Here is a 50,753-nt window from a genome sequence, read left to right on the forward strand (position 1 = left end):
TATTCTCTGCCCTAGCATCTGATATCCTCCGCAGATACCAAGCAGGATACCTTTTCTGCTGTAATCTATTATCCTCTTCTCCAATCCAGCCTTTCTTATTGTAACAAGGTCGTCTATAGTGTTTTTGCTTCCCGGAATTATCAAAAGATCAGGCTCGCCAAACTCTTCTCTGCTGGTTATGAACCTTACACTTACATCCTTCTCACACTTTAAAGCATCCACATCTGTAAAATTAGATATATGAGGCAGCATTACAACAGCTGCATCTATCGGTGCAGTCTTATTCTTTTTTATCTCAGCTACTGCACCATCCTCATCTTCCAACAGTAAATTAAAATATGGTACTACTCCAAGGCAAGGTTTTTTTATGATATCATACAGCATATCAAGTCCAGGACTAAGTAAATTAATATCTCCTCTGAATTTGTTTATTATCGTTCCTTTTACTCTATCCCTTTCCTCAGGTGTAAGAAGCAGCAGTGTACCCGCCAAAGCAGCAAATACTCCTCCCTTATCTATGTCACCCACAAGCAGTACTGGTGCATCTACAAGTTCGGCCATTCCCATATTAACAATGTCATGACTGCGAAGATTTATTTCCGCTGGGCTTCCTGCCCCCTCCATTACTACAATATCAAAGTTCTTCTCAATTTTTTCAAAGTCATTTTTAAGCATTTCTTGAAAAGTTTCCTTTATATCGGTGTATTCCTGAGCAGTTTTGTTATCATAAACCTTACCATTTAAAATTATCTGACATTTCATATCTGAAGTCGGTTTTAATAGGATAGGATTCATAAAAGCTTCAGGTTCCAATCCAGCTGCATAGGCTTGAAGCACCTGAGCTCTTCCCATCTCTTTTCCATCTAAAGTGATATAGGAATTTAAGGACATATTTTGCGATTTATAAGGGCATACTGAATAGCCGTCCTGTTTAAAGATTCTGCATAAGGCTGCAGTTATGAGGCTTTTCCCTACAGATGAGGCTGTACCTTGAATCATTATTTTGCTCATGTACTATTTCTCCCCCCTTTTAAATAATTAATAAAAATTAAAAAAGCAGTGTACCTTAAAGGTAACACTGCCATTAGAATATCAAATATAACAGCATCCAAATTACAAACATCTGCTGCTGCAATACAAAACCTCTAATAACTTTCCCTCCGAAAGCGTACTTAGAATTTTTATTAGTAGTAAACTAATAAATTACAAGTTTCAGGCAGGTCTCCTGACTTATGATTCATCCTAAGCTTATCCTTCCCCTTAAAAAATAAGAGTGGCACATTATAAGCTTCATCCTCAAATACAGTAGCGGGGGCTGTTACGGATTCATACCGTATTCCCTTTTAATCCTTCACCAAATATGTAAACTCAATGAAAGAACCTTAAAACCCTATTCACTTTTGATTACGGATTAAGTCTATAATATATAATAGCCTTTGTCAATCAAAAAAATAAGGGGTGAGTGACCTCCGGCGGCTAAAAAATGCCTCCTACGGTCACTCACCCCTTAAACCAACTCTATGCATTTACTCGAACTAAAATCTCAGAAATTCTGCATATCAGAATTTCTTCCTTCACTTTTCTCTCTACTCTTTTCTCTTCAATCACTTTCCTCCTGTCTCTATTTCATTGTATAATATATCTAATTATAAAAACCGAAGCACTAGGAGGAATTCAAATGAAAATATACATAAGTGCAGATATAGAAGGCATAACTGGAACCACTAGCTGGTCAGAAACAGAAAAATCCCTGCCTAATGACTATGACATATTTGCTGATCAGATGACAAACGAAGTAAAAGCTGCCTGTGACGGAGCTATTAAAGCAGGAGCTGCAGACATATTTGTTAAAGACGCACATGATACCGGAAGAAACATTAAACATGATAAACTTCCTGAGATAGCCAAACTTATGAGAGGTTGGAGCGGTCATCCTTTCAGTATGGTATCAGGTCTGGATGAAAGTTTTGATGCTGCTATTTTCATAGGCTATCATTCAGGCGGTTATACTGGCGGCAATCCTCTCGCTCATACGATGAATAATTCAGATGTTAGTTATATAAAAATGAATGGTGAATATACCAGTGAATTTTTGATTCACGCCTATGCAGCAGCTACAGTTGGAGTACCTGTTGTGTTTGTAAGCGGTGATGCTGATCTTTCAAGAGAAATTAAAAAAGTAAATTCTAATATTGAAACATTAGCTGTAAAAGAATGTTCCGGCGGTGCTTCCATTAGTATTCACCCTGATAAAGCTATTTCAATGACGGAAAAACTTGTAACAAATGCACTAAGTAAGGATCTATCAAAATGTTTATTAAAACTTCCTGAAGAGTTTGAAATTGAAATTGCCTACAGAGATCCTGCAAAAGCTAGCAGATTATCCTATTATCCAGGAGTAAAGCAGCTTTCAGGTAATATTCTATATTATAAAACTGAGAACTATTTTGAAGTGCTTAGGATGTTTAATTTTTTGACTTAATTACAAAAGCTGGAGTCAGTGATATATCGCCGATTCCAGCTTTCTTCTCTTCTATGTTCTATCAACTCCTTACTCAACACAACTTGTCAATAAAGTTTCCAATCTCTGCAATTTACCTAATCATCTTTCAAAAATTGTTTATCCATAAATACAGATTTAAAAAATTTCAGATACGAAATAAATAACATTATTGATTTGCCACAATTTAGCCTATAATTTTAGCAATATTTTTATAATCATACTATTATTAGGTTAGTTGCATAAATCTTCATCAAAACATTGACATTTTTAATTGAAAATATTATTATTTTAAAAATAGTCATCAATATAATGTATTAAATGTAATTTCTTAGGAGAAAGGAGTTATGATTTTAACTTTCGAGTATACAGAAACATCATATTTATATGTTAATAATATTTCGGTAGTAGGTTCTTTCCATTGAAAAAGTAATAGCAAAATAAAGTTAAATTATCTCAGAAACAATATGACGCTTTAGTAGATTTTGCTTTTAATACGGGTATAAGACGTTTCAGAAAATCTACACTTGCTAAGGATATAGAAAATGGTAATACATCTTCAGCAACAATGAAAAAAGATTTTACCATGTGGAATCAAATGAACCATAAGAAATCAGAAGGAGTATATAGACGAAAATCAGACGAATGGCAGATATTTAGTAAAGGGGAATACAAAAGAGATTATCCTAAAGCACCTTGGTTATAGTGTAGTATCGTAGATGCAGAAAGTCGAACACATGGAAATCGAGATAACTACTTAAGGAATTTTATTTGAATGGAGGCTTGCATTTCTTATGAAACATCTATCGAAAATATTAATAGTAATAATTTTAACTTTTTTTATTATACCGTGTAATATTAAAGCTGATAATATAAAAGCTTATACTAAATTAGTATCATCGAACAACCAAGTTTTTTATGGTAAATGGTTAATAAAAAAAGTAGCTGCTAGTTCAAGAATTACTGAATATGGAGATAAAGATATAAAAAAAATACTAGGCAGAACAATAACATACCATAAGGATAAAATTGTTTATGGTAAGCATATCTTAAACGATCCACGTTATGAAATAACTAAGGTATCGGAAACAGATTTTTTTTATGGAGGTTACGTTGAATTATCGAAATTAGGTATAAAAAAGAAATGGGTTAAAGAGGTAGATGTATCAACTCATAGTGGTAAAACCTGGTATGCTTTTGGGGATTTATTCTTCATTAAAAATAAGAATACTTTAATTCTTGATTATGGTGGAATCTTTTTTGAACTTATTAGAAAATAGAAACCGAAAGTGTATACAGAATTATATGTTATATTAAGAAAGTTGAGGAAAAATCACATGAAGAAGATATTGACGGTATTCCTTTTGCTAGTTTTAAGCTTTTCAATTATAGACTTTAAATCAAACGCATACGATAAAAACTCTAATATATATTTAAATAAAGTACTAGATTTAAAATTAAAAAGTTCTACATCTAAAAATAAAAAGAGAATTTTTTATGGTACCTGGATAATAAAAAAGGCAATAGCATACGGAAGAGTCACTGCCTATGGAAATAAAGAGATTAAAAAAATGATTGGAAAAAAACTAACATACTTAAGGCATGAAGCAAGCTATGATAATAATGTATTAAAGCAGCCATATTATAAAATTTCGTCTATATCTAGAGATGAATTCTTTTCGTATTCATATACCGATTTATCAAAATTAGGAATAAAGAAAAAATCCATTAAAATGGTAGAAATTTTTACTAATAAGTCCGCCACTCTATCGTGGGATAGCACAGGAAATTATTGTTTTATAAAAAATAAAGATACATTAATCTTATTGGATGGTGGTGTTTATTTTAAACTTGTAAGAAAAAGTAATGAATTTTGAAGGTGCTCAAAACATTTAACTTCTTAACTTAAAGTCTCCATTTAAGTCAAGAAGTTAAATACCTAATTATAGAAGATTTTGTTCTTTAGCTGCGTCCACTGCAGCAATTCTGTTATTTACCTGAAGTTTCCCATAAATATTAATGATATGAGTTTTAACTGTAGCCAGCGAAATACTTAACTGCTGTCCTATTTCTTTATTTGATAATCCCTTTGCTAATTCCTTTAGTACATCTAGTTCCCTTTCACTAAGAATAGACTTACTATTAATATCACAAATGTCCATTATCTGTTTATAATGCAGTTTTTGATCTTCAGACATCTCGTTTCGAATATCCTTATCATAATCTGATATAAGTTTTCTTACAGTCTCCCTTTCAAAGTGGTACGGACTCAACATGCTATTCTTTGAACTATAAAATAAAGCTTCTCTAAACAAATTTATTACATCCCTTTTCTTTTCAGAATTGTTATATATAATAGAAATCTTTAACAGCGATGCCTGTACAAGTTTAAGCTTTATTCCATACCTTCTAGCATACTTTAAAATGTCATCAATAATCATTAATGCTTCTTTATCTTCTCCCCTATGGAAAAATAAATCCGCATAGAGAAGCTTACTATCAAGACTCCTTCGACTTTCTTCCATTGTCTCATAACAGAGTTTAAATTTTTCTACTGTATCTCCTGCAAATTTAATTACCCTAAACATATACCTGAGCAGCCCCGCCATATATACTGAATTTTTATAGCTGATAGTCTCCATAAGCTCATGCACTATGTTAATTGCTTCATCATTTTCTTCTTTTATGAATTTATACTCTGCTACATTGTATTTGTAACCTCTATCCACTGAAAAATTAATTTCAGGTATAAGATTTATTGCATTTTCAAGACAGCTTTTTGCCTCGACTAAATTCATCTGTTTTAAATACAGACCTGTAATGCCTACATAAAAACTAGAATTAAGCATGAAAATACTTTCATTATCAGATAGCATCTTCTGCATTCTTTTATAAAGCTCTATACATTCATTAAGATCGCCCATATCTTCTAATATTTGAGATTTTATACTAAAGCAGAAGAATACTATATATAAATTATTCTGCTTTGCAGAATAGTCCACTGCTTTATCTACATAGCTTAATGCTTCGGCATATTTGCATTTAACATATAAAAAATATGCTTCTTTAATAAATATATAAGCCTTTGTAGCCGCTAACAATGGTAACCTTTCAATATTATCTATCTGAATCGTATCTACTTCATTAATCTTGAAGGTATCTTCCACAAACATATTGGCATATTTAAATGCTGAAAAGATTAAATCATCAGACATATTCATTTTTACATTGTTATAGATCTTACTGCACTTTTCAAACTCCATATTCGCAAAATAATAAAAGAAGCACTGATACGCAAAATCAGCATTTTTTATAATAAATTTATCAGGAATCATGTCTGCATACGAAAACAAAGCCGCATTTCCCGGAAAATTAAGTATAAAGTTCATAGCAGAATTATAATCTTCTCCGATAATAAACTGAGAAATGCACTCATTATAATCATTAATATCTCGAAATGCCTCCGCTGCTTTTAAATGAAACATAATTTGCTTTTCTCTATCCAGTTCCTTAAACCTATTATTTAGATATTCTTTTAAAATATTGTGATATCTATATACACCTATTTTCTCATCAATGCATATAATCATTATATTTTTATCTTGAAGCTTACCCAATATATCTGTGAAATTCATATTTGAAAGCAATCTACTGCATATCTGTTCATTAAAGTATGGAAGTATTGAAGTTACAACAAGAAACTCTTTTTCCTCACGCTCAAGTCCATCATATATTTCTTTAGTTACATACTCATTAATAAGCTTATCTTTTATATTAAAATTTTTAATCTGGCTTTCATTTCTGCCGCTTGCAGCTGCTGCTATAAGCTGCAAGCCTCCAATCCAGCCCTCTGAAATTTCATCCATAAAATCTAATATTTTAGGACTTAACTTCAATTTCAATGTATCCTTTAAAAATTTTATCCCATGTTCATGAGAAAGCTTTAAATCGTCATCTTCTATTACCAGCAGCTTTCCCTCCATATTAAGTGCACCAAGATACAAAAGCGGTTCCTGCCTAGTAAGCAAAATCATATGAATGTTATCCGACATGTGCTTAAGAAAGAATTCTATTGATTGAAGCAAAGAACTGTCCGTAATATTATAGAAATCATCTAATACTATAAAAATATTTTCATCTATATTAAGGTCATTTATCAAAAGAGTTAATAAGCTTTCTATATTACCCTTTTGAAAGTTAAAATTAAACAATGACATAAGCTTGCTCTTGGATGCTCCGAGTTCTCCTTCTACCGCCTTAACGAAATAATTCCAAAACATAAAAATGTTATTGAAGCCTTCATCAATAGAAATCCATTTTACATTTGTCATAGCTTTCTCTTTTACAAAAGAAGATATAAGCGTGGTTTTCCCAGTACCTGCACCACCTTTTGCTACAATAACGCTATATTGATCAATATCCTTTAATTTTTCAAAAAGCTGCTGTCTAACTATATAATCCTTTCTTGGTTCAGGCATTTTTAATCTAGTAGACATCAGAATGGGTTGCTCATTCATATGGTATCACCTTTATTTACAAATTAGATTATATATATTCTACTTCAATTTCTTTTAAGTATATAGTCATTTTTAATTTTTACTATTGAGAAAATGAATAGCGCAGTAGATATGATAATTACGTAACTTAGTTGCGGAAACATATTATAAACCTTTTTGCCTTCTTCTATACCCTGAACAAAATATAAGTAATCCTTTTGCGGAATTACCCATAAAATCCTTTGTAGAAATTCATTACCTTTTTCAAAGGAATAAAAACTGCCAGCAAGAATCGTAGTAAGAACTACAACCGAATTTCCAATCATATTAGCCGTGTCAGCAGTTTTTACTAGTGAAGTAATAAACATGGCAAAAGCAATTCCAATAAAACTTATTATTAATAGAAATGCAGCATACTGAGCTAAGCTAAAGCCAATATCAAAGGCAAAACCTACTTTCATAATTATCAAAGTGATAATAGCTGGTGTGAAAATCATTATAAGTATAGAAATGAAATTTGCTGCTAGATACTTAAAAAATGATATAGGTGCTGCTGCTATCCTCTTTATTTGACCGAGTTCCATATCTTCAGCCAACATAAACATGAATAAGACGCTCTGAATTAGTAAAAACATCATAACGTAACCTATTATATTAGAACCAACACCTCTTCTACCTTTATTTTCTGATACAAAATTTTTTGGATTTTGCACTGCAGTCCTCATCATATTTTTAAAATCATTCCCCTTAACAGTTTCAAAATCAAATTTTCCATTACCTCTATCAACTATAATTCCATCATACTTGCCTAGTATTAATTGATATCTCTCAGGTTTTTGTCTCATAATTGTAAAATTAATATATTTTGATTGAATTGCTGTTGTATGACGTTGTGTTATCAACGCCAAACTTAATTTAGCATCTGCTTTTGAAGCCATGTAAACTGCTGCAACTATTGAAATAACTGTCATAATTATTGATATAAAAATGTAATGTTTCCTACTACTAATTCTATAATAATTATTTTTCAAAAATGCTATCATACATAATCCTCCGTTCTGTAAAATTTCCCGCACAGTATAACTGCCAATACACTTATTACTGATATAATCAGTATCGTTTGAACATAACCTGAAAAATCATTGCTGTAAATAATCTTAAAAATATCAGTAATAATCCACTTAACAGGTGATATAGAGCTTATCTTCTCTATATTTTTACCCAATCCATCAACTCTAAAAAATAATCCCCCAAGTATAGAAAATATATTTACTATGATACTCAGTATTTGATTTGTAGTATTCTCACTTCTAAATATACAGCAAAGCAATACACCAAGTATTGAAGAGAACAGTTCAAAAACTATTAATATTAGAATAACAAAACCAATGTTTTTGCCTCCAAGATTGACATTTAGTGTAAGTTTCAATAAAAGCAGAACTAAAACATGGCAAATTCCAGTAAATACAAATGTTGCAGCAATTTTAGAAACATATATATAGCTTTTGGGGATAGGTGAATAAATAAGTCTCATATTACCATTCTTTATTCTTTCCTCCATAAAGCTATTAGCTGCAATGGTTGAAGTATTGAATATTATATATATCATCATTGCTATACCATAATAATCATATGAGGTTACACTGCCAGTATAACTTCCACTGCCTAAAAAACCTAAAATTAGCACAAGTAAATAGGGAAACAGTGTAACGTAAAGTATCCACGCCGGATTCAACGCAAGGTTTAAGAAATCTCTTTTGAAAATTTGGTTAAATTTATACATAGCGCCCTTCCTTTCAATCTCTCAAATTTCTTCCCGTAAGATTTAGAAACACAGTCTCCAAATTAGCTGTTTCACTGGATAGATTATTAATTTTCACAGACTTGTTTACCAATATAGCAATTAACTTATCCAAATTTTCCACTCCAATAAGTGTTGTTATTACTAATTTATTTCCTTTTATAGAAACTTCCTTTACTCCTTCCACATTATAAAATTCATCAAAGTTTATTTTATCTAGTTCTTCAACTTGGATAAAATATTTTTTATAGTTCATAATTTCCTCTTTAAGTTTTTCTTTTATTCCGCAAGCTATTATCTTTCCTTTGTCCATAATTATAATTCTAGAAGATATCTCTTCAACTTCCTCCATATAGTGAGTTGTATATATAATACTCATACCTTTCTCTCTCATTTTCTTTACAGAATCTAATATATAATTTCTCGACTGTGGATCTATTCCAACTGTAGGTTCATCCATTATAAGCAATTCAGGATGGTGAGCAATAGCACAAGCTATGTTCAGCCTTCTTTTCATTCCTCCTGAAAATGAATTTACTTTATCTTTCGCTCTATCTGTAAGTCCCGCTATTTGGAGAGCCTCTTCAGTTCTTTCCTCCAACAATCTTCCTTTAAGACCATAAAGTGAAGCAAAGAATTTAATATTCTTCTCTGCTGAGATATCTTCGTACAATGCTATATCCTGCGGAACTATGCCAAGACTTTGCTTAAACTGCATATCATGACCATTAATGCATCGTCCTTTATAACTAATATCACCTTTATCGCATCCAAGTGCTCCTGTAAGAATATTAATAGTAGTACTCTTACCTGCTCCATTAGGGCCTAAAAAACAAAGTATTTCACTTTTCTTAACATCAAAAGATATCCCTTTTATAACTTTATTGTCTTTATAACTTTTCTCAAGATTTTTTACACTAATTATTTCATTCATGCTAAATCATCTCCTTCATGAACAATTCTAACTTCAATGCAAAAAAATAAAATCAACCTTTCGGTTGATTTTGAAGGTTGATTTTAATTATTTACATCATTATATACACCACTATCATCAAAGCAAAAGTAACAATCTCATTATTAGCTCCTAAAGAGTCCCCAGTGATACCTCCTATTTTGCTCTTACAATATACATTAAATAGAATTGTCACTAAGGCAGCTGTTATAAACAAAATAAGTGTCTCAATTATCCCCAGCACGCCAAAAGTTATCAACATACCAACAACAATACCCACAATAACTTCCCTTATAGTTACAGTTTCAATAAATAGATTTCCCATGCCTTCTTCCTTCGCAGGTTTTCCTATATAGCTTAAAAATGCTATAGAGGTTCTGGCTATTATAGGTATTATTAAAATATATAAACTGCTGTAAGCACTATCCGCGATTATATCCCCCAGCAGCAGAACTCTTAACAACATGTCCGCAACTATAGCTATACAGCCAAAAGTTCCTAATCGGCTGTCCTTCATAATTGATATAATTCTGTCTTTGCCTTTATACGCAAAAAAACCATCGCAGGTATCTGCAAAGCCATCCACATGGAAGCCTCCAGTTAATATTATCTCTGCCAAAGCTACAATCAACGCCATTACATAGGCAGTAACGGCAGTGTCTAAAAAGTAGCATAGTATATATTGTATTATTCCAATAAATAATCCTACTATAGGGAAAAAATTAGATGCTCTTCTAAAGTCGTTTTCTTCACAAGGTAGTGCTTTATTGATTGGAACTCTCGTGAGCAGCTGAAACAAAAGCAGCATATTTTGAATCCATTTCTTCATTCTATTATCTCCTCTCTATTTCAATTTTAAAGGAATTCCGCATGCAGTTAAATACACCTCATCGCTAAGCTGAGCAAGCCTTTGGTTTACTCTTCCTGCAATATCAGAAAAAATTCTGCCAAGCTTATACTCAGACACAAGACTCCACCCAACTTCATTAGTAATAAATATAATATATTTTTGATTGCTTCTTGCAGCCTCTACTATGCCTTCAAATTCCGATATAATAGCTATTTCGAGTTTCTCCGCATCTTCTCTTTTTATACTGTCAAAATCGGTGTGCCTGTCAAACATCATATTTGTAATCATTGTAGTCACACATTCCAACATTATGTAATCTTTATCCGTATCGCTTATTACTGATCTAAGTTCCTTATAACCCTCATAAGTACTCCAGTTTGGATTTCTTCTTTCTTTATGCTTCTTTATTCTCTCTTCCATTTCCTCATCGATAAATGCCGATGTAGCTATATATAATACATTTTCCTGACCACTCAGCATTTTTTCTCCATAACTGCTTTTACCGCTCCGGCTTCCGCCAGTTATCAATATCACTTTACTCATTAAATCTCTTCTTTCTATTTATATTCCTATACTGTCAATGTACCAATTATCATATTCATATTTAATTACTGAAACTCCTATGTTCTTAGCTGAAAACTTCCAGAATAATTCTATATTATGATTTAATATATAGCAATAGAAAAGTCTTAATATCCCTCCATGAGTTACCACTAGCACATTACTGTCTGGCTGTTGTATGCTTTCCAATCTCTTCATAAAGTTCTTCACTCTTTCAAAGCTCATAGCTACACTTTCACCCTCAGGGATAGCATAATTTTTCCAATTCCTCTCCCACTGAGTGCTTTCTTCTGGATATAGCTTCTTTATCTCATCATATTTCTTATTTTCAAATATACCGAAGTTTGTTTCATTAAGTCTCACATCATATGCTATTTTAATGTTTTTATCTTTGAGTATTATCTGTGCTGTCTCCTTTGCTCTTGTTCTATCACTGCAAAAAACGGCGTCAAAATTTATATATTGGAGCTTCTGTCTTACTGTTTCCGCCTGTTTTCTCCCTATATCGGTCAAGTTACTATCGTAATTACCGCAATATCGTCTTTCAACATTACTTTGTGATTGTCCATGACGCACTAAATATACGTTCATTTTTAGTCTCCCTTTACGCAAAAATCAGGTACCTAATACAAGCACCTGATTTTATTATAATGTAAAATTCATATACTACAATATAATATTTTGACAAAATAAACTTCTGCAAAAAGTCTGCCTTTAAAATTGAGACCTGTTGCAGAAAATATCAACACTTTACTCTTTATATAGTTCTACTTCTTCTTTATATTTTTCAGCAGCTCAGAAGTATCTAACATATTACTACTCTTAGCTTGATTTTCTTGATAGCTATTCTCACCATCGTTTCTGCCTTTTACCTTTTCCGGCTTCACTCTATCTATGCTATCATAAGTATCAACTTTTCTATCACTAGTAACACCTGCTAGATCACTAGCTGTACTTATGCTAATACTTGCTATAGTCTGCTTCAAAGGTCTCTTAATAGGACTTAACGATTTCATTTTCTGTCTGAATTTATCTATATTTATATTAAGCCTCCTAACAGCCACATCAAGCATAAATATCAAAATTGCCAAAGCTAATAGCTTCTGCGACAAATCAACTTCTCCGCTTTTTCTTATAATATCATTAGTAAACACTTGTTTAGGGTGCTTTATGATTTTTCCATTTGATGCCCTCACAAGCTTTATAAACTTACTGCCGTTTTGTCCCATTTTATATTCAGGAGAATACTGCAAAGCATATCCCGTATTTACACTGCTGATAACCCTGCCGTTTTTAGTCTGTCTTCCATTTATCATATATACTCCTGTTTTACTCAGCTTTATAGCTGCTGAATATTTACCTGGTGAAGTTTCATAGAGTTTTATACTTCTGCTTTTACCTGAAGGATCGATTATGGCAGCTTTTGTAGCTACGCTGCTTCCGTTTTTCTTATCAGTAAAACTGATTTTAGCCTGCTGTCCTTGTCTATTAACTTCCATTGAAGCTGAAGAAGAATTATAATTTTTTACTGTATAATTTATTATGTTTTGCCACAGCCTTAAATTCTTATCCCATCCAACATAATTTGCATTCCATTTTCCAGACACATCTGAATTCCAAGCTACTGTCCTTCCTAATCCACACTGCCACAAACTTAATATGGGATCGTCCCTATCGCTTTTAAGTACAACCGTAGCAGTCTCCTTTGGCGATGCTCCAATATAGCCTAAAAGTTGCGGCAAACCACCTTCTGCCGCTCCCGAAAGCACACTATGACTATTTTCTACTACAGGCGTAAATTTTCTATTATTCAGATATACCTTCGCAGCCATATATGTTTCCTTTGTAAATATTCTAGGTATATTAGTATATTCATTTGTTATATAGCACCTTCCTTCACACTTTGAAGCTATACTTTTTAGTAATTTAGCGTCCGCATCTTGACCTACCGCTACAGTAGAAACTGTTATCTTGTTTTTATTCATTTTATTCAAAAGTTCATCATAACCGGAATTCTCAGCCTCACCATCTGTAAGTAGTATTACATGCTTAATTTTAGCATTGCTGTGTTTCAATGAGTTATAAGCTGCTGAGAGAGATGGAAGTATGCTGGTGCCTCCATCTGCTCTTATTGTACCTATATCATTTATAGATTTTTTTACATTATTAATAACTTTATTTTTCACTACCCAGCTGTATCCCTCATCAAAAGCAATAACACCAAGTTCATCCTTACCAGCTCGTAACGACTTTAATGACTCTGCTGCAGCTTGTTTAGCCATAGCTACCTTGCTTATGCCAGCTTCGCTTTCAGTCATACTACCCGATTTGTCTATTACTAATACCATATCCATCTTAGGGATTTCTTTTTTGCCTTTCATATCCATATACACAGGAAGAAGCTTTTCAAGAGACGTACCTTTATACCCTCCCAAAGCAAAAGAGTTATCTCCGCCAGTAGCTATAAAGCCACCTCCAAAATCTTTAACATAACTCTCAATTGAATTCATAAAGCCTTTGCTAAGATCATCAACTGCCACATTGCAAGTTATTATTGTTTTATAATTTGTCATTTCTTGTACAGTAGATGGTGCACCAGCCGCATTTACAAGCTTATATTTTGCTGAAGAAGCCTTTAACATCCTCGCTAATTCATCTGCTTCTCTTTTTTTCCCTTCAATCAAAAGTATTTGCGGTTTTGCTTTTATCTGTGTAAAGGCGGATGCTTCATCATTTAATGCCTGGCTGTCTCGCTCTGGTTTCAGCACAACTCTGTAAAACTTTAGTCCACCGCTCTTTGCTTTATCCTTAAAAATGAATTTATTGACTCCGTTCTGAAGCCGTACAGCTTGTTCGCTGCTTTTCTGACGCCCGCTGTATAATATTAATTTTGCATTTTGAGCTATGGAGCTATTAACTGTAACCTCAATATCAAATTCTTGTCCTAAAGTTAAATTTTCAGGCACTTTCAAGTTATCTACTTCAGCGTCATATACTTCTCTTTGCTTATCAATTTTATAAAATTTAAATTCAATACCCTGGCTCATTAACGACGGTATAATCTTTTTTGCGGCTCCCAAATTTTCACAACCATCTGATAATATCACCAGCCGCTTATTGGTATCTTCAGGAAACATAGCTGCAGCTGATGAGATAGCATTTTCAATATTGGTGTAATTACTGTTGATAGCTCCCTCTATTTTTGTAAACTTCAGCTTCTTATTTATAAAAGCTTCTACCTGAGAGTTTTGTCCAAAAGAAATAACACCTACGTTATCTTTGTTTTTTTTCAGCTTTACAGCACTATTTATAAATTTCTCCATACTCTCTCTGTATTTAGCCGTTGAATCAGAAGCATCTATAAGGAAGATCGTAGTTACACTATTCATCCTCCAATAAAATGTGGTACCGCATAAACTCATTACTAAAAATATGATTACAAAGCATCTTAATGCAATTATTATCCTTTTTTTATTTTTACTAAATCTATTTAAACTTCTGGCTATATAAACTACAATTGCTATAAACACCGGAATTAACATCAAAAAATAAGGTGCTGTAAAGTTTATTCGCAAAATACTGTCCTCCCCTCTCTTTATGACCTCTTATACACAAACCACTCAACCATAATGAGTAATAATACAGCATAAATTAAATAATTTCTAAGATTTAATCCAACACCATTAACCTTCTGAACCTTTTCAATATTATCTTTACTTTGTCCTACTGCTAGACTACTTTCAGATGTAGGAAAATTCACTGCTGCTAGTCTGCTTATGTTTTTGCCAGAAGCTGACTGTATTATTTTATAGATACCTGGTTTATTGGTACTTCTATAGTTCTCCTCAGCATATTTCACATTGATTCTATGTGTTTTATTTCCCGGATCCACCACTGTGATGTGCTCAGCATCAGATTTTGGATAGAGCTTTATATCATCTCCACAAGAATACTGCTTAGCTCCTTCACTCTCCACCTTTACCATATCATTGATAACATTATTTATAAATATTGGAAAATTAGTAGTAAGAGGCATATTTGTGTTATGAAAATCAAACCCCAGCACCATTATCTTTTTTCCTTTATACTCACCTTCAAAACCAGCTTCCTCACCATGAATTTTAAATAAAGTATTAGCCCAATAAGGTGTTTTTACAGCTTTGAATTTAGATACAGCTATATCCGTTTTATCCATATATCTTGTCAGCCTATTGCTGCTGATAATAGCATTCCCACCTTTATATTCAGTACTTACATTAAATAAGCCCACACTTTTAGAAGGATTCACTATTATTATGTTTCCCTCTTCAGGCAATTTTCTAGGAAACTGATTGTCAAATATATATAAATCATATTTGCCTTTTACAGCTCCACTATTTGCTGTTTTATATAAGTCCACGTTTTTAATAGAATTTATAGCCTTTTCTATAAACATATTTCCACTGGTATTAAGTAGTATCTTAGGTGTATCAGACTGCCTTATGACAGTGTATATCCTGTTGTCCTGCTCCAGACCATCCGCTTTTTCTAATTGTGCATATATGTACTTGCTGCCTCCAGGTAGTTTTGAAAAATATACGGTCTTAAGTTGATTAGCTCTAAGCTTTACATCCTTTAATCCTATAGCCTTATGTTCTCCATATATACATATCTCCTGATTGACTTCCCTGCTGTTGTGATTCTTCACTCTTACCATCACATCAAGCTTATCGTTATCCATAGAATATGAAATATAATCAAGGCTTACATTGCTTACATTTAAACCGATATTTATTGCTTGAGCATTTAAATCTTTTAAATCCACATTCCTATCACTAAAATATATTACTTTATATTCTTTTAACTGATAAGCTATAGAATTCACCAAAGAATAGCTGGTATTTATATTTCCTTTGCTGTTTTCACATCTTATGGCTTTGATGGTATCAAGTATCTGCTGTCTGCTCTGTGAATTATTTATAAGCACTTTCGTGTTTTTTCCTGCTGTTATCAAAGTTACTTTGCTATTTCCAGCCAAATTTCGCACCATATCTTCAGCTCTCTTTTTTGCTTCTTCAATTCTCGTTGAATTATCCATAGAAGCACTCATGCTCCCCGATGTGTCAATAACTATGATTATATTCTGATAACTATTGTTACTATACGGAATAAATGGCTGACATAATGCCAAAATTAGAAATAGTAATATTAAAAGCTGAATAAAAAACAGCATATTTTTTCTCAGCTTTTGAAATGGCGTTGAGGCTTCAGCATCCTTTACTGCTTGCCTCCATAAATATAGACTTGATACCTCTTTTTCCTGAAATCGCTGCTTCAATATATAAAGCAATACAAGTAATGGTACTAAAAGCAGAAACCACAGTGCATTGAGATATAGCAATCTCATATGATTCCCTCCCTTGAGAGATCTTCAAAAACTATCTTATCCAGTTCTTCATCAGAAGTTACCTGAATAAAGCTGCCTCCGTAACTGCTAAGTTGTTCTTTTATGCTGCTCCTCATTGTTTTCAAATTTTCTTTATACCTGTCTAAGAGCTTAGGTGTAATAATTATATTTATATCCTCCCCTGATTCAATATCTACAAGCCTCACAGGTCCATTCAGCTCAGGCATAAGCTCTTCTCTACTAAGCACTTGAATAAATATAATATGCTGCTTTTTATAGGCAAGATATTTTATTGCGTTAATTATAGATCCACTGGTAAAGAAGTCAGAAATAATTACCGATATACCTCTTCCAGTAAAATTTTTCTTTTTTATAGCTCCTGATAAATTTGTACTGCCTCTATAGTCTGTTTTCTCAATAAACTGTAATGTCTCTTGAAACCTCCCTTTACCCATATAGGAAGAAGACTGTATTATATTATTGTCGTTAACCTTGTTTATAATCACTCTGTCCAAATTACTTAATGCACTGTATGTTAAAACCCCTGAAATTCTCATTGCCATAACGGCCTTTTTATTTATACCATAATCCATTGACTTACTACAGTCGATAAATATATTCAAAAGTGCTTCTCGTTCCTCCATAAAAAGCTTTAAGAATAACTTATTAAACCTACCATAAGCGTTCCAATCCACTCTTCTAAAATCATCCCCAGGTGTATATTCCCTGAAATCAGAAAACTCTACCGAATTACCTTTTACGTTGGATTTTCTTCCTCCAGCTGTACCTTGAGTCATTGCCATTCTAGTCTTTATACTTATATTCTCTAGTTTGCTAAAAAAACTGCTGTCAAATATTTTTTCGTTCATATATCATCACAACCCTAAGCATACTGAAACTGACTTGTAAGAATCTCTTCTATTACATTTTCCGAGGAAACACCATCCGCTACTGCATCAAAATTCATGAAAAATCTATGCCTCAATGCTGGCACTGCTACATATTTTATATCATCAAATGCCACATTGTATCTTCCCTCCATAGCAGCTTTCACTTTAGCTGTAGATATTATAGCCTGCGCCGCTCTTGGACTTGCTCCAAATCTTACATATTTTTTAGAAAGCTCAGGAGCTTCAGCATAATCGGCATGAGTAGCAAGTACCAATCTTAATGCGTACTCCTCCACAGGTTTAGCTATTGGAATTTGCTTTAAGAGCTCCCTAATCTTCAGTATCTCTTCGCTGCGCATAACAGTTCTGACTTCTTCACTATTTCCATTAACGGTAATATCAATTATCTCTCTAAGCTCTTCAAGATCAGGATACGGAATCATAAGCTTGAAAAGAAATCTATCCAATTGTGCCTCAGGTAAAGGATAAGTTCCTTCATTCTCGAGAGGATTCTGCGTGGCTAAGACCATAAATGGTTCTTGCAGCTTATATGTGCTGCCGCCTACTGTTACAGTATGCTCCTGCATTGCCTCAAGCATAGCTGACTGAGTCTTCGGCGTAGCACGATTAATCTCATCTGCCAGCACTAAATTAGCAAACACAGGACCTTTATGGAATTCGAAGGCACTGCTGCCTTTTTCATTTTTAGTTATTATATTTGTTCCTACCACATCTGCTGGCATCAAATCAGGTGTAAACTGTATTCTGGAAAAGGTAAGGTCCATAGTCTTTGCTATTGTCTTTACCAATTGAGTCTTTCCTAGTCCTGGTGAACCCTCAAGTAGCACATTCCCACCAGAAAAAATGACTATCAGCACCTGCTTTATTATATCTTTCTGTCCTACTATAACCTTCTCAATCTCTTTTTCCACATCCGCTATCCTGTTAATAAATCCTTCTATTTCCTTTTCCTCCATATGATGACCTCCATACTTTTTGTTAATTCGAAAGTGAATCAAAATATCCTTTTACTATCTCCTTCATACCTGCAGGGATATCAGAATTGTCAAGATTGCCCATAGCTCTCTTCTTATATTTTCCCACTACTTGTTTATATGCCTTAAATTCTCCAGCCTGAGTGTTTCCCTTTTCTGTGCTATAAGTATTACTGCTTCCTTTTCCATTTTTGCCTTTTAGCTTTTTATTACTGGTACTTTTATTAATACTGTTTGGATCGTACACCTTCTCATAATTCCTTTCACCTGCACCGCTGCCTGAAGCTTTATGGGCTATTCCGCCATTGTAAGAACTTGTACCGCCATTTCTATTACTTGTTCCCCTACCTGCACCTGCGCTTCCTTTTCCCTTTCCACTGCCATTACCTTGTGCTGCACCGCTTCCATTCTGATTTTTAGTTCCTATGCCTGCACTGCCTTTTCCTTTTGTCTTTCCCACTGATAAGCTATCAAGCAGGGATGCTATTGTATCATTTTCGTTGTCACTATCTATAGCTGCCGCTAATGCTTCTGAAAAATTGTCTAAACTACTTAAAGCCAGATTATTATTTCCACTGTTTACCGCTTCCGTTGCTTGTAAAAGCTTTTTCTTCAAATTCATATTTTTCAGTTCCTTTGCTGCCTTCATTAACGCTTGTGCTAATTTTTTTCTTTCACTTGCATTCATATTTTTCATTTTCTGCTTAAGCCTATCCAAAGCTTTTCTCGCCTTGCTACTATCACCACTCCTGATTGCATTACTTAAGTTTTTCAAATTTGAATTGCTTTTAAAGCTATCCGACAAATTTCTCATATCCTTAGAGAAACTATGCTTCTTTTTCAGCTGCAGTTTATCAGAATAATTCTTAACCAGTTTCCTTGCTGCACTAAGATTTTTCTGCTTCCTCATAGCTTTTCTCAAAGCCTCCAGCTTCTGCCTCAGTTCTTTTTTATCTTCAAACTTTAACTTTTTATTTTCATTAATTATTTTTTCACTCTTTACTATTTTTTGATTTACCGCAGCTTTATATTTTTTAAGGTTATGTAATGCTACCGCTTTTCCTCTAAGTGGATTTGGTAAGAATATGGCAACAGAAAAAATCAATAGAACTGCCATCAGTGTTATCATAATTCTCTTAGAAGGCATAAGCTTTACATTCTTCTTATAATCAATCTCACTCATGCTTTTAAAAGCATCTCTTGCCACAAAATCCTTGTATATAGAATCTGATACCTTAATCTCAATAGCAGTAGTAACTTTCTCCTTAAGACCAAATTCATCTACCATCCTAGCGATATTATAAAGGTTAGGAAGCGCTGCTACAGTGTAAATCAAAGCTGATGACGAAATAATTAATAAGATTTGTAACGCCTTCACATGAACTTCATATATAGGAATAAATCTAGAGCTAAATTCAAGTGCTATGCTTAATACACCAGCAACTATAGCTGCTGTTATCAAATTTTTTATAAGGTATTTATTGAAATATCTTAATCTCACTTGCTTTAAAATTTTCTCTATATTGCGATATATTTCTTCCATATATAATACAGCTCCCTACTTTCTGCTCTTTAATTGAAATAACCGCGTTCTAGCTGGATTAATCCTCAATGCACTAAGCCATAAGAGAAGAGCAGAAATAAGCATATCAAGCATGGCATTTATATGCCACAGAAGAATTCCTGTATGTTTTCCGTTAAGGTACAGACCATATATTCTATTAGTAACTCCTTCTCCAAGCTGTGCCGACATTAGCGATCCCCATCCAGCTGCAGGACTGAAGTACATAAGCCAATAATTATGCTCATACGGGCCAAACTTGTTTCCTTGCGGCATAAGCAGTATCCTCACATACGCCATGCTGATTAAAATTGTACCAAAGCATATAAAAAGTATAAATATATATGACATAACCGTAGCCACAGTACTTCTTTGAGTGAATGTTGAGAAAAACACACCTATACTTCCCATTAATACAGCTGTAATAATATAATATATGAATAGTTCCATAATTTCTCTAGCTCCTATGCTTCCATACAAAAATACTATAGAAAATATAGGTAGTGATGATACTATTAACAGTATCATTTGACTTAGAGAAGCAAACAATTTTCCAACTACTATGGAACCATGCTTCATTGTAGTTGATAAAAGTATATCCAGCGTTTGCTTTTCTCTCTCACCAGATATACATCCAGCTGTTAGTGCTGGAGCAATAAGGGCAATAAGCGTACATTGTATTGCGATCATAAACAAATAAACCGTAACTATGCTCTCTTCACTTATCCTCCCTAGACTATCAACTACGCCCATATTCATAAGTGTAATAACAAGCAGAATCAATACCATATCATAGAAGCATATCAATAGCGGTGCTTTCCAGGTTCTCATCTTAACCTTCATTTCTCGTACAAGCACAGGATTTATGCTAAACACCTTTTTATTCACGCTAATCCCTCCTAAGCCTCTTCATAATTTTCAATAACCTTCATAAATATATCTTCCAAATTATTTTCCACAGTATCATAAGTTACAACTGGTATATTATTACTAACTAACTTAACAAGCAGTTTATTCATGAAAGTATTGTTTCCCCTAAAATCAACTTCAAGAATCTTATCAGAAACTATTCTTATCTCATCTATCTCAGGACACTCTTTAACAAGACGCCCAGCCTCATCCATCTTGTCTAGAATCTTAATCCTAACAGTTCTAGAGTGATACACCTTCTTCTCTATGTCCTCCACACTACCGCTCAGCGCTATATGTCCCTTTTCTATAATACCTATCATAGTGCATAGTTCAGCTAACTCAGGCAGTATGTGTGAACTAATAAGTATAGTTTTTCCCATATTCTTTAACGTTCTTAAGATATCCTTCATCTCCACTCTTGCTCTAGGATCCATACCAGATGCCGGTTCATCCAAAACGAGAAGTTCTGGATTATGCACCATACACCTTGCTAAGCAAAGTCTCTGCTTCATTCCTCTTGAAAGGCTATCCACATAAAAATCTCGCTTTTCACTAAGATTCACCAAGTCCAGCAGGTCATTACACACTTTTTTTCTATCAACCCCATCTATTCCATATATGGAAGCATAAAATTCAAGGTACTCATGCACCTTAAGATCATCATATACACCAAAGAAATCCGGCATATACCCTATTTTTCTTTTTAGCTTATTGATATTTTTAGAAACATCTTCTCCATCTATTTCTACTTTTCCTGAATTTTGTTTCAAAAGTCCACATATTATTTTCATTGTAGTAGTTTTCCCAGCTCCGTTAGGTCCTACAAAACCGAATATCTCACCTTTCGGAATAAATAGGTTCAGGTCACGTACTGCCTGAAATTTACCATAGCTCTTATAAAGATTAGTAACTTTAAGCATTTACTTTACCCTCCCCGATGCAGATATTTGAGGTATAACTATATCGCCTTCCTCACTATCAGATTTCATTTCTATTTTTACCTTATTTTTATTACTGATATAATTTTTGATATTAACCCCGTCTATAGCAAGTTTATCGCCCAACTTCTCATATCTCTTTTTTACAAAGTTATATATACTATAATCAGTCTCCTTTATATCACGGTTCTTCATTGCAAAATCAGTAACTACTTTAGCCTGTTGTACTTTGATATTTTTATCTATATCATATGTTATATAAGCTTTTCCATAGCCTCTCATAAGCTTCGAGCCGCTGCTATATTCTACTCCCTGTAAAGTCTTTACCTTATATGGAACAGTACCTAAAGGATAACTTTTAATATTATTATGCTGCTTTAGATTAACTCGCATTGAAAAGAGAGTTCTTTCATTCTTAACCGCTTGTCTATTATTTACAATCATAGGCGAGTGAGTTGGTGTCTTTGAAAAAGCTAGGAGCATTATGCCATTGATGTTTTTGTTACCATATAATAGTCTTATCATAGCCGCTTCTTGATTTATGTCCATTATTTTTCTCTTTTGCTCGTCAGACAATTTTTTCGAGGCGTAACCATCATTTTCTAAAACATTATATGTAAAATCATTTATTGATTCACTTGCATTTATGATGCCTTTTACATCTACCTTCATTGAAGCACCTGAGTTTATAGCTCCAAGCTTATAATATTCTGCAGGTGTTACGATATAACAATTCTCTAAGTCTAACCCAGTGTGATTAGTTATATTTCCTCTAAATTTATCATTATCAGAAATTAAATTCACATATATTTTTCTAATATGTGTATTATTAGTAAATATCCTAAATATCTTTTTTCTAAAAATACTTACATTGTCAAACTCTATAGAGTTATTATCATCCGGATATACACTTCCTTCCATTTCACTTCCATCTATTTCATCGTCAGAACTATCCGAAACGCGCGAATCCATAAGATAAGAAAGCTCATCTCCATCTCTGTTTTGAACTCTCAATTTTTCCTTTTTTCCATCTCTCACTTCAGCATACGTATCTGATTTAATAACTCCATTTTTATTTATAAAAGCAGTAGTTACTATATTGGTAGTAACTTTGCTTGCACCTGTCCCTATACCTGAAATATATATAACAAATCCTGCACTTACTGCAAATACAGGTACTACTGCCCACATATAATTTCTTTTATCTACCTTCTTCAGATAAATATAACTTCCCGGTATGAGAATCAATACATATAAGAGTATTGTGAAGTAGTAACCCTTCATTTTTATTGATCCCATTTCCGAAAAATAGTCCATTGCGTCTCTAGCATTCGAATCAACCTCTGTTGGACTTTTGTACATAAATGTAGTTACTGAAGAATTTTCTATCTTATCGATAATCCAATTAATAAGGTTGTAATTATTGCTCCAGCTATAAATTGGTTCTTCTCCTAATGAGAATGCTGCTATTCCAACTGCACCCTCTCCTATATCCTTTCTCTGAACAAGTACTACATTCTTGTCCTTAATTACTGGCTTGCTATTTTTTATATTAATAATTGCAGCATCAAGCTGCATATCTTTTGAAGAATCACCCTTAGTAGCAGCCTTATTTACACTGTTCGTTAATACATGTTTAACAGAGCTTACGGAACCTGATATAAATGAATCTTTGAAAACAGACAATGTCTTTTCATAGTTATTTCCTGTACCAATAAGGAGTGTACCTCCTCTTTTCACCCAATTTTTTAGAGCGGAATATTGAGCACTGCTAAATGTTGAAGTATCAAAGTTGTCTATGACGATTAAATTTATATTTTCCAGTATATTAATGTTATCAGGAAAACTTTTCTCATTAAAATTTATTAGCTTTACCTGATGGAACTCATCCTTTTGTCCCTTAACATTACCCATATAATTTAGCGCATTACCATCATCACTTAGTATTCCTATGAATGCTGTTGATGAATTTAAAGCATTGTTTAGCTCTATATTTTTTTTATATACATTCTCATCACCATTAGTTATCACTACAGAATACTTTAGCCATTTGCCATCAGATAAAATATTAATTGGTACATTCATAGTAATAGTCTTAGTAGAACCTTCTTGTATATTAAGCTCCCTTATGTAACTAACATATTTAGTTGAAGAGGTCGGAACCTTTATCTGAAGTTGCCCTTGTATGCTTTTATAGTTATTTTTTATAGTAAGTTTGATGGGCGCTAAATATCCAATTTTATACATATTATTAAATCCTATTTCTGTTTTAACAGTGAGCTTATTTTTAACCTCTGCATGTACATTTGTCTGAATCTGTGCCAGTATGATAAACGAAATTATAAGCATAGCTAAGCCGCCTTTAATTTTCTTCATATTTTCCACCCTTTCCTGCTGTCACGTCTTCTTTAAACATAGAAACAATGACCTACATTACTAATTTTAATTTGAAAAATTTACAAATTAGCTATCATTTTTCTTAAAATTTTCTTAAGAATAAAATAGCCTATTTCGATATACAAGCTATCGTATATATAATAACATAGTTGCTTATCGGATTTGATACTTCTATTTAGCTCTTAACCAAAAGTGTCATTAAATTTATTTACAAAAAAAACATTTAATAAGTTATAATAATTATAGCTATGATACAATTAATTGGTGGTGATTACTAATGTTAAATCCTTATAGCAACGAAGGTATATGGCTCAAAGGGAATCTTCATACTCACACTGAAAACAGTCCCTGCGGTCATTACCCTATAAAAACTGTAATAGACATGTACACTTCTTACAAAATGGACTATGATTTTCTTGCAATCACAGATCATTTTTTCCTAACTAACCTTTCGGATTATATAAACAATGAAAAAATAATATTATTTCAAGGAGTAGAATTTAAAACATCCGGATATCAAACGCTTGGAATAAATGTAAACAAATATGATGATGACAAGGATAACTTGGATAATCATAACGACCTGTTTCTAGATGTAAAAAATCAAGGCGGACTTAATATAATTTGTCATCCTCATTTTTCCAAAGATGACTACTGGCCTGTAGATAAACTACTAGAGTTAGATAATTACATCGGTATTGAAATATATAATAATAACGTTAAATTTGACAATAAAGGTCGTGCAGTTGCAACTGATGTATGGGATAAACTTTTAAGCAGCGGAAGAAAGGTGTTAGGTTTTTCCAATGACGATATGCATGTTTTTTCCCGCTGTGGAGGAGCCTATAACATGGTCCTTGCAAAAGAACGAAGTAGGAGTGCCATATTAGATTCTATAGTATCCGGAAGCTTCTATTGCACAACTGGTGTTTTGCTAGATTATATAAGTGTTGAAGGCAGCAAGATATGTATAAAACTACAACGTAAAAATCTTCCTGTTGAATTTAGCTTTATAGGAAACAACGGTGAAATTATATATCGATGCTTCGGAAGCCATGCAGAATTTGACTGTAGCAGCTGCACAAGTTCCTATATTCGTGTAGAAATGAAGCGTGAAGATGGTGCTATAGCTTGGACTCAGCCATTCTGGCTATAATAGAAAAACTCATATTCCAAGTTGATGTGTACATAAAAAACTGACTGAAACATATTTGTCTCAGTCAGTTTTTTTACCATATATATTGTTAACCTACATTTGCACTTTCAAATTGGCTATTATACAGGTTAGCATAAAACCCGCCTTTAGCAAGAAGTTCATTATGATTTCCTTGTTCTACGATATCACCATGATCCATAACCAATATAAGATCAGCATCACGTATAGTAGATAGACGATGAGCTATTATAAAGCTTGTTCTGTTTTTCATAAGGTTATCCATAGCCTTCTGAATTCTTACTTCTGTACGGGTATCAACCGAACTTGTAGCCTCATCGAGAATTAATATCTTAGGGTCCGCAAGTATTGCACGGGCAATAGTAAGCAACTGCTTCTGCCCTTGAGATACATTTGAAGCTTCTTCATTTAACACCATATTGTAGCCATCTGGAAGTGTATGAACAAAACTGTCTACATAAGCAGCTTTTGCAGCACGTTTAACTTCATCATCATTAGCTGAAAGACGTCCATATCTTATGTTTTCCATTATTGATCCATTATATAGCCATGTATCCTGAAGAACCATTCCGAACATTGCTCTTAAATCTTCTCGTGTAAAATCTTTTATATTATGTCCATCTATTAATATTTTACCTTCACTTACATCATAGAAACGCATAAGCAATTTTACCATTGTAGTCTTTCCTGCACCTGTAGGTCCAACTATAGCTATCTTCTGCCCTGGTTTTACTTGTGCTGAAAAATCATTGATTATGATCTTTTCTGGATTATAACCAAAATGTACATCCTTGAATTCAACACCGCCTTCAACATTCTCCAGCTTAACTGGGTTCGTTGTTTCCGGAACTTCTTCTGTCTCTTCCAGAAACTCAAATACTCTCTCTGCAGCTGCAGCAGTCTGTTGAAGTATATTTGATATATTAGCTAGTTGAGAAATAGGCTGTGTAAACTGTCTGACATATTGAATAAAAGCTTGAATATCTCCTACTTCAATAGTCTTTTTAGCAGCAAGCCATCCACCTAATACACAAACTGCAACATAACCAAGGTTTCCTACAAAATTCATTATAGGCATCATAAGTCCTGAAATAAATTGAGATTTCCATGCAGCTCCATAAAGTTTATTGTTGTACTTATCAAACTGTTCAACACTCTTCTTTTCTCCATTAAAGGCCTTCATAACAACATGCCCACCATACATTTCCTCTACATGACCATTAACATTTCCCAAATAATTCTGCTGATCTTTAAAGTGTTTCTGTGAAAACTTTATTATAGTCATTATCAGCACACCTGATACTGGAATAACGCACAAAGCCACAAGTGTCATCTGCCAGCTTATGGTAAGCATCATGACTAATACCCCGATAACTGTTGTAACTGAAGTTATAATCTGTGTAAGACTTTGGTTTAATGTCTGATTTACAGTATCTACATCATTTGTTACTCTGGATAAAACTTCTCCGTGATTTGTGCCATCAAAATACTTAAGAGGCATACGGTTTATTTTTTCCGAGATATCTTTTCTCATTTTATAGCTTACCTTCATAGACACATCAGACATTACCCATCCCTGTATATATCCAAACAATGCACTTGCTACATACAATATGATAAGAGTTATCATTATCTTTCCAATGTAATCAAAATCTACGCCTTTACTGCTTCCAGATACTTTATTCATAATACCTTCAAATAACTTTGTCGTTGCATGGCCAAGTATTTTAGGTCCAGCGATATTAAAAGCTGCACTGGCTACCGCGAATAACATAACAACTATTATAGCAATTTTAAAGCTTCCTAGATACTTTAAAAGTTTAACCATCGTTCCTTTAAAGTCATTAGCCTTTTCTCCAGGAGGCATTACTCCAGGAGGACCTCCATGCCTTTTTGCGGGTCTAGTTTTAAACTTTTTATTTTCACTCATGCTAATTCCTCCTTTGACAACTGAGACAATGCTATCTCCTGGTAAGTTGGACATTTTTCCATTAGTTCTTTGTGAGTACCGATTCCAACTACTTTACCATCATCTAAAACTATTATCTGTTCAGCATTTATGATAGTTGATATACGCTGAGCAACTATTATCACTGTGCTATCAGTAAGCTTGGTCTTTAATGCTCTTCTAAGAGCTGCATCTGTCTTAAAATCAAGAGCTGAGAAACTGTCGTCAAATATATATATCGGGGCTTTCTTAACTATAGCACGTGCTATTGAGAGTCTCTGCTTTTGACCACCTGATACATTTGAGCCGCCTTGAGAAATTTCTGTTTTATATCCTTCTTCTTTACCATTAATAAACTCAGATGCCTGTGCTATATCTGCTGCTCTCTCTAAATCCTCTTCAGTTGCATCTTCATTAGCATATTTCAAATTTGATTCTATAGTTCCGCTAAATAATGAAGCTTTCTGAGGAATGTATCCTACCTTATCCCTTAATTCATGCTGAGTAACCTCTCTTATATCCACTCCGTCAATCTTTATTGTTCCGCTTGTAACATCATAAAAACGAGGTATTAGGTTTATAAGCGTAGTCTTACCTGAACCTGTGGAGCCAATAATTGCTGTTGTCTGCCCTGGCAAAGCCTTAAAGCTTACATTCTTAATAACGTCATCTTCTGCTCCATGATATCTGAAGCATACATTATCAAACTCTACTGTTCCTTCTAAGGATCCATTAAAATGTTTAGGATCTTTAGGATCTATTATTTCTTCCTTTATAGCTAGAACCTCTGCTATACGCTGTCCCGAAACTGAGGCTCTAGGAAGCATGATGAAAATCATTGAAAGCATTAAGAATGAGAATAATATCTGCATAGCATATTGCATGAATGCCATCATATCCCCAACCTGCATCTTTGCATCTGCAATCTGGTGTGCTCCTACCCAAACGATAAGCAAAGTTATACCATTCATTATAAGCATCATCACAGGAAAAAGACTTACCATAATTCGATTTACAAATAAATTAGTATCTGTTAAATCTTTATTTGCTTTATCAAAACGCTTTTCTTCAAATCTTTGAGTATTAAAAGCTCTTATTACCATCATTCCAGAAAGATTTTCTCTTGTCACTAGATTCAATCTATCAACTAATTTCTGAATAAGTTTAAATTTAGGTATAGCTACAGCAAATATACTTGCTATCAAGCTGAGCAATACTACGACTGCAAGCGCTATTATCCATGACATTGAGGAACTCTTATTTACAGCTCTTAATATCCCCCCCACTGCCATAATTGGTGCATAGCATACAAGCCTTATGATCATAAAGATAACCATTTGCACTTGAGTTATATCATTGGTAGTTCTAGTTATTAAAGATGCTGTTGAAAATTTATCAAACTCTGCATTAGAAAAAGATTCTACCTTTCTAAATGTAGCCTGACGCAAGTCCCTTGAAACACCTGCTGAAACTTTTGAAGCTAAGTATCCTACTGCTATAGTACATATTCCTCCTAATAGAGAAACCAGCAGCATCAATGCTCCTACTCTAATTATATAGTCACTTTGAATTTTGTTAGTCTTCATTCCCAACGCTTTATATTCAGACTTAACTGCTTGAGTTGCTGCCTGAGTTACCATTTTTTCTCCCAAAGAAGTAAACTTCTTATTCATACCTTGAGTAACCTTATCAAGCTGCTCCTGAGGCATTTTTTTCAGCAATGCAAACAAGTCTGTATTTGCTGGGACTTTACTGCCATTAATAGTAATAAATCCATTTTTAGCTTTAGTTTTTACCTTTTCTACACCAGAAACCGATAAAAATGCCTTTCCAAATATTTTATTAAGTCTGTCATTTTCTTCTTTATCGATATCCTTTATAACATATATTTGAGTATTTTTTAATTTGGGATATTTTTTTAGATAATCATTATAATCACTGCTATCTTTATCAATTAATTTATAATCTTTCATTACTTTATCTTTATTTTTTTGAGTCATAAAAATCGTAAGTTTATCCATTTCACTTTTTCTTACTGCATTTGGTACAGCATTTGCTATACCGCCCTGTTGGATACCATTGTTTACAATGTTCGACATATAGTCTGGCAGTGCCAAATCACACATTGCTTGAATGAAAAGTAGTACAATAGCTACAATTATTGCTCCAACGTAAGGTTTTATATATTTTCCTAATTTTAGCATTGAGCATCCTCCCATCATTTAAATAAATTCCACATATCCCATATATCTTAAAAACCTGCATATAGCAGCTTTTATAAGTAAATGTTACAGCTCACCTTTTTGCAATAGTTTTTCTAGAGTTTGAAGACCATTTATTATAGCCTCAATCTCCTCATCACTAGCAGATGTAATCAAATTATTAAATCTATCAGTCATTTTCTTAAAATGTTCTTCAGAAGTCTTTCGAAACTTATCAGTTACGCTAACATATATGACTCTTCTATCAGCCTGACTCCTAGATCTTTTTATCAGTTCTTCATTCTCCAGTCTATCTACTATTCCCGATACAGTGCTATTCGACAACCCCATCTTTTTACTCAAATCACTTATCTTCATTTCACCGTAGTGAGATAATACACCGAGAATCATTCCCTGGGGTGCGGTCAGATTCAGCTCTTTGAAATGATGTCCCATAGTTTTATGAACACCTTTCTCCAATCGTTTCAGTATTCTTATTATCTCTATTGCCTTATTAATATCCTCCATATATTCACGGACTCTCCAGTATATTTTATTTGAACACGAAATTTTCGTATCAGAATATTTCGTGTACGAAATATATTTTACTTATATTGATTTTGTATGTCAAGCTTTATTATTAAAAAAATAAACTGCAAAAAAGTACTCCTATATAATTAAATAAAGGAGCACTTTTAAAATATTTTTTACTTGTTTTCTGTCATTTCCAAAGACTTTATATAAGAACCCGTTCCGCCTTCCACATTCACCACATTGTATCCTTCAGAAAATAATTTACTGCAAGTCTTTGAACTTCTTCCTCCAGTTTGGCAAACAATATAATATTGTTTATTTTTATCTAACCACTCAGCAGTATTTCCAAGTAACTTTTCCATAGGTATATTTTTAGCAGTTGGAATATGTCCATTAGCGTACTCATTAGAATCTCTTATGTCTATCAAATCTACCTTTCCCAGCAAATTTTCCATATCGTTGGCCTTAACAGATTTGTACTTGTTTCTCTCTAAAAATGATAACATATAACCACTTCTCCTTTGCATTAGTACTTTCTTGTACAATAATATATTGGTAAAATACTCAAACAACATTATTGTATAACAGTAGTTATATGTTTATTCATTAAGTAGTTTTCTTCTATAATTTTTTTATCCAATTAGAAATTTTACTTTCTAATTATTAATCAAGCCTTTTCTTACTATAGGTATATCCAAATACTGCAGCAGCTAGTATTATCCATACTATAATAACAAAGATCTCGAAGGCATCACCAGCGCCAATAGGTTTATTGAGAAATATTTTTTTCATAAGTACTGCCATATTATAGTTTGGTAGAAATCTAGCTATTTCCTTTATTGTGTGACTTATATTCGCTAATATAGGAATCATAAGAATTGCCATAAATATCGGCATTCCTACAGTGCTTGTTGCCATCTGATTTTCAGCTATAATACCTACTACTGCTCCAAGCTCAATCATTGTTATAGTTACCAGTGTTGTAAGTATTATATAGGATATGGTATGCTGTACTTCCATACCCATAATAAAAAACATTGCTATGTTTATGGCTACTGACATTATAAGAGTGATAATCGCCTTCCCAAGTAGAAATTCTACTGGTGAAACGCCTGACATCATCAAAGTTCTCATTGTATTTTTTTCTTTTTCTTCTGCAATAAGCATAGCTGTAACGAATCCTGCCACAAGCACCAAATTCATGTACACACATAATTCCAGAATATATGTCTTACCAAAAGCACTATTCCCCCCATTAGAAAGACCCTTAAAGACATTTGCATAAATTACAGCGAAGACTAATGGCATTATGCACATGAATAAAACATTAACATTCTTAGATATGTCTTTTATCTCTTTCTTTAGTAATGCATTCACTCTTCTCATTGAAAATTCCATTATAATTCCCTCCCTGTAAGTTTTAAAAATATCTTTTCCAAACTTGGCTCCATTGAATGTATAGACAATATTTGTCCTTCCTCCATCCATTGCTTGATTTTTGCAGCACCTTCAGCATCATTTTTAACGATAACTGCCTTATTATCTTGCTTTAATAAGACTCTTATATTATTATCTGTATATTTCAGCTTCAATGCCTCAGGTTGTCCAATATCAACTATCTCTCCATCATTTAGAAATGCAACTCTATTGCAAAGCTTATCAGCTTCCTCCATATTATGAGTTGTTAAGAATATTGTAGTCCCCTCTTCATTTATCTTTCTCAGAAGTCTGTGTATTTCCAACGTAGTTCCCGGATCCAGTGATGCAGTTGGCTCATCAAGGAATAAAAGTTTTGGGTTATGCAAAATAGCTCTTGCAAGCATTACCCTCTGCTTCATACCCCTTGATAGCTTCTTAGCAACCTTCTTTTTTGAATCAAGCATTCCTACTCTTTTAAGTACATCATCAACACAGCCTTTCGATACTCCATATATATCAGCAAACATCAGCAAATTATCCTCTACAGACAATCTCTCATATATACCGCTGTTATCTGTGAGAACTCCTATATCCTTACAATTGCTAGCCTTTTCAGTATATATATTCTTATCAAATACCTTTACTTCACCGCCGCCTGGTATAAGCTGAGAGGTAAGTATTTTTATTGTAGTCGTTTTTCCCGCTCCGCTTGGTCCTAAGAAACCAAAAACTTCCCCTTTTTTTACATTGAAACTTAAATTCTTAAGTGCTGTTACTTTTCCAAAATTCTTCTGGACATTCTTCATCGAAATAATATTCTCCATATTCATACCCCCATACTCGCTGAAAGATTAAAGTTATTAACTTCATGCATCAATAATCTCACAAATTTTCTTGTAGTGTAACAAAATTTAAGTGAACGGAGTATTTAGGGCTATGAAATGTTCATTTTGGTAAATAAAAAATCTATTTTCTAATCCCAACGGAGTATTTCAGTGCTCAAAAATACCAATGAGCAGCTAGCTATATCTTAAATATCTCCTTAAGTTCAGTTACTCTGCTTTTAGATAACGGTATTGAACTATTTACTTTATCATTTAAACTTAAGCTAAAGCTATTTCTTGTCCAGGTAACAACTTCCCTAATTCTCTGAAGATTTACAAGATAAGATCTGTGACATCGAAAAAAGCCTAGATGAATCAATCTTGATTCTAATTCAGTAAGAGATAAACCACATGGAAATTTTTCGCCTCTTATGCTAAGATTACTTACACCTTGTTCACTTTCCACATAATCAATCTCAATCGGATCAAATAACAATATCCTTTCATCTATCTTGGCTGGAATCTTTTCTATTTTATATACAGGCATCTCTTCTTCAACGTTCTTTGCATCCTCTTCAAGTATATCTGGTTCATTTTGTGCCTTCTTAATTCCATACTCATCTAATATATAGCAGTCTTTACTCAGCAGCATTATATCTTTAAAAGATATAGATGTGCTAAGCACTGTACATCCGTTATCACACAACTCTTGTATATTTTCCAATATGATCCTTATGCTCTCTTTATCCATATTAAGTATAGGTTCCTGCAGTATCAAAAACTTAGGCTGTTTCAAATACTCCCTCGCAAAACTTACTCTTCTCCGCTGATATTGATTAAGTTTTTTAATTGATACATCTCCTATATCCATTAATGACATTTTCATCATTACCTCCAGATAATTTGTATTTTTCATAATTATCTGACTGTATGATTTTAAATATTGCTTTACGGTCAATCTTTCGTATAAACCATCATCTTTTAATACAATGCCAATATTATTAAAATGTTTTTTAGCATAATCAACATTGTTTTTTCCATCTATATTTATCTGACCTCTTTCCGGTAATTCCCTTCCTACTATAAGATTAATTAATAATTTACTAATCTCATCGCTGCATTCTATACTTACAGACTCTCCCTTTGCAACATTCAAGTTTACATTCTTTAGCAAAATATAATCCTGTTTTTTGTATAAATCCTTTATTTCTAACATACTTACTTTCTCCAAATTCATTAATTAAATATAAGACGAACCAGAAAGTGAATCAAATGAAGATAATATTAAGTAGTTAGTGCATGCTTTAAATAGGTAAGAGAAAAGAGTAAAGAGTAGAGAGAAAAGTGAAGGAAGAAATTCTGCTATGCAGAATTTCTAAGAATTTAAATCTGATTATCAGCAATAACTTTTTAAAAACTAAGACTTACCTAATATTCCAAAAGTATTATTAAAATAATTAAAATTATGTATACAATCAAAATTCAGCATAGCTGAATTTTAACCTTCACTTTTCTCTTTTCTCTTTACTCTTAACTCTCATACCTATTTAATGCACTTTCTCTTAAATATTCCATCTAGAGCATTTAGTTCGTCTTATATTTATAATTAATCGCTTTACCTATATCTTATTTTTATTAAACAACCTAAAACTTCTATTTTCACATTTGCTGCAGCCAGCTGCTTTTAGACTCTCTATAGTATAATACCGTTCCGATTTTCCTACTTTAAACACCTTACCGCATTGCGTACAGCTGTACAGCCTAACCGTCTTTCTAATTTCTCCTGTGTACATAGGTTTATCAAAGCTTCCAACTACTGATGCATGGCTATTAGTAGTTGTTTTAAGTACTATCATTTGACTTGTATTGCCAATAATCTGTGCGCCTTCATATGCATTAAAGCCAGAAAGAATCTCACATACTGTTAGTCCCATATTTATAAAACATTTTTGTATTTCTAATTCAATATCAGGCGACTTATGACCATACGAAAAAAACACTGTAAGTCCTTTTTCCTTCTTTAATGCATCCATCCCTCTAGAAAGAAATAGTTTCATTCCTTCTAACGTATATGGCGGATCTGTAAAAAAGCAATCAAAATTTCCTTTATAATACTCTAAGATGGGCTGTCTAAAATCAGAGTAAACACAACTTATCGGTAATCCATTTTCATTAGCAACACCACGTATATAAGATAAAATTCTTTCATCAACGTCCATAACAAGTGTATTACTCTTCTCCGGTATTTTACCATTAAAAAGTCTCTTCAAAAGAAAACCTATCGCTACGCTAATAAAATCATCATCACCTACACACAATACTTGCTTGCCTATCAAAGAAGAATACTTTAAACAAAGTATAGCTCTCTTAATGGCAGTATCTACCGTACACTTCGACTGATCTATACTTACATCAGCTTCAGGCCTATTTATAAATATTCTGCTTAATTGTTCCTTAATATCATAAAGTTCCTTATGCTCACCCCATGGGTTCTCCATTAACTTCATATATAAATATTTATCTATACCTTCATATCCTAATTCCTTCTCTACCACAAGTTTACCTTTGCCGGTTATATGCATGCCTATATTCTGTACAGCCAAGCCAGCTTTTACAAACTCTTTCTTTACAGCTGATACCACTGGAATAGGCAGCATATTTTTTCTTGCTAACTTTTTAGTAGAAATGCCATCATTGAAATATATATCTATAAGTTGATTCTGAATTACCTGTTTTCCCTCTTCTAACTTCACATTGCTAACTACTCTATTTATAATTTCATTCATTAAGTATGCTCCTTTTAATTTACTTTTTTGATATTGATAAATTGAATAGATAAAAAAGTAAGTTAATATTCGGAATATACTTTTAATAACAATACTGCTATATAAGAATTGAAGATTAAAATAAAGCACTTATCATATTAACAAGTAATTTAGTTTCAGCTCTCCTTGGGACAGTTCTCACCCCTCTAAACTCATGCTTCTTTGTGGACCCCTGTCTTGCTTAAACAGCTTTCTAAGACTATCTTGATGAGAAAGAAAATATATTTCAGCATCCACCTAATATAAAAGACTGTTTAATTCTCAATTCATATAGCTTTACACTAACTATACAAAAAAGCCACAGTAACTCGAAGTTACTGCAGCTTTTAAAATTTCAAAACGTCTGAAATATAAAATACCTGTTAAAGCATTTAAATTTATATTGTGCAAGATGTAGTATATCCGTGTTCTAACTAACTCTCCTTAAAAACAGTAAGATTAATAAACCTATTTCTTAGGCTTGTTTACTAAATTAAGGTTATCTATTCAATTTGATTGATTAGTTAAAATTAACTCCTGACATAAAACATCATCCTTTACGTAATATAAATTAAAACATTATTTATTACATTAGAATTATATCATAGAAAAATAATTAATGTCTATATTTATTTAGCTTATTATCCAATACGATCCATACTATTTATTAATTTACTTAATGAGTCTAATAAAGCATCAACATCACTTTCTTCCATATTAGATACTGCATCCAACATAAACTTACCGCTGGCTTCCTGATCCATAGCCTTTATGACTTTTCTACCTTCCTCAGTAAGCATAACCCTACTTATACGTCTATCCTTTGAATCTTTAACCCTTTTTACGAGTCTCCTGTTCTCAAGTCTAGATATTTTCTCTGAAACAGTATTCTGAGAATTGTTAATGTTTTTTGCAATACTTCCTACAGTAGGGGCGTCATTTTCATTGCAAATATCCAGCATCAATTCATCCAATTCTACTAAGAGATGAAATTGTTCCAAGGTCAGATTATATTTTTGTACAAGCTTATGATAATTGTCATGTATTCTTTTATCTATATCATCTTTATATGTAATTATTTTTTGTATTTTTTCTAATTTATTCATCTGTTGATTCCCTCCCTAAAAACACACCCCAAATGAACTCCATAAATATTATATCACAGCATTATATGTACATAAGCAAAAAAGACCCAAAACTTATAATATAAGCTTTGAGTCTATAAAATACCATAAATTCTTATACACTATACATCGTTATGCTCTATTGACTGTCTCTTAGCATTACGATTATGATTTTGTCCTTCAGTAGCAATTGTTGTTTGTCCTTTGCTCTTGGCCTTCCTAACTTCCTTCTTATCTATCTGACTATCTTTTGCCATAGTTTTCACCACCTGTTTTTACATGGGCTTTAGCATTTCCTGTCTTGGCTTTACCTTGAATTTCGGGTACTGGATCGACTTCATTTTTAGGATCCTTAAATGTATTTCTATGCTCTGTTCCATGTGCCCACGGATCAGTTGGATCTGGATGCCTCATTCCTGCTTTAGCCATTTGCATTCGCCTCACTTCTTTAGATGATGGACTAATTTATTTGGTTATTAGAAGTAAAATATCTGAGTGAGTTCTATCAATCTGACCATCTTTCTTCAACTGCATCACCAGTTGGATCTGGATGACCTTTTACACTTCCAGGCTTAGCTGCTTTACCTTGAATTCCCGCTGCTGGATCTGCTGCATTTTTAGGAGCATTAAATGCATTGTTACTCTGTAGTCCTTGTAAAAACACATTTTTTGAATTCATGTTTTTCTTTCCTGTATTAGCCATTTGCTATCGCCTCACTTTATTTTGATGATGTACAATTTTTATTTTCTCCAAAAATGCAGCGAGTATTCATAGAAAACTTATACTGCGTGTCCACCAAAATACCTTCTATGACATCAACATTCTCCTACAACAATATTATAGAAAAAGTTTATCTAAAAATCCTGTACCTGCTTTAGTTTTAAAATATTTATTTTTTATAATTTTTATTTGATCCGCCTTAATTTCATCTTCATATATGTTCACTAAGAAGTCAGCTTCTATAAGTATGTGGTAATCTATGCCGTCAATATTGCTATAGGTATGATGATGTCCAATTAGATAACATATCCTATCTATTTCAGCTTCTTCAAAATTAAATTTTAAAAGCATTTTTCTAGCCACTGGTGGTCCTTCTATTTCCTGATAATTCCCTGCGGATGAATTATATTTTTGTTCACTTACCTTTATTCCTATGTCATGCAGCACAGCTGCTACCTCAAGGATATATTGGGTATTTTCATCCAGTTTCTCCAGTTCTCCTATAGCTTTTGCAAATGAAAATACCTTAAGAAAATGGTTTACTCTTCTTACATCTCCTGCATAATAGCTTATCATTTCATTTATTATCGTACTAACGTTTTCTTTCATGAAATTCCCTCATTTCATAATATATGTTTTTCTTTAGTATCATAATAACTGAATTTGATTATAATTTAAAGTACTAACTACCTTTTAAAAGCTATTGTAAATCCATCACCAATAGGAACAATTGTACTGTCAAGCTGTTTGCAATTTATTACCATATCGTTAAATTCTTTTATTGGCGGTATTAATGAATGCCACTTCGGATCCAAATCCAGCACAGGAAAGAGAGTATCCTCAGCAACTAGAATTCCACCTTTTCTTAAAATTCTCAAGCAATCCTTAAATAATGCCGGATATAAATTTTTATCCACATCCTGAAATATCAAATCATATTCTACATCAAGCTCAGGGACTATTTCTCTAGCATCGCCGATTTTAATCTCTATGCACTCAGCTACACCGGTATTAATAAAGTTTTGTTTAGCCTGTGCTGCTACTTTTTCGTCATATTCTATAGTAGTTATTTTCCCGCCATAGTCTTTTATTGTCTCTGCCATAGATGCAGCTGAAAAACCAATACTAGTGCCAATTTCTAAAATATTTTTAGGTTTTGTAATAGCGACAAGCAATTTAAGCATCCTCGCTACATCATCATCAACTACAGGTATAAAGTCCTTTAATTTAGTTTTCCTTATAAACTTCTGCCTATTCAGTTTTTCTTTTTCTTCATATAATCCTTTTATGTATGAACCTATAACTTCAAAATCCATCGTTTATTCCTCCTCAAGAATATATCGTATAGCGATTTAATCGTCACACGATATATTCTACACTTTATATTCTTTTTGTCAACAACATCCAAAAAAAATACAGATAAAAGCTCAGCCATGCTGAATTTTTATCTGCATTATACATTCTACAGAATTAATTAGATTATCTGAATATACTATTACTATTTTCTGCTGCTCCACTTATTACATCAGCTATAATTGGAATTCCTTTGAATATCTCTTCATCATTTACTCTGCATACACTTACCCTGAACAAGCCTCTGCTTTTAGAACTATCAATAAAACACTGGGAGCAATCCTTAATATTTATATTCATTTGTGAAAGATTATTTATTATTCTCCTGTTGCTTATATCTTTGCCCGATGCAATTCCAATAAAAAAGCCTGAATAACTGTCTGCACATGTTAACTGAGGATGAGTTCTGACTGACAACATCTTTTTTACCAAAGTCATTCTTCTAGAATATATATCTGTGAGCTTTTTCTTATGGAGATTGAATAATCCGTTTTTGATATATATATGAAGTGCTCCTTGGGAAAGAACAGGAGTGCTAAGATCACTCCATTTTTTATAATTACTGAAGGAACTTACAAGTTCATCAGGTATGATAGCTGCTCCAATTCTAAGTCCCGGCAGCAATATCTTGGAAAAGCTCTTAAGATATATAACCTTTCGCTCAGGATCTAATGAAAGCATAGAATCATTTTTTGAATCTACCTCTAGATCTGCAAGATAGTCATCCTCTATGATGTACACATTGTATTTATCCGCCAGCCTGATTATGTCACGTTTTTCCTCCATCGTGTAACTAAGCCCCAGTGGATTGCTATATCTTGGTATGGTATAAAAGCATTTTATATCCTCATTTTTAAATATGTACTCTAATTTATTTAGATCTATGGATTTAAAACTTCTCTCTATTCCTATAGCCTTTGCATTGCTTAATTTCAATGCCTGTAATGCTCCATGGTAGGTAGGCTGCTCTAATAATACATTCCTTTTCCCATTGGGAAACTTCATATTAAACAATATGTTTATAGCCTGTTGGGTTCCAGTTGTAATAAATATATTTTTTTCTCTAGTAAATATATGATAATCACAGAACTGCTTATGAAGGGTTTTTACAAGCGCTTGCAGGCCTTTTTGCGGACTATAAGAAAACAAAGTATCTTCATATAAATCTATAGCCATATTTAAGCAATGTTGGAAGTCTTTATAAGGTAATGTTTCACTGCTAGGCGCCGCAGATGAAAAGTCCATAACACTTTTGTCTGCCATCTCTTCATCCATAGTTTCTTCACTTACTGCATAATAACCACTCTGAGGCACTGAATATATTATATGTTTATTCTCAAGTTCTTGGTATGCCTTTATTACTGTGGCCTTACTGCAGTTAAAGTTTTCACTCATATCTCTTATAGAAGGAAGCTTCTGCCCCTGCTTCAAATGTCCGTCATTGAATTGCTGCTCAATATACTGCTTTATTATCAAATATTTCTTCATATTACCACCCACACCGATAAAATCTTTATTAGTACTGTATCATATATCCCAAATTTAGTAAATACAAACTGTACCGGTATAGTCTCTAACATTATCCATTGATATTATGCTATTAGGAAGCTATATTTAATTTAAAAACAAAGGAGTTAACCAAAAATGATTAGAAAAATGAATGTTGAAGATGTCAGTGAAGTGCAAAATATAGATAAACTATGCTTTAATATTGAAAAATATAGAAGCTTCGAGCTTTTAAGCTGCTATGCCAATGAGGGTGTTTCTCTAGTGTGGGAAGATAACGGCAAAGTTGCCGGATATATATTTAATCATATTTCAGGAAATTTCGCCTGGTTTGGTACCTTTGGTGTACATCCAGATTTTAGAGGAAAGAATATAGGGAAAAAATTGATAGCAGAGACTATTAACATGTTCCATAAAGATTATAATATTAAAAATATTTCTTTAGTAACAATGCCATACTCTGCATATAATGTAGGTTTTTACTCTAATCTAGGTTTCATGCCTCGAGAATTATCAGTAACCCTTTGTAAAGTTGTATCGATTCCTGCAGTCTGTAATAAAAATAACTTTTCCCTAGAAATCATTGATTTACAAGATACAGAAAAACTTAATTTTCTTAACAATACTGCAATTTCAATCTGCTCCAGCCTTTATGAAGGTCTGAATTTTACCAATGAACTCTATACTACACTTAATGCTAATATGGGGACAGGCTTTATACTTTATGGGAATAATGTTCCTGAAGGCTTTGGAATATTGAGAAATAAGAATGTATTCGGTGAAACAAATACTGAACTTCATCTTAGGCTTTTGGTTATAAAGGAAAATGTATCTGACTACAAGAAAGCGTTGGATTGTGTTTTCTCCCATATGGAAAATATCTCAGCCTCTAAAGATATTTCTAAAATAAGTGTTAGCATTAACACTGCATATTATGAAATCTATAAACACCTGCTTAGTACCCACAACTTCAAAATTGAAATGAATTCATTAAATCTTTCTATGGGAAAAGATTATTTGTACACATCTGCCAAAGGACTTATTCTTTTTAAAACAGCATCATAATTTATATACTCACCCTATATACTCATATATAGTTAATGGAATAGCATCTATATAGAATTTGTTTAAATAATAATATATATAGTTTCCAACTCTCTCTTTATACACAAGTTCTGTGTCATATAAGATTTTTAGATGTTTTGATATACAGGCTTCTGTAAGCTTCAGATCCTTAGCTAAACTTTGAGTAGAGGCCCTGCTTTCATGAAGCCTTCTTATAATTTTTAATCTTGTTTCATCAGATAAGGCCTTCATAAGCTTCAATAAATCCATAGGTACATCGTCTTTACCTTCACTAAGATGGGCATTAGCGGTAAATTGAACCATATCATCACCGTAATCCATTAGTAAGTGCGGATTAATAAAACTACTTATCCGCACCACTATTCTCTTTACGTCAGAGAATGGAATCTGATACAATTTGTATTTATGAAATAAGAAAGCCTCCTTCGTAACTTCAATTCTTCCATGAAGCTTATCTACATAAGCAACAATTCCTAACTTTGAACATTTCTCTGACTCTCTTTTTAGGCAGCGTATCAAAAGAGGCTCCATAAATCTCAATTCTCTTTCAAAATAGTTCAAATAATATTCCTTTAAAGCTAATACCATCTCTGTTTTCTCTTCTTTATTAAATAGTTCAATACGATCCTCAGCATATTTTAGGAAGAACTTATTGAAATCTTTTATATTTAAGTCTTGAAGAAAATTGATAGCAGCCATTATATTAAAATCATCACATTCATCATAAATATTGCACATGTCCATTACGACGCACCAATGTGATGTTTTCATACCAAACTTATTGAGAGTTTTATATAGTTTTGAAGGGATTTTGGCACTAATTTCTTCTGCCCAAGCTATTCTTTCGAGATGATGCTCAGGTTTTACTAACACATGAATACTGCAAAGCATCTCAAATAATGGAGAATAGATAAATTCTATATTAAAGTTTTTCTCTTTTATAATATCTATTTTCACAGCCATCACCACTCATCATTTTATATTAAAACAGAGTCATATTTCCTGTCTTCTTTGCATGTTTTTCTCCCTGTTTTAAACATATGTTTACTACTACAATTAATAATACTACTATAAATATGCTGACTGCAATAAATCCTCTGATTTCATATAAACCTTCACCATTTAGAAACACCCTTCGCATAGCATCCAAGGCATAGGTAAGCGGAAATATATAGCTTATTGCCTTAGCCCACAGCGGAAATATTGTAGTTGGAACCTTAACGCCTGAAAATATCTCCATAGGTTCTTCTAATATAGTGAATAAGAAACCAGAATCTCTTGAAAATAGGAATATGGAATTTAGAAATATCCCCCACATTACTGCCATAACCATCATTAACAAAAATGAGATAATTGCGGCTGAACCATTAATATTAAAATATTGTCTTCTCATAATAAAAATGAATACAGAAAATACTACCATAACCCATACACCTTCAAATAGTGAGGATAAAGCGTTACCAAGAATCACAGCAAATCTATTTACTGGAGAAAGATAAATAAATTCCAGTGTTCCATTTAATCTTTCAAACGAAAAATTCCAGGCCGATTGTACGAGCATTCTGAAAAAGCTCATACTCATATAACCAAGTAATATAAAGATTAGAAGATTGTGCTCATTTAAATAAGGAACTACACTTTTACCTATATTGAAAGGTTTGTAACTATAGTAGGAAGTTATAAAAAGCAGCATAGGCCATACAAATAAAGAAACATAAATCATTTTGCTGTGAAAATATACTTTATGCTGCTTAATCATTTCGGCTTTTACAGCCTTAGAGAATTCTTTCATGCCACTAAGCCTCCTTTGCCAGCCTTATTATTGCATCTTCAAGCTTGGGTTCTTGTTCGTAAAGCTCACTTATAATAATCTTATTATCTATACAAAACTTAGATATACTAACTTTCATATCAATGCTTGATTCTATTGTAAATTCATTGGTTAAAGGGTTATATTCCACACTTGACGAACTGTCACTAAGAAGGCATATATTATTAATTTTTTTCTGTATATCGCTACTATAGTCATTTACCTTTAAATTTAAGGTTCTGCTTTGGAGTCCAAGCTGAGCCAATTCCTTGGAGGTGCCCTGTTGTATTATTTTACCCCTATTTAGTACATAAATATAGTCACATAATTCTTCTATCTCCTCCATATAATGCGATGTCAATAGTATTCCTTTTCCTTCCTCATGAGCAACGGTACTGATATGCTGTCTTAATTCTCTTGAAATTACTGCATCTAAACCCAATGTAGGTTCATCCATAAATATATAATCAGGGTTATTGATTAATCCTCTTGCAATCTGAAGCCTCTGTTTCATACCTTTAGAATAATTTTCCACAGGAATATCCTTTTTTTCTGTTATACCTACTAAATCTAATAACTTGTCTATTCTCTCTGAAAGGATTTTATTATCAATACCATAAAGCTGTCCATAGTACCACAGATTTTCTCTTCCAGTAAGCCTCCAATATATCATTCTTTCGCCGCCTGCTACCATGTTGATTCTTTTTTTGACCTCCAGCGGTCTCTTAACAGCATCTATTCCATCAACATTTATTTCACCAGAAGTAGGCAGCAGCAAAGTTGACATCATTTTTATAGTTGTGGTTTTCCCAGCTCCATTTATACCGAGTAACCCTACTATTTTCCCCTTTTCTAAATTTATATTTATTCCTTTTACTGCCTCAAAGTGAGTCTTCTCCGTTTTTAAAAAACCTTTCCTAATTTTGGTTTCATATACTTTTCTAAGATTTTCAACCCTTATCATTACTCCATCCCCCTATGCTTGTATTTTTTCCAATGCTATATATTCGATTCTTTTCATAAGCTTAAAACCTAAAAAGCAATAAACAATACTGATAAACAGTACATATAGTATTCTAGGCATCTGCGCACTCAGTCCTAAGCCTGAAAGCGCCGAACCTCTAATTAATGTAATTGCATCGGTCACTGGTATAAGTTTTGATATTATCTGGAGTACGCTAGGCAGGTATTGCAGCGGAAAAGTAACTCCACACAACAGAAATATCAACGTAAAAAGCGTGTTTTGAGATATATAGGTATCTCTAAAATATAACATTACGCAAGCCAAAAGCATGGATATAGAAAAAAAGGAAAATAAGCTGATGACCGCTGCAACAATAAATGAAATACCATTAAAATGCGAGAATCTAAGACCAAAAAACATGCCTATTATTATTGTAATAATTATTTCAATTGTTGTCGTAATCGTCTGCTGAAGCATATTTCCAACAAAGTATTGTATTCTGTTAAATGGGGCGACCATTATGCTCTCTAAAGTTCCCTCCCTAAGTTCTGTTATGAGACTTCTGCTTACATTAAGACATGTTCTTACCACGTATAGATAAACTGCAGTACCAACTATAACATAGCTTATATAGTCTCCTGTCCCTGCATAACCTTTAAAGGAAGAACTCATATTTCCTTTAAAAAGCAAATGATACATGAAGACTGCAGCAAGAGAAGTATAGACACCAGTTAGCATATTTCCTATAAAAAAATCTTTAGGGTATGCTCTAAGCTGAATAATAAAATTTCTGATAAAAGTTCCATGTAGTGCTTTGAGATTCATTTTACACTCCAATTCTAATTAACTAATTAGCTAATCAAATCACATTATTCCTTAAGGTGAATAGAGTATAATTACGAGTCACATGTTTGTCAAGAAAAAAAGGCAAGTAACCACGTAGGTCACTCACCTTGAATCAAGCTCTGCAGCTTCAATTTTATATATTTGTGTAACTGGTAAACTTCACATCTCCGTTTTATGAAAGTGTACATTAAAATTACATTTATCTCCTCTAGTATATGTCCGGCTAAACTCGATTACTCTATCCATCTCATCATAACTGGTACATTCAAACAGCATAACAGATAAGCCTGCATCTATGGAAAGAAAGCGGGCATCCCTCTGTTCAAGCTTTGTTAAATCTAAGGTCTGCCATGCTCTTGCTATTTTTATACCATAGAAATCATATACCTCATATATTGAAAACACTCCCAAATCTATACCTTCAAGTTTAGGAACAACATATTTAGGGATGAATATTTCTTCTAGTGAAATAGGCTCATCATCAGCTAAACAAACTCGTTTTATATAATATATATCATCCTCAGGTTTGATATTAAAAATCATTGCATATTTTTCTCCGGCCTTACGCAATGTTTTATTAAGCACCTTCGTATAAGGCTTTGTTTCCTTTTCTCTCATCGTCTGAGTAAATCCGCCTATTGTTTCTAAATCACGTTCAACCTTATTACCTACTACATATACCCCTTTTCCCTGAACTCTTTTTAACATACCTTCATTTACAAGAGCCTCTATTCCATTTCTAACCGTCATTCTGTTAATTCCATAAGTTTCGGCTAATTCGTTTTCTGATGGGATTGCCATTCCTGGGTTATACTCTCCATCTTCGATTTTATTTCTTATAACCTCTCGCAGTTGTAAATATATAGGGGACTGGTAATTTATCTCTTCATTACTCAAACGACATACCTCCAAACACTACATAAGAATTAAATAATAAATAAACTATTAAACATATTATCTATTACCATGCACCGCTGTACTGCAATGTAACAGCCGAATTTTCAGCGCCCATATGCATACATTCTTTTATGTCTTTATGCAGCAAAATCCCTCTTAGAAATCCTGCAATATAGGAATCTCCTGCGCCCATGGTATCTTTCACGTCGCAGCGTACTATTCCATAAGTAATAAATTCGTTTCCGTCATAACAAATACTTCCCTTTTCTCCAAGTGTAACAGTAACAAGCTTAGGACCTTTAGAATGCATCTTTTTCATGTAATCTCTAATAAATTCATCGTCACCATTATCGTATGCGAAAAATGCATAATCAACATCATAAATAGCTTTTTCGATAACAGGATCCTGAAGCTTAGTTGCAAAGTCAAAAGCTACTGGTACTCCCTTGGCTTTAATCTTATAAATATCATTTTCCACCATACCCCAGAGACCTGTTACAACCATGTCATGGCTGCACAAAAAGTCTATATCCTCATCGGACAATTTAAACTGAGCCAAAACTCCTTCTTCATAATCTCCTAAAATACGTTCTCCGTCTTTAATTTCAACATGTGTAATCGCTGTACCTCCATGTAAAACTCTTAAATGTGAGGTATCTACATTTTTTTCATTTAACGCATCTATCATCATCTTGCCATATTTATCATCGCCAACAACACCTGTATATGATGCTTTTCCTCCTAATCTAACGGAATATACAGCCACATTCACTGGATTTCCGCCTAGAAAAGCCTGATTTAAATTATCATACACATCCATACAATTGTCTCCAACTGCTGCAATTTTCATATTTATTCATCCTCTCTCTGTCTTAACACACTGGCGAATTTGACTTTATCAGCTCTTACGATAGATTTAAAGTACTCAACAGGCTCTTGATCTTCATTGTAGGAAACTCCTGTTAAATAAAATACTGCCTGACCAGGTTCAACTCCAAGAAGCTCAGCCTCATAATCCGTAGCATAAGCTATCCCAACTCTTTCTTCTCCATGAGCAATAGATATACCATACTCATTTTCTATTACCGAATACAAGGATTCCTTTTCGAAATCATGATTCATAATATTGGAGAACTTTTCATAATCCATGAAGCAGCTTTCTATAGTAACAGGTTCTTCATCTACATATCTAAGTCTTGTTAACGCATACACTTTATGTCCAAGTGGTAAATGAAGCTTTTTTGTGGTTTGCTTATTGCTTTCTATTACTTCAACAGATAACAATTTGTTGGTTAAAATCCCGCCGTTCTCTCTTACCAAAGTTGATAATGACCTTAAATCTTGAAGATTTCTAACTAATTTCGGATCAGCTACATAAGTACCTGAACCCTTTTTCTGATAAAGCCTTCCCTCAGTTATTAATCTTTGTATGGCTGAACGCAGGGTTGTTCTATTAAAGTTCCACATATCACACATATCTCTTTCAGATGGTAATTTTTCATGTGGAACCAGCTCATTCTTCATTATATAATACTCTATTTTTTCCATTGCCTCGTCACGAGAGCGGTTCCCTTGCCTATTTCTCAAAAAAATTCCTCCCCAGTAGGAAATTTTTATTTGTCATTGATTAAGTATTGTCTTGTAATAGTATACCATATTTATGCGAATTGGCAATATGAAAACCTAATAGAATAACCTTGTTAAGCCATTTTTTAATAGATTTCTACTGGAGGAACTTCCAGTAGGGAATATAATATTAAAAATTTCATTTGCTACTCTGATTTTCAGCTATAGCTTTATTTCTTTTTTCCCAGTAATAATATACCGGCAAACCTGTTACAACTATCATTACTGCTGCAACAATGCCTTGTACTGGTGCCCACATAAATGTAGATGCAATAAGAGTAAATGTCATGAACATAGCTACTGAAGCCATAAGTCTCCATGCAGGCATTTTCCATAATGGTTTATATGTTGCTTTCTTCCTATGAACAAACACTGTTCCAAATGTCATAAAGTTCTTAAGAAGTGCTACCAAAGTAAAGTATCCTAACAGATTACTTATATTTGAAGCAAATATAAGTATTATTCCAACGGCACATTGTACAATGATTGAGAAATAAGGAGTTTCCCATTTAGGATGTACTTTTCCAAATGATTTAAAGAACAAACCATCTTTAGCCATAGCATATTCAATACGAGGCTGAAACATTATACAACTTGATAAAGAACCTATTATAACAATTATTGCCATTATGGCTGTAATTGTCCCAGCTTGGCTACCTATAAAAGGTATTTTAGATGCAGCTAAAGCTACTGGAGCATCAGCTTTTGCCAAATCACTTATTGGAAGCAATCCTGTAACTACTGTACTTAAAAATGTATATAGAACAATTACTATGGATACTGTAATGATTAGTGCTCTAGGCATTGTCTTTTTAGGATCTTTTATTTCTCCCGTCATATAGCAAACTGCTCCCATACCGTCGTAAGACCATGTAGTTGCTGATATTCCTGCTAATAATGCCAATATTCCGGTCTTGGCTCCTGCATGTGCAGGTTCTACCAACATACCTCCATTAATATAAAATAGACCAATTCCTATAAGAAGTACAAATGGTAATATTTTAAATGCTGTGATAAAGGTTTGAAATCTTCCACCTCCTTCAACTGAACGGAGATGAAGAGCCATAAAAATAAGAACTAAAGCTGTAGCAACAAATTTAACTGTCAATCCTGAAAAACCTGTGAAAAATGCCAAATAATTTGCAATAGCTAATGCCATAATTGAAATTGATGGAGGATCTGTAGCCCAAAAGCTTATCCAGCCACAGAAGAAAGCTAGCGGTCTTGAGCCTGCTTCTCTGAAATATACATATTGCCCTCCATCCTCTGGATACGCTGTAGCAAGCTCTGCATAAACTAAGTTTGCTGGGATATTAATGATTCCGCCAATCAGAAATGCCAGAATAGTAAATGCTGCACATCCCGCTGCACTAGCAACACTTCCTACTGATGAAAAAATACCTGATCCTACTGTCGTTCCTACACCAAGTGCCACTGCTGCACCTAGTCCAAGTTTTCTTTTGAGCTCAACACTAGAGTCTAAATTAGGAGCTTTGTTAATTTCCATTGACATGATAATTTCCCCCTTTATTTTTTATTTTGTCATATCCACTGATGCACAAAAGTTTTGCTGCTATTTACTACCAGCATGAATTAGTTATAAATGCATATTATATACAAATAGCATATTTTATATACCACTTGTGAGCAAATTATACTATATTTGATATTGTAAATCAACAATTTAATAATATTTTTATACCACTTAATCGTTTGCAATGTGTTTTTCTGTTAAAAAATTGCATCATAAATTATCTTTCTATCAATTTTTATATAAAATTGCATCATATATAACATTATCTGCAGTCATAGTTCCATCAAACTTTATATACTTAAGTTCCTCCATTAATTCCTTTAATGGCATTTTGCCTTCTCCAGGCATAATATATGAATCACTTGCTCCATCACTGTCTACAATATGCATATGATGCATTTTACTGCCCAGCTTATCAAAATAATCCATTATACTTTCGTTTTGGACATAGGGAGCAACTACGTCACACATCCTCTATAGGATTGCGCTGATAACCGGAAGTAAACATTCCTATCTTCATAAACAACACTCCTTCACAATTCATATTGCTATACAAACGTTATCATAATTATGTATAAAAATTTTATGCTTTCTCACGGAAATAGATATAACATAGTATTCGATAGTAAATACTAAAAATTTTATAAAATTTACTTACCTATGCGACATGTCCCACAGGTAAGTAAATATAAATTTAATCAGTTTATATATTTTAGTATTCTACAAGACCACCATAGTAACGTCTATCATCAGGATTATGGTCTTTGCTTATTGATAGGTAATAGTAGAAGTATTCAAGTGGAACAAATAAAACCATAGGAGCTAACATAGGATGTAAATCACAATTCAAATCTGCATAATCAAAAACTATGTAATCATCTGTAATTTTCTTAACAAAATTAATTGTCCTCTGTGTAGTATGTCTTGATTCATCAGTTCCAAGCATAAACACATATGGTACTCCTTTTTCAACAACTTCTAAAGGTCCATGTCTAAATTCAGCAGCATTGAGCATGGCTCCGTGAGTCCATGTAAACTCAAGCATAGTAATAACACCTTCCTTGTAAGCTAAAGGACATAACGGGCCTGCTGCTACAGTGTATATGAATGGCCATTTACCTGCTTTTATACCTAGTTCTTTAGACTTGTCTTCTGCAGAAACCACAAGTTCAGCAAGCACACCAGGTAATTTTTTCATATCGTCTAATATCTTACTTACTTCACTGTTTTCTTTTACTGCATTAATATATTTGCATGCTATATAGTAAGTAGATAGCAAATGAATTTCCCAGATACATTCTGCTCCATACCCTATAACGTATTCAGCAGTAGAAGATAATGGTGTGTTAGAAGGGTCTCTGGTTATACCTACAGTAATAGCCCCAGCTTCTTTTGCACGTGCGATTGAATTTACCACTTCCTCAGTCTTGCCATAATGCGAAACTCCAACTACTACTGTTCTTTCATCTAATTTTGCTGGAGTGTTATCTAAAAAGTCAAAGCCGCTATAAGCTTCACATGGAATATCAGAATACTTTTGAAATAACATCTTAGCAGTCTGACATGCACAAAGTGGTGATCCACAAGCTACGAAGTAAACTCTATCAACTTTTCTCTCAACCATCTTAGCAACAACTTTATCAAGTTTAGGGAAATGATTAGCCATAAGATTTTCTACTTCTTTAACCATATTGTCAGTTACTAAAAAATCAACGGTACTCTTGTCAATATTTAACATAATCTCATCCTCTTTTCTTCTTTATTTAATAGTAGAAATATTTTAACAACATAGCTGTGAGAGCTAAATTATTATTATCATTTTGTTTATTTTAGAGCTCAGCTTTCAAAAACTTGAATAGCTCTAGCTGAAGCCTTGGAGACTATTAGGCAGCATCTACATGTCCTTTGCTCAAAATTGCATATAGAAATACTTGTATAAATAGTTTTCCGGTTTCATACATGTTTGCATTATTTTAAAACCAATTTTAGTATAGCATCGGCTAAAATGCTTGTCAATGCATAACATATAATTATTTTTACATTTACATGCCAAATATAATAAATTCATCTCCTAAAAATTTAATAATATCAAACATGTAGTTTATAATTTTATACAGCTTATGTTATAGCTATTATGATATAC

The 50,753-nt window shown here is 33.1% G+C and carries 46 protein-coding genes, 1 pseudogene and 1 riboswitch (1 of these 48 only partly in view); of the genes and pseudogenes, 6 read left to right on the forward strand and 41 right to left on the reverse strand.

The genetic code is table 11. The annotated features are described in order from the left end of the window. Nucleotides 1-1,011, reverse strand: partial view of a cobyric acid synthase gene (locus CLORY_RS07190; RefSeq protein WP_079422835.1) — the 5' portion only. It extends 474 nt beyond the left edge of the window; the window shows 1,011 of its 1,485 coding nt (coding positions 1-1,011); its start codon is at nucleotides 1,009-1,011; the stop codon falls past the left edge of the window. A gap of 187 nt (nucleotides 1,012-1,198) precedes the next feature. Next, a riboswitch (cobalamin riboswitch) is annotated at nucleotides 1,199-1,400 on the reverse strand. 278 nt (nucleotides 1,401-1,678) lie between these two features. Here CLORY_RS07190 and CLORY_RS07195 point away from each other — a divergent pair. The 4 genes and pseudogenes from CLORY_RS07195 (at nucleotide 1,679) to CLORY_RS07205 (ending at nucleotide 4,377) form a co-directional block, all read left to right on the forward strand. Beyond that, on the forward strand, nucleotides 1,679-2,482 hold the full coding sequence (locus CLORY_RS07195; RefSeq protein WP_079422836.1) for a M55 family metallopeptidase: 804 nt from the start codon (nucleotides 1,679-1,681) through the stop codon (nucleotides 2,480-2,482). Between the two features lie 472 nt (nucleotides 2,483-2,954). Beyond that, nucleotides 2,955-3,206 (forward strand): annotated as a pseudogene (locus tag CLORY_RS24190) (glycoside hydrolase family protein); the annotation flags it as partial. An 88-nt stretch (nucleotides 3,207-3,294) separates the two neighbouring features. Further along, complete coding sequence (locus CLORY_RS07200) at nucleotides 3,295-3,780, forward strand: hypothetical protein (protein ID WP_079422837.1); 486 nt, start codon at nucleotides 3,295-3,297, stop codon at nucleotides 3,778-3,780. Between the two features lie 57 nt (nucleotides 3,781-3,837). Next, a complete protein-coding gene (locus CLORY_RS07205; RefSeq protein ID WP_079422838.1) occupies nucleotides 3,838-4,377 on the forward strand; it encodes a hypothetical protein in 540 nt (179 codons plus the stop codon). Nucleotides 4,378-4,443: 66 nt separating this feature from the next. Here the strand turns inward: CLORY_RS07205 and CLORY_RS07210 are convergent, their stop codons facing one another. From CLORY_RS07210 to CLORY_RS07280, 15 genes are all read right to left on the reverse strand, one after another. After that, a complete protein-coding gene (locus tag CLORY_RS07210; RefSeq protein WP_079422839.1) occupies nucleotides 4,444-7,017 on the reverse strand; it encodes a LuxR C-terminal-related transcriptional regulator in 2,574 nt (857 codons plus the stop codon). Nucleotides 7,018-7,061: 44 nt separating this feature from the next. Further along, nucleotides 7,062-8,039: an ABC transporter permease gene (locus CLORY_RS07215; protein WP_079422840.1), complete on the reverse strand. Its 978-nt coding sequence runs from the start codon at nucleotides 8,037-8,039 to the stop codon at nucleotides 7,062-7,064. After that, a complete protein-coding gene (locus CLORY_RS07220) occupies nucleotides 8,036-8,779 on the reverse strand; it encodes an ABC transporter permease (RefSeq protein WP_079422841.1) in 744 nt (247 codons plus the stop codon). The genes CLORY_RS07215 and CLORY_RS07220 overlap by 4 nt, the downstream gene beginning before the upstream one ends. A 13-nt stretch (nucleotides 8,780-8,792) precedes the next feature. Further along, nucleotides 8,793-9,731, reverse strand: a complete 939-nt coding sequence (locus CLORY_RS07225; RefSeq protein WP_079422842.1) for an ABC transporter ATP-binding protein — start codon at nucleotides 9,729-9,731, stop codon at nucleotides 8,793-8,795. Between the two features lie 91 nt (nucleotides 9,732-9,822). Continuing rightward, nucleotides 9,823-10,578 carry an adenosylcobinamide-GDP ribazoletransferase gene (gene cobS / locus CLORY_RS07230; protein WP_079422843.1) on the reverse strand — a complete coding sequence of 252 codons (756 nt, stop codon included), beginning with the start codon at nucleotides 10,576-10,578 and terminating at the stop codon, nucleotides 9,823-9,825. A gap of 15 nt (nucleotides 10,579-10,593) precedes the next feature. After that, the gene (cobU, locus tag CLORY_RS07235; protein ID WP_079422844.1) at nucleotides 10,594-11,142 is read right to left on the reverse strand and encodes a bifunctional adenosylcobinamide kinase/adenosylcobinamide-phosphate guanylyltransferase; all 549 of its coding nucleotides are present in this window, start codon (nucleotides 11,140-11,142) and stop codon (nucleotides 10,594-10,596) included. An 18-nt stretch (nucleotides 11,143-11,160) separates the two neighbouring features. Further along, nucleotides 11,161-11,751: an alpha-ribazole phosphatase gene (gene cobC, locus CLORY_RS07240; RefSeq protein WP_079422845.1), complete on the reverse strand. Its 591-nt coding sequence runs from the start codon at nucleotides 11,749-11,751 to the stop codon at nucleotides 11,161-11,163. 176 nt (nucleotides 11,752-11,927) lie between these two features. Continuing rightward, nucleotides 11,928-14,735: a VWA domain-containing protein gene (locus CLORY_RS07245; protein ID WP_079422846.1), complete on the reverse strand. Its 2,808-nt coding sequence runs from the start codon at nucleotides 14,733-14,735 to the stop codon at nucleotides 11,928-11,930. Between the two features lie 20 nt (nucleotides 14,736-14,755). Further along, nucleotides 14,756-16,546 (reverse strand): vWA domain-containing protein, encoded by a 1,791-nt coding sequence (locus CLORY_RS07250; protein ID WP_079422847.1) that lies wholly within the window; start codon nucleotides 16,544-16,546, stop codon nucleotides 14,756-14,758. After that, nucleotides 16,543-17,415 (reverse strand): DUF58 domain-containing protein, encoded by an 873-nt coding sequence (locus CLORY_RS07255; protein WP_079422848.1) that lies wholly within the window; start codon nucleotides 17,413-17,415, stop codon nucleotides 16,543-16,545. The genes CLORY_RS07250 and CLORY_RS07255 overlap by 4 nt, the downstream gene beginning before the upstream one ends. Nucleotides 17,416-17,429: 14 nt before the next feature. Then, complete coding sequence (locus CLORY_RS07260; RefSeq protein ID WP_079422849.1) at nucleotides 17,430-18,413, reverse strand: AAA family ATPase; 984 nt, start codon at nucleotides 18,411-18,413, stop codon at nucleotides 17,430-17,432. Nucleotides 18,414-18,435: 22 nt separating this feature from the next. After that, nucleotides 18,436-19,974 (reverse strand): hypothetical protein, encoded by a 1,539-nt coding sequence (locus CLORY_RS07265; RefSeq protein ID WP_079422850.1) that lies wholly within the window; start codon nucleotides 19,972-19,974, stop codon nucleotides 18,436-18,438. A gap of 15 nt (nucleotides 19,975-19,989) precedes the next feature. Continuing rightward, the gene (locus CLORY_RS07270) at nucleotides 19,990-20,880 is read right to left on the reverse strand and encodes an ABC transporter permease (protein ID WP_079422851.1); all 891 of its coding nucleotides are present in this window, start codon (nucleotides 20,878-20,880) and stop codon (nucleotides 19,990-19,992) included. A gap of 11 nt (nucleotides 20,881-20,891) precedes the next feature. Further along, a complete protein-coding gene (locus CLORY_RS07275; protein WP_079422852.1) occupies nucleotides 20,892-21,824 on the reverse strand; it encodes an ABC transporter ATP-binding protein in 933 nt (310 codons plus the stop codon). Beyond that, nucleotides 21,825-24,218 (reverse strand): hypothetical protein, encoded by a 2,394-nt coding sequence (locus tag CLORY_RS07280; RefSeq protein WP_079422853.1) that lies wholly within the window; start codon nucleotides 24,216-24,218, stop codon nucleotides 21,825-21,827. Nucleotides 24,219-24,516: 298 nt separating this feature from the next. On the opposite strand from CLORY_RS07280, the gene CLORY_RS07285 reads away from it, so the two are divergent. Next, entirely contained in the window at nucleotides 24,517-25,395 is an 879-nt protein-coding gene (locus CLORY_RS07285; protein WP_079422854.1) for a CehA/McbA family metallohydrolase domain-containing protein, read from the forward strand. 88 nt (nucleotides 25,396-25,483) lie between these two features. On the opposite strand, the gene CLORY_RS07290 is transcribed toward CLORY_RS07285, so the two are convergent. The 15 genes from CLORY_RS07290 to CLORY_RS07355 all read right to left on the reverse strand — a co-directional run bounded on the left by CLORY_RS07290 (nucleotide 25,484) and on the right by CLORY_RS07355 (nucleotide 39,829). After that, on the reverse strand, nucleotides 25,484-27,343 hold the full coding sequence (locus CLORY_RS07290; protein WP_079422855.1) for an ABC transporter ATP-binding protein: 1,860 nt from the start codon (nucleotides 27,341-27,343) through the stop codon (nucleotides 25,484-25,486). Continuing rightward, the gene (locus CLORY_RS07295; RefSeq protein WP_079422856.1) at nucleotides 27,340-29,565 is read right to left on the reverse strand and encodes an ABC transporter ATP-binding protein; all 2,226 of its coding nucleotides are present in this window, start codon (nucleotides 29,563-29,565) and stop codon (nucleotides 27,340-27,342) included. The genes CLORY_RS07290 and CLORY_RS07295 overlap by 4 nt, the downstream gene beginning before the upstream one ends. Nucleotides 29,566-29,649: 84 nt before the next feature. Then, nucleotides 29,650-30,090 (reverse strand): MarR family winged helix-turn-helix transcriptional regulator, encoded by a 441-nt coding sequence (locus CLORY_RS07300; RefSeq protein WP_079422857.1) that lies wholly within the window; start codon nucleotides 30,088-30,090, stop codon nucleotides 29,650-29,652. 179 nt (nucleotides 30,091-30,269) lie between these two features. Continuing rightward, on the reverse strand, nucleotides 30,270-30,602 hold the full coding sequence (locus tag CLORY_RS07305; protein WP_079422858.1) for a rhodanese-like domain-containing protein: 333 nt from the start codon (nucleotides 30,600-30,602) through the stop codon (nucleotides 30,270-30,272). 157 nt (nucleotides 30,603-30,759) lie between these two features. Beyond that, nucleotides 30,760-31,494, reverse strand: a complete 735-nt coding sequence (locus CLORY_RS07310) for an ABC transporter permease (protein WP_079422859.1) — start codon at nucleotides 31,492-31,494, stop codon at nucleotides 30,760-30,762. Continuing rightward, entirely contained in the window at nucleotides 31,494-32,339 is an 846-nt protein-coding gene (locus CLORY_RS07315; RefSeq protein ID WP_079422860.1) for an ABC transporter ATP-binding protein, read from the reverse strand. The genes CLORY_RS07310 and CLORY_RS07315 overlap by 1 nt, the downstream gene beginning before the upstream one ends. A 199-nt stretch (nucleotides 32,340-32,538) precedes the next feature. After that, nucleotides 32,539-33,555 carry a LytTR family transcriptional regulator DNA-binding domain-containing protein gene (locus CLORY_RS07320; RefSeq protein ID WP_079422861.1) on the reverse strand — a complete coding sequence of 339 codons (1,017 nt, stop codon included), beginning with the start codon at nucleotides 33,553-33,555 and terminating at the stop codon, nucleotides 32,539-32,541. A 403-nt stretch (nucleotides 33,556-33,958) separates the two neighbouring features. Further along, nucleotides 33,959-35,125: a bis-aminopropyl spermidine synthase family protein gene (locus tag CLORY_RS07325; protein ID WP_079422862.1), complete on the reverse strand. Its 1,167-nt coding sequence runs from the start codon at nucleotides 35,123-35,125 to the stop codon at nucleotides 33,959-33,961. A 659-nt stretch (nucleotides 35,126-35,784) separates the two neighbouring features. Further along, nucleotides 35,785-36,249 (reverse strand): MarR family winged helix-turn-helix transcriptional regulator, encoded by a 465-nt coding sequence (locus CLORY_RS07330; RefSeq protein ID WP_079422863.1) that lies wholly within the window; start codon nucleotides 36,247-36,249, stop codon nucleotides 35,785-35,787. Nucleotides 36,250-36,389: 140 nt separating this feature from the next. Then, nucleotides 36,390-36,524 (reverse strand): hypothetical protein, encoded by a 135-nt coding sequence (locus tag CLORY_RS23945; RefSeq protein ID WP_278335303.1) that lies wholly within the window; start codon nucleotides 36,522-36,524, stop codon nucleotides 36,390-36,392. Beyond that, a complete protein-coding gene (locus CLORY_RS07335) occupies nucleotides 36,511-36,696 on the reverse strand; it encodes a hypothetical protein (RefSeq protein WP_079422864.1) in 186 nt (61 codons plus the stop codon). Before CLORY_RS07335 ends, CLORY_RS23945 begins: the two co-directional genes overlap by 14 nt. A gap of 76 nt (nucleotides 36,697-36,772) precedes the next feature. Then, entirely contained in the window at nucleotides 36,773-36,970 is a 198-nt protein-coding gene (locus tag CLORY_RS07340; protein WP_079422865.1) for a hypothetical protein, read from the reverse strand. A 135-nt stretch (nucleotides 36,971-37,105) separates the two neighbouring features. Further along, nucleotides 37,106-37,597 carry an HD domain-containing protein gene (locus CLORY_RS07345; RefSeq protein WP_079422866.1) on the reverse strand — a complete coding sequence of 164 codons (492 nt, stop codon included), beginning with the start codon at nucleotides 37,595-37,597 and terminating at the stop codon, nucleotides 37,106-37,108. A gap of 77 nt (nucleotides 37,598-37,674) precedes the next feature. After that, nucleotides 37,675-38,304 carry an O-methyltransferase gene (locus CLORY_RS07350; protein ID WP_079422867.1) on the reverse strand — a complete coding sequence of 210 codons (630 nt, stop codon included), beginning with the start codon at nucleotides 38,302-38,304 and terminating at the stop codon, nucleotides 37,675-37,677. Between the two features lie 163 nt (nucleotides 38,305-38,467). Continuing rightward, nucleotides 38,468-39,829 carry an aminotransferase-like domain-containing protein gene (locus CLORY_RS07355; protein WP_079422868.1) on the reverse strand — a complete coding sequence of 454 codons (1,362 nt, stop codon included), beginning with the start codon at nucleotides 39,827-39,829 and terminating at the stop codon, nucleotides 38,468-38,470. A gap of 156 nt (nucleotides 39,830-39,985) precedes the next feature. Between CLORY_RS07355 and CLORY_RS07360 the strand changes: the two genes are divergently transcribed. Next, on the forward strand, nucleotides 39,986-40,912 hold the full coding sequence (locus tag CLORY_RS07360) for a GNAT family N-acetyltransferase (protein WP_079422869.1): 927 nt from the start codon (nucleotides 39,986-39,988) through the stop codon (nucleotides 40,910-40,912). A 9-nt stretch (nucleotides 40,913-40,921) separates the two neighbouring features. On the opposite strand, the gene CLORY_RS07365 is transcribed toward CLORY_RS07360, so the two are convergent. From CLORY_RS07365 to frlB, 10 genes are all read right to left on the reverse strand, one after another. After that, complete coding sequence (locus CLORY_RS07365) at nucleotides 40,922-41,890, reverse strand: ArsR/SmtB family transcription factor (RefSeq protein ID WP_169911555.1); 969 nt, start codon at nucleotides 41,888-41,890, stop codon at nucleotides 40,922-40,924. Between the two features lie 25 nt (nucleotides 41,891-41,915). After that, nucleotides 41,916-42,725, reverse strand: a complete 810-nt coding sequence (locus CLORY_RS07370; RefSeq protein ID WP_079422871.1) for an ABC transporter permease — start codon at nucleotides 42,723-42,725, stop codon at nucleotides 41,916-41,918. Between the two features lie 4 nt (nucleotides 42,726-42,729). Continuing rightward, nucleotides 42,730-43,707: an ABC transporter ATP-binding protein gene (locus CLORY_RS07375; RefSeq protein ID WP_079422872.1), complete on the reverse strand. Its 978-nt coding sequence runs from the start codon at nucleotides 43,705-43,707 to the stop codon at nucleotides 42,730-42,732. A 12-nt stretch (nucleotides 43,708-43,719) separates the two neighbouring features. Then, entirely contained in the window at nucleotides 43,720-44,532 is an 813-nt protein-coding gene (locus CLORY_RS07380; protein ID WP_079422873.1) for an ABC transporter permease, read from the reverse strand. Nucleotides 44,533-44,712: 180 nt separating this feature from the next. Beyond that, entirely contained in the window at nucleotides 44,713-45,450 is a 738-nt protein-coding gene (locus CLORY_RS07385; protein ID WP_207652177.1) for a GntR family transcriptional regulator, read from the reverse strand. Between the two features lie 64 nt (nucleotides 45,451-45,514). Beyond that, nucleotides 45,515-46,300 carry a fructoselysine 6-kinase gene (frlD, locus tag CLORY_RS07390; RefSeq protein ID WP_079422875.1) on the reverse strand — a complete coding sequence of 262 codons (786 nt, stop codon included), beginning with the start codon at nucleotides 46,298-46,300 and terminating at the stop codon, nucleotides 45,515-45,517. A 2-nt stretch (nucleotides 46,301-46,302) separates the two neighbouring features. Then, complete coding sequence (locus CLORY_RS07395) at nucleotides 46,303-47,037, reverse strand: GntR family transcriptional regulator (protein ID WP_242954364.1); 735 nt, start codon at nucleotides 47,035-47,037, stop codon at nucleotides 46,303-46,305. Nucleotides 47,038-47,215: 178 nt separating this feature from the next. Further along, nucleotides 47,216-48,589, reverse strand: a complete 1,374-nt coding sequence (locus tag CLORY_RS07400) for an amino acid permease (protein WP_079422876.1) — start codon at nucleotides 48,587-48,589, stop codon at nucleotides 47,216-47,218. 249 nt (nucleotides 48,590-48,838) lie between these two features. After that, the gene (locus CLORY_RS07405) at nucleotides 48,839-49,081 is read right to left on the reverse strand and encodes an apurinic/apyrimidinic endonuclease family protein (RefSeq protein WP_079422877.1); all 243 of its coding nucleotides are present in this window, start codon (nucleotides 49,079-49,081) and stop codon (nucleotides 48,839-48,841) included. Nucleotides 49,082-49,322: 241 nt separating this feature from the next. Further along, nucleotides 49,323-50,348 carry a fructoselysine 6-phosphate deglycase gene (gene frlB / locus CLORY_RS07410; protein ID WP_079422878.1) on the reverse strand — a complete coding sequence of 342 codons (1,026 nt, stop codon included), beginning with the start codon at nucleotides 50,346-50,348 and terminating at the stop codon, nucleotides 49,323-49,325. Nucleotides 50,349-50,753: the final 405 nt, after the last annotated feature.

The organism is Clostridium oryzae (genome assembly GCF_002029235.1).
Lineage (GTDB): Bacteria > Bacillota > Clostridia > Clostridiales > Clostridiaceae > Clostridium_AE > Clostridium_AE oryzae.

Excerpts from the sequence above, each read along its gene's own strand:
- CLORY_RS07325 (WP_079422862.1), bottom strand. The coding sequence starts at position 35,125 with ATGAATGAAATTATAAATAGAGTAGTTAGCAATGTGAAGTTAGAAGAG.
- CLORY_RS07265 (WP_079422850.1), bottom strand. The coding sequence starts at position 19,974 with ATGGAAGAAATATATCGCAATATAGAGAAAATTTTAAAGCAAGTGAGA.
- CLORY_RS23945 (WP_278335303.1), bottom strand. The coding sequence starts at position 36,524 with ATGGCAAAAGATAGTCAGATAGATAAGAAGGAAGTTAGGAAGGCCAAG.
- CLORY_RS07200 (WP_079422837.1), top strand. The coding sequence starts at position 3,295 with ATGAAACATCTATCGAAAATATTAATAGTAATAATTTTAACTTTTTTT.
- CLORY_RS07305 (WP_079422858.1), bottom strand. The coding sequence starts at position 30,602 with ATGTTATCATTTTTAGAGAGAAACAAGTACAAATCTGTTAAGGCCAAC.
- CLORY_RS07280 (WP_079422853.1), bottom strand. The coding sequence starts at position 24,218 with ATGAAGAAAATTAAAGGCGGCTTAGCTATGCTTATAATTTCGTTTATC.
- CLORY_RS07380 (WP_079422873.1), bottom strand. The coding sequence starts at position 44,532 with ATGAATCTCAAAGCACTACATGGAACTTTTATCAGAAATTTTATTATT.
- CLORY_RS07370 (WP_079422871.1), bottom strand. The coding sequence starts at position 42,725 with ATGAAAGAATTCTCTAAGGCTGTAAAAGCCGAAATGATTAAGCAGCAT.
- CLORY_RS07285 (WP_079422854.1), top strand. The coding sequence starts at position 24,517 with ATGTTAAATCCTTATAGCAACGAAGGTATATGGCTCAAAGGGAATCTT.
- frlB (WP_079422878.1), bottom strand. The coding sequence starts at position 50,348 with ATGTTAAATATTGACAAGAGTACCGTTGATTTTTTAGTAACTGACAAT.
- cobS (WP_079422843.1), bottom strand. The coding sequence starts at position 10,578 with ATGAAGAAATGGATTCAAAATATGCTGCTTTTGTTTCAGCTGCTCACG.
- CLORY_RS07255 (WP_079422848.1), bottom strand. The coding sequence starts at position 17,415 with ATGAACGAAAAAATATTTGACAGCAGTTTTTTTAGCAAACTAGAGAAT.
- CLORY_RS07205 (WP_079422838.1), top strand. The coding sequence starts at position 3,838 with ATGAAGAAGATATTGACGGTATTCCTTTTGCTAGTTTTAAGCTTTTCA.
- CLORY_RS07215 (WP_079422840.1), bottom strand. The coding sequence starts at position 8,039 with ATGATAGCATTTTTGAAAAATAATTATTATAGAATTAGTAGTAGGAAA.
- CLORY_RS07345 (WP_079422866.1), bottom strand. The coding sequence starts at position 37,597 with ATGAAAGAAAACGTTAGTACGATAATAAATGAAATGATAAGCTATTAT.
- CLORY_RS07360 (WP_079422869.1), top strand. The coding sequence starts at position 39,986 with ATGATTAGAAAAATGAATGTTGAAGATGTCAGTGAAGTGCAAAATATA.
- CLORY_RS07350 (WP_079422867.1), bottom strand. The coding sequence starts at position 38,304 with ATGGATTTTGAAGTTATAGGTTCATACATAAAAGGATTATATGAAGAA.
- CLORY_RS07225 (WP_079422842.1), bottom strand. The coding sequence starts at position 9,731 with ATGAATGAAATAATTAGTGTAAAAAATCTTGAGAAAAGTTATAAAGAC.
- CLORY_RS07195 (WP_079422836.1), top strand. The coding sequence starts at position 1,679 with ATGAAAATATACATAAGTGCAGATATAGAAGGCATAACTGGAACCACT.
- CLORY_RS07250 (WP_079422847.1), bottom strand. The coding sequence starts at position 16,546 with ATGAGATTGCTATATCTCAATGCACTGTGGTTTCTGCTTTTAGTACCA.
- CLORY_RS07210 (WP_079422839.1), bottom strand. The coding sequence starts at position 7,017 with ATGAATGAGCAACCCATTCTGATGTCTACTAGATTAAAAATGCCTGAA.
- CLORY_RS07355 (WP_079422868.1), bottom strand. The coding sequence starts at position 39,829 with ATGAAGAAATATTTGATAATAAAGCAGTATATTGAGCAGCAATTCAAT.
- CLORY_RS07315 (WP_079422860.1), bottom strand. The coding sequence starts at position 32,339 with ATGGAGAATATTATTTCGATGAAGAATGTCCAGAAGAATTTTGGAAAA.
- CLORY_RS07335 (WP_079422864.1), bottom strand. The coding sequence starts at position 36,696 with ATGGCTAAAGCAGGAATGAGGCATCCAGATCCAACTGATCCGTGGGCA.
- CLORY_RS07260 (WP_079422849.1), bottom strand. The coding sequence starts at position 18,413 with ATGGAGGAAAAGGAAATAGAAGGATTTATTAACAGGATAGCGGATGTG.
- cobC (WP_079422845.1), bottom strand. The coding sequence starts at position 11,751 with ATGAACGTATATTTAGTGCGTCATGGACAATCACAAAGTAATGTTGAA.
- CLORY_RS07310 (WP_079422859.1), bottom strand. The coding sequence starts at position 31,494 with ATGGAATTTTCAATGAGAAGAGTGAATGCATTACTAAAGAAAGAGATA.
- frlD (WP_079422875.1), bottom strand. The coding sequence starts at position 46,300 with ATGAAAATTGCAGCAGTTGGAGACAATTGTATGGATGTGTATGATAAT.
- CLORY_RS07375 (WP_079422872.1), bottom strand. The coding sequence starts at position 43,707 with ATGATAAGGGTTGAAAATCTTAGAAAAGTATATGAAACCAAAATTAGG.
- CLORY_RS07330 (WP_079422863.1), bottom strand. The coding sequence starts at position 36,249 with ATGAATAAATTAGAAAAAATACAAAAAATAATTACATATAAAGATGAT.
- CLORY_RS07300 (WP_079422857.1), bottom strand. The coding sequence starts at position 30,090 with ATGGAGGATATTAATAAGGCAATAGAGATAATAAGAATACTGAAACGA.
- CLORY_RS07400 (WP_079422876.1), bottom strand. The coding sequence starts at position 48,589 with ATGTCAATGGAAATTAACAAAGCTCCTAATTTAGACTCTAGTGTTGAG.
- CLORY_RS07405 (WP_079422877.1), bottom strand. The coding sequence starts at position 49,081 with ATGTGTGACGTAGTTGCTCCCTATGTCCAAAACGAAAGTATAATGGAT.
- cobU (WP_079422844.1), bottom strand. The coding sequence starts at position 11,142 with ATGAGTAAAGTGATATTGATAACTGGCGGAAGCCGGAGCGGTAAAAGC.
- CLORY_RS07320 (WP_079422861.1), bottom strand. The coding sequence starts at position 33,555 with ATGTTAGAAATAAAGGATTTATACAAAAAACAGGATTATATTTTGCTA.
- CLORY_RS07290 (WP_079422855.1), bottom strand. The coding sequence starts at position 27,343 with ATGAGTGAAAATAAAAAGTTTAAAACTAGACCCGCAAAAAGGCATGGA.
- CLORY_RS07220 (WP_079422841.1), bottom strand. The coding sequence starts at position 8,779 with ATGTATAAATTTAACCAAATTTTCAAAAGAGATTTCTTAAACCTTGCG.
- CLORY_RS07295 (WP_079422856.1), bottom strand. The coding sequence starts at position 29,565 with ATGCTAAAATTAGGAAAATATATAAAACCTTACGTTGGAGCAATAATT.
- CLORY_RS07275 (WP_079422852.1), bottom strand. The coding sequence starts at position 21,824 with ATGCTTAAAGTTACTAATCTTTATAAGAGCTATGGTAAATTTCAGGCA.
- CLORY_RS07340 (WP_079422865.1), bottom strand. The coding sequence starts at position 36,970 with ATGGCTAATACAGGAAAGAAAAACATGAATTCAAAAAATGTGTTTTTA.